This window comes from Micromonospora sp. GCM10011541, from assembly GCF_042650725.1.
GTDB classification, from domain to species: Bacteria; Actinomycetota; Actinomycetes; order Mycobacteriales; family Micromonosporaceae; genus Micromonospora; species Micromonospora sicca.
Map to the genome: position 1 here is coordinate 1 of NZ_JBHSBP010000049.1, position 55,800 is coordinate 55,800.

50 protein-coding genes, 3 tRNA genes, 1 other RNA gene and 1 pseudogene (1 of these 55 only partly in view) are annotated in these 55,800 nt (G+C 72.7%); 37 read left to right on the top strand and 18 right to left on the bottom strand.

Going from position 1 to position 55,800, the window contains the following annotated elements; genetic code table 11:
• The first annotated feature begins 341 nt into the window (after positions 1 to 341).
• Positions 342 to 968, top strand: a complete 627-nt coding sequence (locus tag ACFOYX_RS17110) for an NAD(P)-binding domain-containing protein (protein ID WP_322443919.1) — start codon at positions 342 to 344, stop codon at positions 966 to 968.
• A gap of 73 nt (positions 969 to 1,041) precedes the next feature.
• Here the strand turns inward: ACFOYX_RS17110 and ACFOYX_RS17115 are convergent, their stop codons facing one another.
• Entirely contained in the window at positions 1,042 to 2,844 is a 1,803-nt protein-coding gene (locus ACFOYX_RS17115; protein WP_322443920.1) for a VanW family protein, read from the bottom strand.
• A 200-nt stretch (positions 2,845 to 3,044) separates the two neighbouring features.
• Between ACFOYX_RS17115 and nudC the strand changes: the two genes are divergently transcribed.
• The gene (gene nudC / locus ACFOYX_RS17120; RefSeq protein WP_322443921.1) at positions 3,045 to 3,968 is read left to right on the top strand and encodes an NAD(+) diphosphatase; all 924 of its coding nucleotides are present in this window, start codon (positions 3,045 to 3,047) and stop codon (positions 3,966 to 3,968) included.
• Here the strand turns inward: nudC and ACFOYX_RS17125 are convergent.
• Positions 3,862 to 5,146, bottom strand: a pseudogene (locus ACFOYX_RS17125) (polysaccharide biosynthesis protein). The gene nudC and the pseudogene ACFOYX_RS17125 overlap by 107 nt on opposite strands.
• 161 nt (positions 5,147 to 5,307) lie before the next feature.
• Positions 5,308 to 7,485: a hypothetical protein gene (locus ACFOYX_RS17130; protein WP_322443923.1), complete on the bottom strand. Its 2,178-nt coding sequence runs from the start codon at positions 7,483 to 7,485 to the stop codon at positions 5,308 to 5,310.
• Between the two features lie 148 nt (positions 7,486 to 7,633).
• On the opposite strand from ACFOYX_RS17130, the gene ACFOYX_RS17135 reads away from it, so the two are divergent.
• On the top strand, positions 7,634 to 9,352 hold the full coding sequence (locus tag ACFOYX_RS17135) for a hypothetical protein (protein ID WP_322443924.1): 1,719 nt from the start codon (positions 7,634 to 7,636) through the stop codon (positions 9,350 to 9,352).
• Positions 9,349 to 9,516 carry a hypothetical protein gene (locus ACFOYX_RS17140; RefSeq protein ID WP_161557964.1) on the top strand — a complete coding sequence of 56 codons (168 nt, stop codon included), beginning with the start codon at positions 9,349 to 9,351 and terminating at the stop codon, positions 9,514 to 9,516. Before ACFOYX_RS17135 ends, ACFOYX_RS17140 begins: the two co-directional genes overlap by 4 nt.
• A 52-nt stretch (positions 9,517 to 9,568) precedes the next feature.
• Here the strand turns inward: ACFOYX_RS17140 and ACFOYX_RS17145 are convergent, their stop codons facing one another.
• Positions 9,569 to 10,729 carry a glycosyltransferase family 4 protein gene (locus ACFOYX_RS17145; protein WP_322443925.1) on the bottom strand — a complete coding sequence of 387 codons (1,161 nt, stop codon included), beginning with the start codon at positions 10,727 to 10,729 and terminating at the stop codon, positions 9,569 to 9,571.
• 261 nt (positions 10,730 to 10,990) lie between these two features.
• Between ACFOYX_RS17145 and ACFOYX_RS17150 the strand changes: the two genes are divergently transcribed.
• The 6 genes from ACFOYX_RS17150 (at position 10,991) to ACFOYX_RS17175 (ending at position 21,699) form a co-directional block, all read left to right on the top strand.
• The gene (locus tag ACFOYX_RS17150) at positions 10,991 to 12,652 is read left to right on the top strand and encodes a substrate-binding domain-containing protein (protein ID WP_322443926.1); all 1,662 of its coding nucleotides are present in this window, start codon (positions 10,991 to 10,993) and stop codon (positions 12,650 to 12,652) included.
• Positions 12,649 to 16,992, top strand: coding sequence for an alpha-(1->3)-arabinofuranosyltransferase family protein (locus ACFOYX_RS17155; protein WP_322443927.1), 4,344 nt, complete (start codon positions 12,649 to 12,651; stop codon positions 16,990 to 16,992). Before ACFOYX_RS17150 ends, ACFOYX_RS17155 begins: the two co-directional genes overlap by 4 nt.
• Positions 16,989 to 17,837 carry a class I SAM-dependent methyltransferase gene (locus ACFOYX_RS17160; protein WP_322443928.1) on the top strand — a complete coding sequence of 283 codons (849 nt, stop codon included), beginning with the start codon at positions 16,989 to 16,991 and terminating at the stop codon, positions 17,835 to 17,837. The genes ACFOYX_RS17155 and ACFOYX_RS17160 overlap by 4 nt, the downstream gene beginning before the upstream one ends.
• A 69-nt stretch (positions 17,838 to 17,906) precedes the next feature.
• Positions 17,907 to 19,073, top strand: a complete 1,167-nt coding sequence (locus tag ACFOYX_RS17165; RefSeq protein WP_322443929.1) for a DUF3068 domain-containing protein — start codon at positions 17,907 to 17,909, stop codon at positions 19,071 to 19,073.
• 389 nt (positions 19,074 to 19,462) lie between these two features.
• Positions 19,463 to 20,071: a DUF6230 family protein gene (locus ACFOYX_RS17170; RefSeq protein ID WP_109804392.1), complete on the top strand. Its 609-nt coding sequence runs from the start codon at positions 19,463 to 19,465 to the stop codon at positions 20,069 to 20,071.
• A gap of 77 nt (positions 20,072 to 20,148) precedes the next feature.
• Positions 20,149 to 21,699, top strand: coding sequence for a DUF6114 domain-containing protein (locus tag ACFOYX_RS17175; protein WP_322441337.1), 1,551 nt, complete (start codon positions 20,149 to 20,151; stop codon positions 21,697 to 21,699).
• A gap of 53 nt (positions 21,700 to 21,752) precedes the next feature.
• Here ACFOYX_RS17175 and ACFOYX_RS17180 read toward each other — a convergent pair whose 3' ends face one another.
• Positions 21,753 to 23,423, bottom strand: coding sequence for a DUF885 domain-containing protein (locus ACFOYX_RS17180; protein ID WP_322441338.1), 1,671 nt, complete (start codon positions 23,421 to 23,423; stop codon positions 21,753 to 21,755).
• A gap of 145 nt (positions 23,424 to 23,568) precedes the next feature.
• On the opposite strand from ACFOYX_RS17180, the gene ACFOYX_RS17185 reads away from it, so the two are divergent.
• On the top strand, positions 23,569 to 24,549 hold the full coding sequence (locus tag ACFOYX_RS17185) for a DMT family transporter (protein WP_377534125.1): 981 nt from the start codon (positions 23,569 to 23,571) through the stop codon (positions 24,547 to 24,549).
• 31 nt (positions 24,550 to 24,580) lie between these two features.
• On the opposite strand, the gene ACFOYX_RS17190 is transcribed toward ACFOYX_RS17185, so the two are convergent.
• Together ACFOYX_RS17190 and ACFOYX_RS17195 are read right to left on the bottom strand one after the other, a co-directional pair.
• Positions 24,581 to 25,651, bottom strand: coding sequence for a PHP domain-containing protein (locus ACFOYX_RS17190; protein WP_322441339.1), 1,071 nt, complete (start codon positions 25,649 to 25,651; stop codon positions 24,581 to 24,583).
• Between the two features lie 69 nt (positions 25,652 to 25,720).
• Positions 25,721 to 26,476: a M23 family metallopeptidase gene (locus ACFOYX_RS17195; protein ID WP_322441340.1), complete on the bottom strand. Its 756-nt coding sequence runs from the start codon at positions 26,474 to 26,476 to the stop codon at positions 25,721 to 25,723.
• 121 nt (positions 26,477 to 26,597) lie between these two features.
• Between ACFOYX_RS17195 and ACFOYX_RS17200 the strand changes: the two genes are divergently transcribed.
• From ACFOYX_RS17200 to ACFOYX_RS17215, 4 genes are all read left to right on the top strand, one after another.
• Positions 26,598 to 26,990: a hypothetical protein gene (locus ACFOYX_RS17200; RefSeq protein WP_322441341.1), complete on the top strand. Its 393-nt coding sequence runs from the start codon at positions 26,598 to 26,600 to the stop codon at positions 26,988 to 26,990.
• A gap of 73 nt (positions 26,991 to 27,063) precedes the next feature.
• Positions 27,064 to 27,231, top strand: coding sequence for a hypothetical protein (locus ACFOYX_RS17205; protein WP_165439858.1), 168 nt, complete (start codon positions 27,064 to 27,066; stop codon positions 27,229 to 27,231).
• Positions 27,232 to 27,351: 120 nt separating this feature from the next.
• Complete coding sequence (locus tag ACFOYX_RS17210) at positions 27,352 to 27,870, top strand: tRNA adenosine deaminase-associated protein (protein ID WP_322441342.1); 519 nt, start codon at positions 27,352 to 27,354, stop codon at positions 27,868 to 27,870.
• A 178-nt stretch (positions 27,871 to 28,048) separates the two neighbouring features.
• Positions 28,049 to 28,501: a nucleoside deaminase gene (locus tag ACFOYX_RS17215; protein ID WP_201749677.1), complete on the top strand. Its 453-nt coding sequence runs from the start codon at positions 28,049 to 28,051 to the stop codon at positions 28,499 to 28,501.
• A 22-nt stretch (positions 28,502 to 28,523) separates the two neighbouring features.
• Here the strand turns inward: ACFOYX_RS17215 and ACFOYX_RS17220 are convergent, their stop codons facing one another.
• The 3 genes from ACFOYX_RS17220 to deoD all read right to left on the bottom strand — a co-directional run bounded on the left by ACFOYX_RS17220 (position 28,524) and on the right by deoD (position 30,438).
• Complete coding sequence (locus tag ACFOYX_RS17220; protein WP_322441343.1) at positions 28,524 to 28,991, bottom strand: thioesterase family protein; 468 nt, start codon at positions 28,989 to 28,991, stop codon at positions 28,524 to 28,526.
• On the bottom strand, positions 28,988 to 29,626 hold the full coding sequence (locus tag ACFOYX_RS17225) for a TetR/AcrR family transcriptional regulator (protein WP_109802168.1): 639 nt from the start codon (positions 29,624 to 29,626) through the stop codon (positions 28,988 to 28,990). Before ACFOYX_RS17225 ends, ACFOYX_RS17220 begins: the two co-directional genes overlap by 4 nt.
• A 104-nt stretch (positions 29,627 to 29,730) precedes the next feature.
• Positions 29,731 to 30,438, bottom strand: a complete 708-nt coding sequence (deoD, locus tag ACFOYX_RS17230; RefSeq protein ID WP_109802167.1) for a purine-nucleoside phosphorylase — start codon at positions 30,436 to 30,438, stop codon at positions 29,731 to 29,733.
• A 75-nt stretch (positions 30,439 to 30,513) separates the two neighbouring features.
• Here deoD and ACFOYX_RS17235 point away from each other — a divergent pair.
• Positions 30,514 to 30,600: transfer RNA gene (locus ACFOYX_RS17235), tRNA-Ser, on the top strand.
• 86 nt (positions 30,601 to 30,686) lie between these two features.
• Here ACFOYX_RS17235 and ACFOYX_RS17240 read toward each other — a convergent pair.
• Positions 30,687 to 31,061 (bottom strand): hypothetical protein, encoded by a 375-nt coding sequence (locus ACFOYX_RS17240; protein ID WP_377534128.1) that lies wholly within the window; start codon positions 31,059 to 31,061, stop codon positions 30,687 to 30,689.
• Positions 31,062 to 31,064: 3 nt separating this feature from the next.
• Here ACFOYX_RS17240 and ACFOYX_RS17245 point away from each other — a divergent pair, with 3 nt between their 5' ends.
• From ACFOYX_RS17245 to ACFOYX_RS17265, 5 genes are all read left to right on the top strand, one after another.
• Entirely contained in the window at positions 31,065 to 31,364 is a 300-nt protein-coding gene (locus ACFOYX_RS17245; protein WP_377534130.1) for a hypothetical protein, read from the top strand.
• Between the two features lie 157 nt (positions 31,365 to 31,521).
• The gene (locus tag ACFOYX_RS17250) at positions 31,522 to 31,764 is read left to right on the top strand and encodes a hypothetical protein (protein ID WP_322441344.1); all 243 of its coding nucleotides are present in this window, start codon (positions 31,522 to 31,524) and stop codon (positions 31,762 to 31,764) included.
• A 164-nt stretch (positions 31,765 to 31,928) separates the two neighbouring features.
• Complete coding sequence (locus ACFOYX_RS17255; RefSeq protein ID WP_322441345.1) at positions 31,929 to 32,423, top strand: GNAT family N-acetyltransferase; 495 nt, start codon at positions 31,929 to 31,931, stop codon at positions 32,421 to 32,423.
• A 267-nt stretch (positions 32,424 to 32,690) separates the two neighbouring features.
• The gene (locus tag ACFOYX_RS17260) at positions 32,691 to 33,221 is read left to right on the top strand and encodes a GNAT family protein (RefSeq protein ID WP_322441346.1); all 531 of its coding nucleotides are present in this window, start codon (positions 32,691 to 32,693) and stop codon (positions 33,219 to 33,221) included.
• Positions 33,222 to 33,479: 258 nt separating this feature from the next.
• Positions 33,480 to 34,043: a hypothetical protein gene (locus ACFOYX_RS17265; RefSeq protein ID WP_322441347.1), complete on the top strand. Its 564-nt coding sequence runs from the start codon at positions 33,480 to 33,482 to the stop codon at positions 34,041 to 34,043.
• A 697-nt stretch (positions 34,044 to 34,740) separates the two neighbouring features.
• Here ACFOYX_RS17265 and ACFOYX_RS17270 read toward each other — a convergent pair.
• Positions 34,741 to 34,947: a hypothetical protein gene (locus tag ACFOYX_RS17270; protein ID WP_322441348.1), complete on the bottom strand. Its 207-nt coding sequence runs from the start codon at positions 34,945 to 34,947 to the stop codon at positions 34,741 to 34,743.
• A gap of 601 nt (positions 34,948 to 35,548) precedes the next feature.
• Here ACFOYX_RS17270 and ACFOYX_RS17275 point away from each other — a divergent pair.
• The 3 genes from ACFOYX_RS17275 to ACFOYX_RS17285 all read left to right on the top strand — a co-directional run bounded on the left by ACFOYX_RS17275 (position 35,549) and on the right by ACFOYX_RS17285 (position 37,731).
• Complete coding sequence (locus tag ACFOYX_RS17275; protein WP_322441349.1) at positions 35,549 to 36,094, top strand: sigma-70 family RNA polymerase sigma factor; 546 nt, start codon at positions 35,549 to 35,551, stop codon at positions 36,092 to 36,094.
• Positions 36,091 to 37,161, top strand: a complete 1,071-nt coding sequence (locus tag ACFOYX_RS17280; protein ID WP_322441350.1) for a CU044_5270 family protein — start codon at positions 36,091 to 36,093, stop codon at positions 37,159 to 37,161. The genes ACFOYX_RS17275 and ACFOYX_RS17280 overlap by 4 nt, the downstream gene beginning before the upstream one ends.
• A 459-nt stretch (positions 37,162 to 37,620) precedes the next feature.
• Positions 37,621 to 37,731: transfer RNA gene (locus tag ACFOYX_RS17285), tRNA-Ser, on the top strand.
• A 68-nt stretch (positions 37,732 to 37,799) separates the two neighbouring features.
• On the opposite strand, the gene ACFOYX_RS17290 is transcribed toward ACFOYX_RS17285, so the two are convergent.
• From ACFOYX_RS17290 to ACFOYX_RS17300, 3 genes are all read right to left on the bottom strand, one after another.
• Complete coding sequence (locus ACFOYX_RS17290) at positions 37,800 to 38,294, bottom strand: hypothetical protein (protein ID WP_377534266.1); 495 nt, start codon at positions 38,292 to 38,294, stop codon at positions 37,800 to 37,802.
• A gap of 32 nt (positions 38,295 to 38,326) precedes the next feature.
• Entirely contained in the window at positions 38,327 to 38,941 is a 615-nt protein-coding gene (locus ACFOYX_RS17295; protein WP_238455267.1) for a hypothetical protein, read from the bottom strand.
• 331 nt (positions 38,942 to 39,272) lie between these two features.
• Positions 39,273 to 39,357, bottom strand: a tRNA-Ser gene (locus ACFOYX_RS17300).
• A gap of 81 nt (positions 39,358 to 39,438) precedes the next feature.
• On the opposite strand from ACFOYX_RS17300, the gene ffs reads away from it, so the two are divergent.
• From ffs to ACFOYX_RS17345, 9 genes are all read left to right on the top strand, one after another.
• Positions 39,439 to 39,528, top strand: an RNA gene (gene ffs / locus ACFOYX_RS17305) — signal recognition particle sRNA small type.
• A gap of 108 nt (positions 39,529 to 39,636) precedes the next feature.
• Positions 39,637 to 42,327 carry a DNA polymerase III subunit gamma and tau gene (locus ACFOYX_RS17310; RefSeq protein WP_322441352.1) on the top strand — a complete coding sequence of 897 codons (2,691 nt, stop codon included), beginning with the start codon at positions 39,637 to 39,639 and terminating at the stop codon, positions 42,325 to 42,327.
• 108 nt (positions 42,328 to 42,435) lie between these two features.
• Positions 42,436 to 42,744 carry a YbaB/EbfC family nucleoid-associated protein gene (locus tag ACFOYX_RS17315; protein ID WP_234039590.1) on the top strand — a complete coding sequence of 103 codons (309 nt, stop codon included), beginning with the start codon at positions 42,436 to 42,438 and terminating at the stop codon, positions 42,742 to 42,744.
• A gap of 8 nt (positions 42,745 to 42,752) precedes the next feature.
• Positions 42,753 to 43,346 (top strand): recombination mediator RecR, encoded by a 594-nt coding sequence (gene recR, locus ACFOYX_RS17320; protein ID WP_109800870.1) that lies wholly within the window; start codon positions 42,753 to 42,755, stop codon positions 43,344 to 43,346.
• A 334-nt stretch (positions 43,347 to 43,680) separates the two neighbouring features.
• On the top strand, positions 43,681 to 45,351 hold the full coding sequence (locus tag ACFOYX_RS17325) for an ABC transporter substrate-binding protein (protein ID WP_322441353.1): 1,671 nt from the start codon (positions 43,681 to 43,683) through the stop codon (positions 45,349 to 45,351).
• A 101-nt stretch (positions 45,352 to 45,452) separates the two neighbouring features.
• Positions 45,453 to 46,460, top strand: coding sequence for an ABC transporter permease (locus tag ACFOYX_RS17330; protein WP_322441354.1), 1,008 nt, complete (start codon positions 45,453 to 45,455; stop codon positions 46,458 to 46,460).
• A gap of 80 nt (positions 46,461 to 46,540) precedes the next feature.
• Positions 46,541 to 47,497, top strand: coding sequence for an ABC transporter permease (locus tag ACFOYX_RS17335; protein WP_322441417.1), 957 nt, complete (start codon positions 46,541 to 46,543; stop codon positions 47,495 to 47,497).
• Positions 47,498 to 47,552: 55 nt separating this feature from the next.
• The gene (locus ACFOYX_RS17340) at positions 47,553 to 48,539 is read left to right on the top strand and encodes an ABC transporter ATP-binding protein (RefSeq protein WP_322441355.1); all 987 of its coding nucleotides are present in this window, start codon (positions 47,553 to 47,555) and stop codon (positions 48,537 to 48,539) included.
• The gene (locus ACFOYX_RS17345) at positions 48,500 to 49,633 is read left to right on the top strand and encodes an oligopeptide/dipeptide ABC transporter ATP-binding protein (RefSeq protein ID WP_322441356.1); all 1,134 of its coding nucleotides are present in this window, start codon (positions 48,500 to 48,502) and stop codon (positions 49,631 to 49,633) included. The genes ACFOYX_RS17340 and ACFOYX_RS17345 overlap by 40 nt, the downstream gene beginning before the upstream one ends.
• Before the next feature lie 54 nt (positions 49,634 to 49,687).
• On the opposite strand, the gene ACFOYX_RS17350 is transcribed toward ACFOYX_RS17345, so the two are convergent.
• Together ACFOYX_RS17350 and ACFOYX_RS17355 are read right to left on the bottom strand one after the other, a co-directional pair.
• A complete protein-coding gene (locus ACFOYX_RS17350) occupies positions 49,688 to 50,182 on the bottom strand; it encodes a hypothetical protein (RefSeq protein WP_322441357.1) in 495 nt (164 codons plus the stop codon).
• A complete protein-coding gene (locus ACFOYX_RS17355; protein ID WP_322441358.1) occupies positions 50,164 to 50,820 on the bottom strand; it encodes an HNH endonuclease family protein in 657 nt (218 codons plus the stop codon). The genes ACFOYX_RS17350 and ACFOYX_RS17355 overlap by 19 nt, the downstream gene beginning before the upstream one ends.
• A gap of 108 nt (positions 50,821 to 50,928) precedes the next feature.
• On the opposite strand from ACFOYX_RS17355, the gene ACFOYX_RS17360 reads away from it, so the two are divergent.
• From ACFOYX_RS17360 to ACFOYX_RS17375, 4 genes are all read left to right on the top strand, one after another.
• Entirely contained in the window at positions 50,929 to 52,422 is a 1,494-nt protein-coding gene (locus ACFOYX_RS17360) for an MFS transporter (RefSeq protein ID WP_322441359.1), read from the top strand.
• Positions 52,423 to 52,500: 78 nt separating this feature from the next.
• The gene (locus ACFOYX_RS17365) at positions 52,501 to 53,556 is read left to right on the top strand and encodes a hypothetical protein (RefSeq protein ID WP_109800878.1); all 1,056 of its coding nucleotides are present in this window, start codon (positions 52,501 to 52,503) and stop codon (positions 53,554 to 53,556) included.
• A 19-nt stretch (positions 53,557 to 53,575) separates the two neighbouring features.
• Positions 53,576 to 53,998, top strand: coding sequence for a YbaB/EbfC family nucleoid-associated protein (locus ACFOYX_RS17370; protein WP_322441360.1), 423 nt, complete (start codon positions 53,576 to 53,578; stop codon positions 53,996 to 53,998).
• Positions 53,995 to 54,636, top strand: coding sequence for a hypothetical protein (locus ACFOYX_RS17375; protein ID WP_322441361.1), 642 nt, complete (start codon positions 53,995 to 53,997; stop codon positions 54,634 to 54,636). The genes ACFOYX_RS17370 and ACFOYX_RS17375 overlap by 4 nt, the downstream gene beginning before the upstream one ends.
• 93 nt (positions 54,637 to 54,729) lie before the next feature.
• Here the strand turns inward: ACFOYX_RS17375 and leuA are convergent, their stop codons facing one another.
• On the bottom strand, positions 54,730 to 55,800 hold the 3' portion of the coding sequence (leuA, locus tag ACFOYX_RS17380) for a 2-isopropylmalate synthase (RefSeq protein WP_322441362.1). Its footprint extends 681 nt past the window's final position; the window shows 1,071 of its 1,752 coding nt (coding positions 682–1,752); its start codon lies beyond the right edge, outside the window; its stop codon occupies positions 54,730 to 54,732.

The window sequence follows — 55,800 nt, forward strand, 5'->3', positions numbered from 1 at the left end:
TCCAGCGCCGATGGTACTGCACTCGGGAGGGTGTGGGAGAGTAGGACACCGCCGGACAATCTTTCCAGATGAGGTCACCCTTCGGGGTGACCTCATCTGCGTTTCCGGCCCTTTTCCTGAGTCCGCGCGACCACGGCCGGCGGCCTTTCCGGGAATCCGCCCGAAGGGCCGGGCCCGTCTCGTACCGTCGGTGCGGGACCGCCCGCGACGGCTCCCCCGCCCCCGTGGTGGAAACGGGACGTGGCGTACGCCTCGTCCGCGATCGGCGTGGACCGGTCGGGGTACCTGCTGTTGGTTCGGCCGGAACTGACCGCCAGGCGTTGGCGGAGGCAGGAGTGGTCATGAAGATCGGAATTGTCGGCTCGGGGCACATCGGTGGCACCCTCACCCGTCGGCTCACCGCGCTGGGGCACGAGGTGACCGTGACCAACTCGCGGGGTCCGCAGAGCCTCACCGGACTCGCCGCGGAGACCGGCGCGGCGGCCGGCACCCTCGACGAGACGGTGCAGGGGGCGGAGCTGGTCGTCGTCGCCGTTCCGGTGAAGGCCGTGCCCGACCTGCCGGCGGCGCTGTTCGACGGGAAGGTGGTTGTCGACGCCGACAACTACTACCCCGAACGGGACGGGGACATCGCCGAACTGCTCGACCGGAGTCTCAGCTCCAGCCGCTGGACGGCGGAGCACCTGAAGGGCGCCCGGGTGGTGAAGGCGTTCAACACCATCCAGGCGCCGCACCTGATGGACAACGGCCGGCCGGCGGGCTCGCCCGACCGGATCGCCCTGCCGGTGGCCGGCGACGACGCCCAGGCCAAGCAGGTGGTGATGGAGCTGGTGGAGGAGTTGGGCTTCGACCCGGTGGACGGCGGCACGCTGGACGAGAGCTGGCGGCAGCAGCCCGACACCCCGGTCTACGGCGCCGACCGCGACGCGGACGGCGTACGCCAGGGGCTCGCCCATGCGCGTCCCTGAGGTCGTACCACGAAGAAAGCCCCGCCGGCGATCGAGCCGGCGGGGCTTCGTCGTGCCTGACCTCGACGGGCTGTCAGGCGGGGGGCTTCGGGCCGCAGATGAAGCGGGGCTCAGCCTGGTACGTCCAGCTGAACTTCTCCCGCTTGATCACCTTGCCGTCCTTCGTGATGACCCGGTAGGCGTCCTGGGCGAACCCCTCGCTGCCCGCGGCTTCGATGCAGTCGGGGCCGGTCTCCAGGTGGACCGTCTTCGGCTGGGTGATGTTCCGGCGAGGGCCGTACTCCGTCTTGACGCTGTCGTAGATCTTCGTGCTCCAGATCGACACGGTGATCGTGCTGGAGGTGTACGAGGTGTCGATCAGGACCCCGTGCGGGCTGTTGTTGCGGAACTTGAAGTCCAGAGCGGGGTAGTAAATCGTCGACTCGATCACCGCGGGGTACCGGCTGAAGTAGAACGAGTGGGGCTTGTGCTCGACGTCCTCGAGCCCGGCGTAGTACGTCGCGTTGAACAGGGTCGTGGTGAACTGCGAGACACCGCCGCCGACCCCGGGAACGAGCTTGCCGTCGACGATCGTCGGCGCGTCCTGGTAGCCCTGGTCGTAGCCGCGCTCGCCGGTGTGCCCGTTGAGCGAGAACGTCTCGCCGGGCTTCACGATCGTGCCGTCGACGTCCTTGGCAGCCTGCACGATGTTCTGGCTGCGCGGCGAGGAGAGGCCGCCCGGGAACCGGGTGGTGAAGGTGGAGACCCGCTCCTTGATGCCCAGCTCGGCCAGCTTCGCCTCGGTCAGCTCCGGCTCGGCCGGCTTCAGCTGCGCGGTGACCGTCCGCCCGTCCGCCTTCGGCAGGACGGCGAGCAGGTCCTGGCTGAGCGCCTCGGTGTCCAGCTGCTGGCCGGCCCGACCGGGCACCACCTTGGGCTTGCCGCCGGAGATGGTCAGCCCGGCGTCCTTCGGCGCCACCTCGATCTTCGCGAGCCGCTCCCCGAGTGCGGTCCGCAGCCGCTTCACGTCCACCCGCGGGGCCAGCTTCCCCGCCTCGTCGGCGGAGAAGCGCAGGCTGCGGGCGATCGCGCTCGGCGGGATGCTGAGGGAGCCCTTCGCGGTGGTCAGGGTGACCGGGGCGGCGACGGCCGGCTTCGCCAGCTCGTCGACCAGCCGGTCCACCTCCTCGCGGGAGGTCTCCGGGTGCTTCTCCACCAGCGGGACGGCGGCCGGGCGGTCGCCGAGCCAGGCCGCCTTGACGACCTCCGCTGAGCGTGGCGGGTCGAGGGTCAGGCTCGGCTTCGGGTAGACCGGCTTCGGCGTGGTGCCGGTGAAGATGATCGCCGGCATGGTCATCTCCCGGCCCTGGCTCCCCACCACCCCCCGGAGCGCGGCGTCGAGCCGGTCGACGTCGACGGTCACCACCGGGTCGATCGAGCGGGACCCGACGAGGCGGCTGACCGGGTGCGCGTCGGCTTCGGCCGCCGCCGCCACGGTGGCCTCCACGTCCACCGCCAGGCCGACGTCGGCCGGCTTGATCTCGGTGGTCTTCTCCCCCACCGTGACCCGGACGGGGGCGCTGAGCTCCGCCGAGCGGCGCTCCAACGCAGCCCGCAGCTCGCGGGCCGCGTCCGTCCGGCTGCGGCCGCCGAGTTCGGCGCCCAGCACCGTGGTGCCGCGGGGGACGTCGCCGGCGTACGCGTAGGCGCCGGCGCCCGCCACGGCGGCCAGCACGGCCGCGGTCACCCCGCCGGCGAGCAGGAGTCGCCCGCGCCGCGGGCGGGAGCCGGCGGACGGAGTCGCCGGTCCCGGCTCGTCGCCCGGCCAGCTCACCGCGGTGACCTGCACCGTCGGCCGGTCGTCGGCGGGTGGGGGTTTTTCGCCGTACAGCGTCACAGCTACCTCGATCGGAAGTACCACGTGGGGAGCGCTTTCCCCACCCGGAAGACAACTACGGTAACCAACGTTCGACCCGGCCGGCAGTGTCCCACCCGGGCATCTCCCATGGCCGCGTGTCGGCCGGCCGGCGCAGGGTGTCGCGATGGTCACCCACCACCGGTCCCCGCGCGTCCGGCGGGCCGTGGGACGGTGTCCGGGTGCGGACCGACGATCGGATCATGGCGTACGGCGGTGGGTGGCTGGATCGGGCGGGGGAGCTGCGGGCGGACCCGGACTGGATCGCCCGCAGGTTGGCCGACCGGGCGAGCGTGGTGCTGCCGCTCTGGCAGGACCGCTGCCTGGTGGGGCCGGATCGGACGCCGGTCCGGCGCGGCGTCGGGGAGGCCGCCGAGCTGCTCGCCGCCGCCGACGAGACGGTCTTCCTCGGCCTGGACGCCGGCGCGGCGGTCTTCGCCGTGGACCTGTCCGCCCGCGCCGAACGGGAGGCGCGGGAGCTGGCGGGGGCGACCGAGGCGGTGGACGTCCGGGCCCTCGTGGGCGGGCTGGGACCGGCCGAGGCGGCGATCCAGGCGTACGCCCGGGGACTGCTGCACTGGCACCGGGGGCAGCGGTACTGCGGCGCCTGCGGGGCGCACACGGTCGCCGGGAACGGCGGTCACACCCGCTCCTGCTCCGGATCCGGCTGCGGCAAGCTCCTGTTTCCCCGGATCGAGCCGGCGATCATCGTGCTGGTCGAAGCGCCCGGTGAGCCGGACCGTTGCCTGCTGGCCCGGCACCGGGGCGCGGCGGAGGACTCGTGGTCGACGCTGGCCGGCTTCGTCGAGGTGGGCGAGAGCCTCGAGGACGCGGTCCGCCGGGAGATGGCCGAGGAGGCCGGGGTGACCGTGGTCGACCTGGCGTACCAGGGCTCGCAGGCGTGGCCCTTCCCGGCCGGGCTGATGGTGGGCTTCCGGGCCACCGCCGCCTCGACCGAGGTGCGGGTGGACGGCGAGGAGCTGCTGGAGGCGCGCTGGTTCACCCGGGACGAGCTGCGGGACAGGGCAGCGCGGGGGCGGCGGCTGGGCCGGATCGACTCGATCGACCAGCACCTGCTCGGCGGCTGGCTGGCCGCCGGCGACTGACACCGGGACCCGCGCGGTCAGCGCCGGGGTCGGAGGGCCAGCCAGGTCATCACGGCGGCGGTCAGCGCGGCGGTGGTCAGCGCACAGCCGAGGACCCCCTCGACCGTACGCGGGGCGACCAGCAGGGCCGCCCCGGCCAGCCCCACGGTGGCCGCCCAGAGCGGTGCCGCGGGGAACCGGGCGCCGCTGGCCACCCGGTCGTTGACCAGCATGAAGACGACCGCGTACAACGCGCCGGTGGCGGCGAAGAGCGGGGCCTCGCCGGCCAGGTGCAGGTAGTCGGCGCCGCCGGCCAGCCGGAACGCCAGCTCCCCGCCGAACGCGGCGGCGGCCACCAGCACCGACCCGCAGGCGAGGATGACCGCCAGGCCCAGCGCCCGGGCCCGCCGGTCGCCCCGGGCCAGCCGGGGCAGCACCAGCAGCGTCACCACCTGCGGCGCCCAGAGCGCGCCCTTGGTCAGCACCGCACCGACCGCGTACGCCCCGGAGCCGGCCGCCGGCAGCAGTTGGCGGGCCAGGATCAGGTCGGCGTACGAGATGGTGAGCATCGCCAGCGTGGCCGCGCACGTGGTCATCACGTCCCCGGGTCGCAGCTCGCGCTGCCCGTGCGTGGCGACGGGCGTCGACCGGCCGCCGGCGGCCAGGCGGGCCAGCAGCGGCAGCGCGAGGAGACCGGTGACCGCGGTGAGCGCCAGCGCGGTGACCGCGTCCCCGCCCAGCGCCAGCCCGACGACCAGCCCACCGTACCGGCCGGCGGCGAGCACCGTCATCACTGCGGAGAGCCGGAGGAACCGCTGGTCACCCTGGAGTTCGCCGAGCCACCGGCCGGCCAGCACGGTGGCGAAGGTGGTCGCCGCGAGCAGCAGGGTCAGCGCCAGCGGCAGCCGCAGCAGCACGGTCAGCAGCGGCGCCGCCGCGACCGTGACTGCCGCGGCGACGGCGGCGGTGAGCAGCGCCAACCGGCCGGTGGCGGTGGGACCGCGCCGGGCCCGGTGGACCGCCACGGCGATCTGCAACCCGAAGCCCGGCACGGCCGCGATGGCGCCGAGGGCGAGCACCGTGGCCAGCGCGCCGAGGTCGGCCGGGACCAGCTGCCGGGCGCCGAGCACCGGCACCAGGTAGGCCAGTGCGTTGGTCAGGGTGGTGGCCACGGTGACCGCCGCGCCGGCCGCACCCAACCGGGTGGTGCCCGCCTTGCCGCCGCCGGCCCGCGCGGTCCCGGGCCGCCCGGCCGCCCCGTCGTGGACCGTCCGGCCGTCGTTCAGGGCCGGCCTGTCGCCCAGCGCCGGCCTGTCGTGCGCCGCCGTTGCGTCGTCGACGGTGGTGCGGTCGTCCGCCGTCACTGGCGGGCGGTGAGAGTGCCGACGGTGACCTCGTTCGTGCAGAGCGTCACGCCGGGCCCGTGCAGGACGAGGTCTACCGCGTCCCCGCCGCCGGTGATCTCGAAGAAGGCCTGGTGCAGGCCGCGCTGGACGCGGAACTCCCGAACGCCGTCGCCGAGGCGCAGGGTGGCAGTCGCGTCGGCCGAGGCGAGGTAGCCGACCCGGACCACCCAGGCCCAGTCGATCCGGCTCCCGTTGAGCGGCATCCGTACGATCTGCCGGTCGGTCAGCTTGTAGCCGCAGCCCTCCTCCGGCCCGGGCCGGACCGATGGCCCGTCCACACCGAGGGCCGCGATCCGGCCGGAGTCGTCGAAGACCGACGGGTTCTCCGCCTCGGTGACGAAGACCGGCGGGTCGGGGAGGGCGCGGAAGAACCGGGACTGCTGGTTGTACGGCGCGGACAGGTTGAGCACCACGTCGTCCGGGACCTTCCGGTCGAAGAAGACGGTGCCGGGCGGGGCGCCGGCGAGCTCGGCGCGGGCCGTCTCCAGATAGGTGCGACTGGTGCTGGTCGCCCACTCGTCGCTGTACCGGGCGGTGGTCCAGGCGGTGCCGAGCCCGGCCGCGACCAGCACGGCGGCGAGCGCCGCCGCCACCGGCTCACGGTTGCGGGCCAGCACGTCCGGCATCCGGTCCAGGTCCGACGCGTCGGCCCGGGGACCGACGTTCGCGACGGCCCGCTGGGTGTCTCCGGGCCGGACCGCCGGGGTGGACGGCGGCGGACCGGCGGCGGCCGGGATCGCGGTGGCGATGGGACCGGGGGGCGCCTCGTCATGATCCATATCGGCGTGGATGACGCCCCGGCGCGGTGCGGCCGGCACCGCCGCCCGGGGCACCTCGACCACGGCCTCCTCGGGCGTGACCTTCTGCCGGGCCCCGGCGACCGGCTCCCGTGCCGGGTCGTCCGGCGTGGCCGGCTCGTCGTCCGCCTTCCGCCCTGGGGTCGGCGGTACCGCCCCGGTCGCCGGGGCCGCGGCCGGCGCGGCCAGCCCGAGCAGGGCGACGCCGACGCAGAGCGCGGCCACCACGGCCACGTCGCTGACGTAGCGGGGCACCGCGCCGGCCACGTCGCTGAAGACCGAGCCGAGCCGGGTCGCGGCCAGCAGCGCCGACACCACCAGCAGGTACGTCCCCAGCAGCACCCAGGCCCGCGCGGCGATCCGGCGCAGCCGCAGGGTGACCACGATCAGGGCGACCAGGGCCGTCCACGCCAGCCAGCGCCCCAGCTCCGGCGGCGCGGCCACCGGCGCGCCGTCGCCCGCGCCGAGCCAGCGCCACGGCCCGCCGAAGAGCCCGGGCACCAGGGTCGACCCGAGCAGCAGTTCGAGGAACGAGAGCACCTCGAAGATGGAGTTCGGCTGGCGCAGCGAGGACACGGACCGGGACAGGTAGGCGGCGAGGAAGCCGAGCGAGATGGCGGCGAGCACGGCCCACGACGCCCACCAGCGGCGCAGCGTGGTCACCACCGCGCGTATCGGCCCGCCGCCGGCGAACAGGCACGCGGTGAAGAGGAAGACCAGCGGTACGACCAGCAGCGTCTTCTCGAAGAAGAGCAGGCCGAGCAGGACGGACAGCGCCAGGGAGACCAGGTGCCGCCGGCGCCCGGTGCGGACGTACTTCAACTGGGCGCCCAGGGCGAGCACCATGGCCAACTGCATCGCCAGCATGTTGGCCCCGACCGCCCACCAGGAGGTCGCCTCCAGGGTCAGCGGGCTGAACAGGAACATCCCGAGCGGAACCAGCAGCAGCCAGCCCGGCCGCAGCAGCGCCCGCAGCAGCCGGTGGAAGGTCACCGCGATCAGGGCCTGCCCGACGATCATCAGCAGCAGGTAGGGCCAGTACGCGTACCCGAGCGCGTGGGTGACCAACCAGGTGAGCAGCCGCGCCGCGGGCATGAAGTGGTTGTTGTAGAGGGTGAACAGGAAGCCCGGCGTGAGGTCCGACCCGGCGGACTGGGCGACGAGCACCCAGTCGTCGGCGGCGAGGAAGCCGCGGGAGGCGAGCTGCGCCCGCCAGGCGAGGCTGAACAGGATCATCGCGACGCCGACCGCGCGGACCGGGTCGGCGCGGACCCAGCTGCCGATCCATCCGCTCTCGTCGCGTGGCGTCGTCGCCTCGGGTCCGGTCAATGCCATGGCGGGAAGACTGCCACACCGGTCACCGGGCGTCCCATCAGGTCAACGGGTGGTTCAGGGGACACCTGGGCCCGGCCGGCGCCGCGTACAGTGGCCGCCGGACCAGGGTGGCGCGGGTCGCGCCCGGCGGGCGGGGTGAGGTCGACGGATGCGCGAACGGCTGGTGCCGCACGGCGTGGCCGCCGCCGTGACGGCGGTGGTGCTCGCGCCGCTGGCGCTACCCGGGTACGTGCTCCGCTACGACATGGTCTTCGTGCCTCGTCAGGCGTTGAGCTGGGACGTGATCGCCCCGGCCTCGGCGCTGCCCCGGGCCGTCCCGCAGGACGCCGTGGTCGCGCTCGCCACCCAACTGGTGCCGGGCTGGCTGCTGCAACGGCTGGTGCTGGTGGCGATTCTCTGGCTGGCCGCGCTCGGCGCCGCCCGGTTGGTGCCGACCGACCGGACCGCCGTGCGGGTGGTGGCCGCGCTCGGGTACGCCTGGACGCCGTACCTCGCCGAGCGGCTGCTGATCGGGCAGTGGGGCCTGCTGTTGGCGTACGCGATGCTGCCCTGGCTGGTGGCGGCGGCGCTCGACGTGCGGGCGGGCCGGCCCGGGGCGCTGCCCCGGCTGCTGCTCGCGGCCGCCGTCGCCGCGATCACCCCGACCGGCGGGGTGCTCGCCCTGGCGGCGGTGGCGGTGCTGCTGCCCGGCCGGTACCCCGGCGCCGGTCGTCGGGCGGGCACGGCGCTCGCGGCGACGGTCCTGCTCAACGCGCCCTGGCTGGTCGCCGGGGCGGGCAGCGCCACCGGTGGCCGTTCCGATCCGACCGGGGTGGCCGCCTTCGCCGCCCGCGCCGAGAACTGGGCCGGGCCGCTGGTCGCGCTCGCCGGCACCGGCGGGATCTGGAACGGGCTGACCGTCCCGGTGTCCCGGCAGGCCGGGGTGGTGCCGCTGGCCACCGCGCTGCTGCTGCTCCTCGCCGGGTACGGCGTGCCGCTGCTGCGCCGGCGGTGGCCGGCCGGCTCGGCCGGCCGGCTGGGCCTGCTGGCGGCCGGGTCGTGGCTGGTCGCGGCGCTCGGCGTGCTCCCCGGTGGAGCCGCCCTGCTCGGCTGGCTGGTCGACACGGTCCCCGGCGCCGGGCTGATCCGCGACGGGCAGAAGCTGCTGGTGCCGTACGCGCTGGCCCTCGCGGTGGCCGGGGCGCTCGGCGCGGAACGGCTGGCCGACCGGCTCGCCACCCGGTTCGACGCGACCACCGGGCGGGTGTTGCTGGTCGGCGCCGCGCTGCTGCCGGTGGCCGTCCTGCCCGACCTGGCCTTCGGGGCGATCGGCCGGTTGCGGCCCGTCGACTACCCCGCCGACTGGGCGGTGGTGGCGCGGCAGGTGGCCGACCGTCCGGGCGAGGTGATCTCCCTGCCGTTCCAGGAGTACCAGCGGTACGCCTGGAACCGCGGGCAGGTGGTGATCGACCCGGCGCCCCGGTACCTGTCGACGCCGGTGCTGATCGACGACAACCTGCGCGTCGGCGACCTCGCCGTCGGCGGGGAGGATCCCCGGGCCGCCCGGGTCCGGGCCTTGCTCACCGCCGGCCGGCCGCTGGCCGGGACGGGAGTGCGCTGGGTGCTGGTGCAGCGGGCGTTCGGCCCGCCGGTGCCGGCATCGTCGCTGGTCGGACTGCGTCTGGCGCACGCCGGACCGGAGTTGGCCCTCTACGAGAACCCGGACTGGACGGCTCCGGCGGCGACGAACGGTCCCGGCCGGGTCGGACTGGCCCACCTGTTGGCCGGAACGGTGGTGTTGACCATCGGTTTTTCGCCCGCTGCGCGGGGGTTGCGACGCGTGGTAGCGTCCCGGCACGCGAGTCCCGCGGAAGGAGAAGGTGGATGAGGAACCTGCCCGCGTTCGTCGCCGTCGGGGTACTCGGGGTCGTGCTCGGCCTGCTCGGCAGCGTCGGTCTGGCGAATGCGCTCAGCCCGTCCGCCAACGAGGTCGCCAACACCAGCAAGGTGAGTGAGCAGAGCTCCGATACCACCCTGTACGGCACCCGCTGACCAGCGCCGACCGGGGCGTCCGCCGATGCGGGCGCCCCGGTCGCGTGTCCGCCTACCGAGCGGCGGTGAGCCCGGCGACCAGCTGCGCGAAGCGCGCACCGGTCGTCGCCCAGGTGAACCGGCCCGCGTGCGCCAGCGCCGCCTCGCCCATCGCCTTGCGCCGCACGTCGTCGGCGAGCAGTTCCCGGACCCGCTCGGTGAACTCCCGCTCGTCGTCCACCAGCAGCCCGGTCTGAGTGTCGACCATCGCCTCGGCGACGCCGCCCGCGTAGCGGAACGCGATCGTCGGGGTGCACCGGGCGGCGGCCTCGACGATGGTCAGCCCCCAGCCCTCCTTGAGCGACGGGGTGAGGGCCAGCCAGCAGGAGGAGAGCAGTTCGTGCTTCTCCTCCTCGCTGATGAAGCCGGTGAACCGTACCCGGTCGGCGATGCCGAGCGAGTCGCTGAGCTCCCGCAGCGGCTGCTCCCACCAGCCCTGCCCGGCCACCACCAGCTCCAGGTCCGGCAGCTCCCCGCTCAGCTCGGCCACCGTACGCAGGGCGATCTCCACCCGCTTGTGCGGAACCAGCCGACCCAGCACCAGCAGCGACGGGTGGGTCGTCCGGGGCAGTGGGGCGCCGGTCACCGGCGGGGTGCCGTTGGGCACCACGTCGATCCGCTCGCGGTCCACGCCCAGCTCGGCCAGCTCGGCCCGGCTCGCCTCGGAGACCGTGACGTAGCGGCAGCGTCGGTAGAGCCGGACCGCCAGCCGGGACTCGATCCACCAGCCGAGCCGGCACATGACCGGGCCGAAGACCACCGGCCACTGCTCCCGGTGCACGTGGTGCACCAGGGCGAGCACCGGCCGGCGGGCGTAGAGCGGCGCGAAGAAGGGCACCCCGTTGCACACGTCGACGACCAGGTCGGGCCGGCCGAGGCGACGCCGGGCCAGCGGGCCCAGGCCGAACCGGCCGGCGAGGTAGGTGAGCGCGGCGCGGGCGTAGACGGTGTGCCGGGAGCCGCGGCGCAGCACCCGCGTGCCGTCGGCGTTGGTCTCCTCCGCCGCGCCCCGCCCGTGGGCGGCGCAGAGCAGGGTCACCCGGTGACCGGCGGCGACCAGTTCGGCGGCGATCCGCTCGATGTAGACCTCGGAGCCACCGCCCTCGGGGTTGCTCGTGTCGCGCCAGTTGAGGAACAGCACGTGGCGAGCGGTGGTGCTGCCGGACCTGTCCACGCTGCTCCTACCGATCAGTAAGCGGCACGATCGCGCCACCCTAGGGCGGCGGGGCCCGCGTACGCAATGGGTCTTGTCGGCAGCGACGATCGGATAACAGCTCGTCGACCGGGGGTTTGCCGGGGACCCGAAAGCTTGGCAGGGTGTGTCAGCGCGGAACCGTGCGCCGCCGGTGGCGAAACCGGTCAGGCCGTTCCGCAATACCCGTGACCTGCGGCCGGCGCCTGCCGGCTCGGCGAAATGGCGAGGAGGTGGCCGGTCGTGGTGCCCGACGTCCCGGCGCGGATCCTCGCCCGTCGTTCCCCGGTGGTGCTGCTCAGCGCGGCCCTCGCGCTGCTGCTGATCGGCTGGGGCGGATTCGTCTGGCTGCGCGACGAGCGCAGCACGCCGGAGTGCCTCCAGCGGGTACGCCTGCGGGTGGCCGCCGCCCCGGTGGTCGCCCCGGCGGTGGACCGGATCGCCCGCGCCACCGTCGGCCGGCAGCCGTGCGTGGCGCTGGTGGTGCAGGCGCGGGAGTCCGACGAGGTCGCCGCCGAGCTGGCCAACGGCGCCGACGTGGCGGACGCCTGGCTGCCGGAGTCCACGTTCTGGCTGCGCCGGGCCCGCTCCACCGGGGCGTTCGAGGTGCCCGGGCAGGGCACCTCGGTGGCGAGGACTCCGGTCGTGCTGGCGGTGACCGAGCCGGTGGCCCGCCGGTCGGGCTGGCCGGCCCGGCCGCTGACCTGGCGGCCGCTGGTCGGCCCGAAGGCGGACGCGGCAAAGGTGGGGCTGCCCGATCCGGCCGTCGATCCGGCCGGGGTCGGGGCGCTGCTCGGCGTCCGGGCGCTGGCCGCCGGGGAGCGCGACCCGGGCGGCGTGGTGGCGGCGACGCTGCGCAAGCTGGCCGGTCGAACCTTCAGCCCCGCCGACAGCACGACCACGCTGCCCCCGGACGCCGGGCTGCCCGGCCGCTCGAACGCGGTCGCCACCACCGAGCAGGCGGTGCTCGAACACAACGCGCTGACCGGCGCGGACAAGCTGGTCGCCGCGTACCCGGAGGTCGCCGTCCCCGATCTCGACCTGCCGTACGTGGTGCTGCCCGGCACCCCCGACGCGGTCCGCGACGCGGCGGCCGGCTTCCTCACCGACCTGCTCACCACCGGGTCCCGCGACGTGCTGACCGGGTACGGCTTCCGCACCGTCGCCGGTTACCCGCCGGCGATGCCGCGCGACCGTCGGCTCAGCCCGGACCACCGCAACCCGGTGCCACTGCCCGCCGAGGAGACCGTCACCGAGATGCTGACCGGGTGGAGCGGCGTGCAGCGCAGCGCCCGCATCCTCACCGTGCTGGACATCTCCGGTTCGATGGCCGTCCGGGTGCCCGGCGGTGGCACCCGGCTCGACGCCACCCTCGCCGCCGCCCGGGAGGGGGCCGGGCTGCTGCTGGACAACAGCGAGCTGGGCGTCTGGGTCTTCGCCACCAAGGTCGACGGGGATCGGGACTACCGGGAGATCCTGCCGGTCCGGCCGCTGCGTGCCCAGCGGGCCGCGCTGGACCGGCGGCTGGGCGAGGTGAAGGTCAAGCCGAACGGCGGCACCGGCCTGTACGACACCACGCTGGCCGCGTACCGGGACGCCCGGCGGCACTGGACCCCGGGCCGGATCAACCTGGTGCTGGTGATGACCGACGGCCGGAACGAGGACGCCGAGAGCATCGGACGGACGAAGTTCCTCGCCGAGCTCAAGGCCCTCCAGGACCCGCGCCGGCCGCTGCCGGTCCTCTTCGTCGGCCTTGGTCCGGACGTCGACCCCGAGGAGCTGAACGCGATCGCGAAGGTGACCGGCGGTCAGGTGTTCCGCACCGACCAGCCGAAGGGTATGCGGCAGATCTTCTTCTCCGCGCTGGCCGCGCTGAGCTGCCTGCCGCCGGAGTGCCGGCGGTGACCACGGTGCCGTCGCGTGGCGTGGCGCGGGTGCTCCGGCCGGTCCGCGAGGCCCCGGCCACCGCGCTCTGCCTGCTGCTGCTCACCGCGGTCTCGTTCGCCCAGCGGCCCGGCCAGGTCACCTTCGACACCAAGCTCGACCTGGCGGCGAACCCGGTGCACTTCCTGGCCCGGGCGCTGCACCTGTGGAACCCGGAGGCCACCTCCGGCGAGCTGCAGAACCAGGCGTACGGCTACCTCTTCCCGATGGGGCCGTTCTTCGCGGTCGGGCAGCTGCTCGGCGTACCGCCGTGGATCACCCAGCGGCTCTGGTGCGCGCTGCTCTTCTGCGCCGCCTTCTACGGCCTGCTGCTGCTGGCCCGGACGATGCGGATCGGCACCGAACCGACCCGGTACGCGGCCGCGCTCGGCTACGCGCTCGCGCCCCGGATGCTCACCGAGATCGGCGCGCTCTCCTCGGAGGTGCTCTCCGCCGCGCTGCTGCCCTGGGTGCTGCTGCCCCTGGTCCGGGTGCACCGGATCGGCTCGCCGCGCCGGGCCGCCGCGCTCTCCGCGCTGGCCGTGCTCGGCATGGGCGGGATCAACGCGGCCGTGGTGCTGCTCGCCCTGGTGCTGCCCGGGGTGTGGCTGCTCACCCGGCGGTGGGACGCCGCCCACCTGCGGCTGGTCGGCTGGTGGTGTCTGTGCGTGGTCGGGGTCTGCCTCTGGTGGATCGTGCCGCTGCTGCTGCTCGGCGAGTACAGCCTGCCCTTCCTGGACTACATCGAGTCGTCCACCACGACCACCGCCGTCGCCTCGCTCTTCCAGGCGGTACGCGGCACCAACCAGTGGGTGGCGTACATCGTCCAGGGCGACCCGTGGTGGCCGGCGGGCTGGCTGCTGATCGACCACCCGGTGCTGATGGCGCTCACCGCGGTGGTGGCGCTGGTCGGGCTGGCCGGGCTGGCCGGCAACCTGCTGCCCGAGCGCCGCTTCCTGGTGCTCGGCTTCCTGGCCGGGCTGACCCTGCTCACGATGGGTTACGTCGGCAGCCTGGACAGCCCGCTCTCCGAGCAGGTCCGGGACCTGCTGGACGGCCCGCTGGCGCCGTTCCGCAACGTGCACAAGCTGGAGCCGGTGCTGCGGCTGCCACTGATGCTGGGCTTCGCCCACGGCGTGGACGCCTGGGCCACCCGGCTGCACACCGCCGCCCGCCGGCGCCGTCCCGGGCTGCGGCTGCGCCCGCTGGTGTTCGTACCGGTGTTCCTGCTGGTGGTCGGCGCGGCCGCGCCCGCCTGGACGGGGCTGCTGCGCCCCGGGCCCGGCTGGTCGGACCTGCCGCCGCACTGGCGGGCCGCCGCCACCTGGCTGGCCGACCGGGACGCCCTGGCCCGCACCCTGGTGGTGCCCGGCTCCGGCTTCGGCCAGTACGACTGGGGACGGACGGTCGACGAACCGTTGCAGTCGTTGGCCGGAGCGCCCTGGGCGGTGCGGCACCAGATCCCGCTCGGCTCGGCCGGCAACACCCGGATGATGGACACCGTCGAGACGGTGCTGTCCGGCGGGCGGGGCTCGGCCGGGCTGGCCGACTTCCTGGCCCGCTCGGGCTTCCGCCATCTGCTGCTCCGCAACGACATCGACCGGACCCAGGTGGATGCCCCGCCGGTGGCGGTGCTGCGCCGGGCGCTGAACGGGTCGCCCGGGATCGCGCGGGTGGCCACCTTCGGCACGACCGGCGCGGTCGGCCGGACGCCCGGCAGCCCGGTGGACGACGGCGACGGCCCGTTGCCGGCCATCGAGGTGTACGAGGTCCAGCGATCCGTGCCGGCGGCTTCCGCGGTGCTCACCGCCGACGTGCCCACGATCAGCGGCGGCCCCGAGTCGCTGCTGCCCCTGCTCGAACAGGACATGGTCCGCCAGGACCAGCCGGTGGTGCTCGCCGGCGACCGGCCCGACACCGGGTCCGACGCGGCCGACGGGCGGTGGATCGTCACCGACGGGCTGCGCCGGCGGGAACGGGACATCGGCCGGGTCCGGGACAACCTCAGCCAGACGCTGACCGCGACCGAGGCGGGACGGCAGGGGCGGGTCGCCCTCGACCTGCTGCCGTTCTCCGGCCAGAAACACCAGACGGTCGCGACGTATCAGGGGATCCGCGACGTGACCGCCTCCACGGCGGCCAGCTTCGTGGACAACCTGGCCGCCGCCGACCCGTCGCACCTGCCGTTCGCCGCCGTGGACGGCGACGCCGGCACCTCCTGGCACTCCGCGCCGCTCACCGGGCCGGTGGGGCAGTGGCTCCAGTTGGACCTGGACACCCCACGTCAGGTGGAGCAGGTCTCGCTGTCCTTCGTCGACGACCTCGGGGTCGGTTGGCCGGTCACCCGGTTCCGGATCAGCACCGACCGGGGTTCGGTCGACCACGACGTCGCCGCCGGGCTGGGCGCCCAGACGTACTACACCCTGCCGGGGGTCACCAGCACGATCCGGGTCACCGTGCTCGCGGTGGCCGGCGGCCGGCTCGACGGCGGGGTGGGCATCCGGGAGTTCTCGGTTCCGGGCACGACGCCCCACCGGGCCCTGCGCGTTCCCACCGACCTGCCCGCCCTCACCGGCCCGGTCTCCTGGTCGTTCAGTCGGGGTTCGGCCGGCCGGCCCGCGTGCTTCCCGGCGGCCGCCCCCGGCTCCGGCTCCGACGCCGTCCCGTCCGCCGACGCCGACCCGACCACGGGCTCCGGCTCCACGACGGCCGGCCCAGGGATCCGGACGGCGGGCACCGTCATCCGGTGCGACCGCTTCCTGGCCCGGGTCGGCGAGGAGCCGCTCGGCGTGGACCGGCTGTTCCGCAGCGCGGCGCCGGGCCCGTACCGGTTGACGGTCACCGCCGTGGCCCGCCCCGGGGGTGTGCTGGCCCTCGCCGGGGCGCGGGTCACCGCGGACGCCTCGTCGTACCTGGCCGGGGACGCGTCGGTGGCGCCGTGGGCGGCCGTCGACGGCGATCCCGGCACCGCCTGGCTCGCCGACACCGGTGACCTGCGTCCGACGATCACCTTGAGCTGGCACGGGAAGCGCCGGATCGACCAGTTGCGGCTGCGCCCGGCCGACCTGCCCGTGGGCTCCCTGCCCGAGCGGGTCGAGGTGCGCGCGGGCGGCCGGGTCCAGCTGGTGCCGGTCGGCGCCGACGGTCTGGTCCGCCTGGCCGCAGTGCACACCGACCGACTCGAGATCAGCGTGCGGGAGGTCGTCGACCGGGTGGCGGACCGGCGCGGCAACGGCTGGACCGCGACCGTCGGCATCGCCGAGGTCGAGGTCCCGGGCCTGCACGGCCTGCTGCGGCCGCTGCCCGCGGACACCCGGATCGCCGCGCCGTGCGGTGCCGGCCCCGCCTTCGAACTCGACGGCTTCCGGTACGAGACGGCGGTCACCGGCACCCTGCGCGACGCCGTCGCCGGCACGCCGATGGCGGTGACCCTGTGCGGGGAGGCGGGCGCGGTGGTGGACCTGCCGGCCGGCGGGCACCGCCTGGCCACCTCCCCGTCGCGCGGCTTCCTGGCGCAGGACGTCACGCTGCGCCCGGCCGGGGCCGCGGCCGCCACACCCCGGCACCGGGACGTCTCGGTGTTGGACTGGGCACCGGCCGACCGCCGGCTGAGGGTGGGCGCCGGGGAGGGCGCGCTGCTCGTCGTACCGGAGAACGCGAACGCCGGTTGGACGGCCACGATGGACGGAGGGACCCTGCCGACCACCCGGGTCGACGGGTGGCAGCAGGCGTGGGTGCTGCCGGCGGGTGCCGGCGGCGAGGTGCGCCTGAGGTTCGCCCCGGACCGCGCCTACCGTGGCGGGCTGGCCGCCGGCGCGCTGAGCGTGCTCGTCGTGCTGCTGTTGGCCGCCTGGCCGGCGCGCCGGCGGGCCGCGGACGGGAGCCGGGTACCGGCCGAGGGCGCACCCTGGCTGATCGGCACGTTGCTGGTGGTGCTGCTCGCCGCGCTGGGCGGGGTGCTGCCGGTGGCGATCGTGCTCGCCGCGATGCTGCTGCGCCAGCTTGCCCGTCGCGCGCTGCCGGTGGTGGTCTTCGGCGGCCTGACCCTGGCCACGGTCACCGCGGTGGCGGGCCGGCTGCGGGGCCACGGCCAGGAGTGGGCGTACGGCACGTGGGTGCAGGCGGCGATGCTGGTGGCGATCGGCGCGGTGGTGGCGGCGGTGGTGCCGGTCCCCGGCGCGCCGTCGACCCCGGACGCCGGCCCGCCCCTGGATGACGCCGGCGGGCCGGTCGGAGATGCTGCGCCGGCGCGGGTGACCGCCCCGGGGATCGGCGACCCGCCGGTCGCCGGTGAGGACGAGGACGGGACGGTAGTGCGATGACGGCTGAGCAGGGACGGGCGGCCCGCCGCCGGTTCGCCACCCTGGGTCGTTCGGTGACCCTGTTCCGGGCGTTCCTGGTCGAGCAGACCGATCCCGACCGCTTCTACGGTCTGCTGGCCGACGACTCGGTACGACAGGTCTCCGGCTACACCCGGCTGACCGGGCGGACAGTGCTCGACGTGGGCGGTGGCCCGGGCTACTTCGCGCAGGCGTTCCGCGCGGGCGGCGCGCACTATGTCGGTCTCGACCCGGACGTCGGCGACTTCTCCGCGGCCGGGTCCGCCGCCGGCATGCTGCGCGGCAGCGGCACCGCGCTGCCGGTGCGCACCGGCAGCGTCGACGTCTGCTTCTCGTCCAACGTGCTGGAACACGTCTCCGAGCCGCACCGGATGCTGGACGAGATGGCGCGGGTGACCCGGCCGGGCGGCATCCTCTTCGTCTCGTTCACCCCGTGGTTGTCCCCCTGGGGCGGGCACGAGACCGCGCCCTGGCACTACCTGGGCGGGGACCGGGCCCGGCGGCGCTACGAGCGGCGGATGGGGCGTCCGCCGAAGAACCGCTTCCGGGAGACCCTCTTCCCCGTCTCCATCTCCGACGCGCTGCGCTGGACCCGGGGCAACGCGGACGTCGAGGTCCTCGACGCCCTGCCCCGCTATCACCCCTGGTGGGGCCGCTGGATCGTGCGGGTCCCCGGAGCGCGCGAGATCGGCTCGTGGAACTTCCTGCTCGTGCTCCGGCGTACGGGCGGGCAGCCGGACGGGCTCGGGCAGGCGGCCGTCGGTACCGGCGAATCACCGGCTGCGGCGGGAAAAGTAGGGCTGACCGGGGGTCGCGTCGCGATGTGACCAGGTAGTAACCTCGCGGCCATCTCACTGATCGATATCGACGAAATTGAGCTCCTCCAGGGAGGAAAAATGAAGCACCGCGCCCTCGGTGCCGTGCTGTTCGGGGTTGGCGTACTGCTCCTGGCGCTGGCCGCCGGGTTGGTGTTCGTCGTGACCCCTGCGCTGGCCAAGCTCCCCTACGATCTGGATTCCGCGACCTCCGTGGCGGAGGCCAGCAACGCGAAGTTCCTCCAGATCAACGACGGGTCCATCAAGATCAACGATGGTGACCTCAGGTCCACCGTCCTGGTCACCCAGCTCCCCAAGGAGACGGCGAACCTGACCGGAGCCCTCGACGGCAAGGCCGTGGTGTGGCGGGTCGGCCAGACCGTGGAACGGGTCGACAACAAGCAGCTGGTCAGCGCGTACGGCGCCCAGCTGGCCCTGGACCGGGTCTCCGGCGCGGCGCTGGAGTGGAACGGCCAGTGGCTCGACGACACCGGCCAGCAGGACAAGGGGATCAAGTTCGCCGGCCAGATCTACAAGTTCCCGTTCCACACGGAGAAGAAGGACTACCGGATCTTCGACCGCGACCTGCGGCGCGTCCGGGACGCGAAGTTCGCCGGTACGGAGAACATCAAGGGCATCGAGACCTACCGGTTCGAGCAGGTGATCACGGACGAGCCGCTGAACCTCGACTCGGGCCGGCTCACCCCGCTGCTGGCCACGTTCGCGCCGGGCGCGACCGACGGCAAGGTCGTCTACAGCAACCAGCGGACGGTCTGGGTGGACCCGGTGACCGGGTCGTTCATCAAGGTGCGCGAGGTGCAGAAGAAGGTGCTGACCCCGAACGTGGGCGCGCCGACCACGCTGCTGGACGCGGACTTCGCGTACAACGAGGCGACCATCACCGCGTCGGCGGACCGGGCCAAGGACAGCCGGGACAGCCTCCGACTGCTGAGCGTCTACGTCCCGGTCGGGCTGGCCGTGCTGGGCCTGGTGCTGCTGATCGGTGGCGTGCTGGTGGGTCGTGGCGCAGCGGCCGGCGAGGCGCGGCACCGGGCGGACGTTCCGACCCGCGTCGAGGAGCCGGTCCGGGGCGCCGACGCGGCGACCGACGAGCAGTTCGAGGTCGTCCGCCAGGGCGGTCCGCTGAGCGACGAGATCCCGCCGGCGTCGACGAACTGGCGCGCGGAGGAGGAGCCGGCGGTGCCGGCACAGCGCCCGGCCACCGAGGACGGGGCCGGCAAGCGCTGAGGTGAGCAGAGCGCGGGCGGAGGGCGGGTCGACACGTGTCGACCCGCCCTCCGCGCCTCTGTGGTCACGCTGCGCGTTCGTTACATAATCGTAACGTGTCGATGTCTTCATTGCTCAGCGTCACGGCCGCGCGCCCGGAAAATCCACCTTTGGACGCTTGCTCCCGGGGGCCGGTCGGCGACGCCCTCTGCGGAGCGTGAAATCGTCATTTCGGCACGTAGATCGGAAGTTACCCGACCGTAGGTAGAGGCTTGTGATCCCCGCCTCGGTGGGTGCACCATCATTCGCACGTTCGTTACCCGCCGGTAACAGATGTGACGGCCCGGCCCGGGGCCCCACCGGTCGACCGGCCCACCCCGACGAGCACCAGCCCCATCGAGGAGGAATCCGTGCAGGATCGGATCGACAACCCGGGACGCACCCGGTGGCGGCGCTTCGCCGCGATGATGGTGCCCGCGACGGCCGCGGTCGGCGCCATCCTGTTCGGCATGCAGAGCGGCGCGATCGCGTCCGACATCACCGTCTCCGGCCAGACCTTCAAGATCGGTGCGGCCCGGCTGGAGGGTGACGGCTTCAAGCAGTACGGCGGCATCGTCCGGGAGAAGGACGGCAGCGTGCACCCGATCGCGCTCGCCGAGATCAGCAGCGCCGACCTCTACAAGCTCTGCCAGTCGGTCCGCGCCGACCTGCCCGGGATGCCGGTGGTGCTGACCATCAACGCCGGTGACGGCAAGGACCCGGCCAAGGCCAAGGACCTGCTGATCGCGATGGACAGCCTGGACGGAAACGCGACCTTCGACAACATCAAGATCGGTCGGGACGCGAGCGACCTGAACCCGACGGCCCGGACCGGCTCGTTCGGCCAGAACTCCGACAAGGTCACCATCACCAACCTGGAACAGGTCTCCCGCTACACCACCGCCTCCACCTTCAACCTGGTGGGCCTGCGGCTGAAGGTCAACGTCGGGAAGGACGCCACGGGCAAGGAGTGCTTCTGAGCTGAACCGCGGGCCCGCGGTCGCCGCCGCGGGCCTGTCCCCGTCCCCTCGTCCCCCCGCTCCGCCAGGAGGAGTACGTGACAACCGCCGATCCGCAACACGTCCGCGCCGCTGGTGCCGGCCGGGCCTGGCGGAGCTTCCGCAGCTGGCGACGGACCCGGCCGTTCTGGGGCGGCCTGTTCACCGCGTTGGCCGGAGTGGAGATGTTCGCCTCCACCCGGATGACACTCAACGGCCTGAGCTTCCACAGCGGATCCACCGGGCTGTACTCGCTGCTGATCCCGGCCATCCTGCTGACCTGCGGACTGCTGCTCTGGTTCAGCCCGGCTCAGCGGCTGTTCTACTCGATCGTCGCGGCGGTCACCACGATCTACTCGCTGATGGGGCTCAACCTCGGCGGCTTCTTCCTCGGCCTGCTGCTCGGCCTGGTCGGCAGCGCCCTCGGTTTCGCCTGGGCACCCACCGCCCGGCCCGCCCCCGGGGAGAGCGACGGCTCCGCCGGGCCGGTCGCCGGGACCCCGCCGGACGCGCCGGCCACCATCGGATCCGACGCTCCGGGCGTGGTCGACGAGTTGATGCCGGCCGACGGCCGGGGCGTACCGCGGCAGCGCGACGAGGCGCCGCCGGCGTACTCCCCGGGGGAGCACGCAGGCGACGGCCGTCCGCGCGACGTGGCGCCGGCCCGGTCCGGCGACGGAACGCCGCCGGAGGGCCAGCCCGAGCCGCCCGGCGGCTCCCGCGAGCCCCGGTACTTCGCGGTGGCGCTGCTGGTGCTCGGTCTCTCCGCCGCCGGGCTGGTGGCCGTCCAGCCGCAGCCGGTACGCGCGGCCGCGCCGTCGCCCGCCGCCTGCCCGAAGCTGCCGGGGAAGATCGGCACCCCGTCCCCCTCCGCCAGCCGGGCCGCCCCGTCATCGACGCCGACGGCCAGCCCGAGCCCGTCGCCGGGGACCACCTCGGACGGAAACCTCCTCACCGACATCCTGCGGGGCATCGGGGACCTGTTCACCGGTGGGCACCAGGCCGAGCCCAGCCCGACCCCGTCGGCAAGCGCCACCCCCACCCCGAGCGTCGGGACGGCCGGGCCGACCGCCGCGCCGACGCCGACCGCCACCCCGCCGCGAGGCACCTGCCCCGCCGGGAAGCCCGCCAAGCCCGGCACCCCCCAGCCCGGCAAGCTGCTGCCGAAGATCGCTCCCGAGCCGGGGCAGCCGAAGGCGGCCCGACAGCCGTCGAAACTGACCGGTTCGAAGGTCACGATGAAGGGGCTGCGGTTCGAGGGGATCGTCGACCTGCCCACCTCGGGCGGGACGCTGAAGGCGTTGAAGTTCGGCATGGCCGAGGCGGTGACCGACGACTTCAAGCTGGTGGCGGACGGGCCGGCGGGTCGCAACCAGCAGTACGTGACGGACCAGCTGACCGTGCGGGGCGACGTCGCGTTCTACGCCACCCGCTTCGTCGGTCGGCTCCTCGGTATCAAGATCACGCTGACCCCGGACCTGCCGTTCCCGGACGGCATCCCGGTCACCTCGCCGATCCCGGTCACCTTCACCGACCCGGTGATCGACCTGGCCTTCGTCGACTGCGACACGCTCACCGCCCGGCCCTCGCTGGCGCTCAGCCTCTCCTGACCTTCGTTCCACCACCGGTGACCGGGGGCGGGCACCCGCCCCCGGTCCGCCGATCAGAGCCGGGCCAGCGCCCGACGCAGCGGGTCGAGCCCGAGCGAGCCGAGGTCGAGCGCCTGCCGGTGGAACTCCTTGAGGTCGAAGTCGGCGCCCTTGCGGGCCTTCGCCTCCGCGCGGGCCTGCAGCCAGATCCGCTCACCCACCTTGTAGGAGGGGGCCTGCCCGGGCCAGCCCAGGTAGCGGTTCAGCTCGAAGCGCAGGTTCTCGTCCGGCACCCGGCAGTGCGCCCGCATGAACTCCCAGCCCAGCTCCGGCGTCCAGCGCTCACCGGGGTGGAAGCCGAACGGGTTGTCCCTCGGGATCTCCAACTCCAGGTGCATGCCGATGTCCACGATCACCCGGGCGGCCCGGAACGCCTGCCCGTCCAGCATGCCGAGCTTGTCGCCCGGGTCCTCCAGGTAGCCCAGGTCGTCCATCAGCCGCTCCGAGTAGAGCGCCCAGCCCTCGCCGTGCCCGGAGACCCAGCAGAGCAGCCGCTGCCAGCGGTTGAGCAGCTCCGCCCGGACGGCGGTCTGCGCGACCTGGAGGTGGTGACCCGGCACGCCCTCGTGGTAGACGGTGGTCACCTCCCGCCAGGTGGAGAAGTCGGTGATGCCCTGCGGCACCGCCCACCACATCCGCCCCGGACGGGAGAAGTCCTCGCTCGGGCCGGTGTAGTAGATCGCGCCGTCGCTGGTCGGCGCGAGGCAGCACTCGATCCGGCGGACCTGCTCGGGGATGTCGAAGTGGGTGCCGTGCAGCTCGCTGATCGCCTTGTCGGCGAGCGCCTGCATCCAATCCCGGAACGCCTCCTTGCCCTGGATGGTCCGGGCCGGGTCGGCGTCCAGCGCCCGCACGGCATCATCGACAGTGGCACCGGGACCCGCGATGCGACCAGCCACGGTTCGCATCTCGCCCTCCAGCCGGGCCAGCTCCGCGAAGCCCCAGGCGTACGTCTCGTCCAGGTCGACCTTCGCGCCGAGGAAGTACTGCGAGGCCAGCTCGTACCGCTCGCGGCCGGCGGCCTGCTTCTCCCGCCCCTGCGGGGCCAACTCGGCGCGGAGGAACTCGCCGAACTGGGCGGTCGCCGCGGTGGCCGCCGCGGCGCCCTTGCGCAGCTCGGCGCCGAGCGTGCCGTCCGCGCCCAGCCGCTCGACCAGGCCGTGGAAGAAGTTGTCGCCGGCCGGGTCGGTCCAGACGTCGCACTGCTTGGCGACCTCGACCAGCTGCACCCGGGAGCTGACCCGCCCGGCGGCGGCCGCCTCGCGCAGGGTCGTCTTGTAGCCCTCCAGCGCGCCGGCGAACCGGTTGAGCCGAGCGGCGACGTTCGCCTTGGCGTCGTCGCCCTCGGTCGGCATCAGGTCGAACACCATGCGGATCTCGTGCAGCCCGCTGGCGATCACGTTGACCTCGCTGGTGGTCTCGCCCGCCTCGTGCCGGGCGAGCTCCAGACCGAGGCGCTCCTGCATCGCCTCCTTGGCGGTCCGCTCCGCCTCCGAGTCCGGTTCGGTCACGTCGAGGTCGGCCAGGGTGCGCCGGGTCAGCTCGGCGCGGGCCGCGTACCCGTCGGGCGACAGGTCGTCGAGCTGGTCGTCGTAGCCGGCGATGCCGACGTAGGTGGCGCCGGTCGGGCTGAGCGGGGCCCAGTCGGTCACGTACCGGTTGGCGAGGTCATCGATTCGTCCCACGGTGCGACCCTACGTGACCCTGGTGCCCTCGTGTCGACTGTGTTTGTCGTGTTCAGGGCGGTAGCTCGGGCCGGTCGCTGTGGCGGTGGACACGGCGTCCGAAAAGCGCGGGACTTCGTCGTACCCCTCGGGCAGAGTGTCAGGGGTGACCGCCGCTACCACTCCTGACCGCGCTGCCGTGCGCAGCTGGCTGCCCGGCTTCCTCGCGCTCGCCGCGATCTGGGGCTCGAGCTTCCTGTTCATCAAGGTCGGCATCGAGGAGCTGCACCCGCTGCACCTCACCCTCTACCGGGTCGCCACCGGGGCGGTGACCCTGCTGGTGGTGCTCGCCCTGCTGCGCGACCGGCTGCCCCGCGAGCCCCGGGTCTGGGCGCACCTGTTCGTGGTCGCCGCCTTCGGCGTGGCCGTCCCGTTCACCCTGTTCGGCTTCGGCGAGCAGCGGGTCGAGTCGATGCTCGCCGGCATCTGGAACGCCACCACGCCGCTGATCGTGCTGCCGCTCGCGGTGCTGGTCTTCCGCACCGAGCGGCTGACCGCCCGGCGCGCGGTCGGGCTCGGGCTGGGCTTCCTCGGCGTGCTGGTGGTGCTCGGCGTCTGGGAGGGCGTGGGCGGGGCGCACTTCACCGGCCAGCTCATGTGCCTCGGTGCGGCCGCCTGCTACGGCGTCGCCATCCCGTACCAGAAGAAGTTCATCGCCGGCAGCTCGTACTCGGGCCTCTCGCTCTCCGCCGCTCAGCTGCTGGTCGCCGCGCTCCAGCTCGCCGTCGTCGCGCCGCTGGTGGCCGGAGCGCCGCCGGTGCCGACCGGGCTCTCCGTCGAAGTGGTGGCGAGCGTGCTGGCGCTCGGCGCGCTCGGCACCGGGCTGGCCTTCGTGATCAACCTGCGCAACATCCGGGTGGCCGGGGCGAGCACCGCCTCCACGGTGACCTACCTGATCCCGGTCTTCGCGGTGCTGGTCGGCGCGGTGGTGCTCGACGAGCGGCTGAACTGGCACCAGCCGGTCGGCGCGCTGATCGTGCTCGTCGGCGTGGCGGTGGCCCAGGGACTGCTGAGCCGCCGGAAGCCCACGCCCGTCAGCGCCGGTACGCCGGCCGTGCCCGCCGCCGAGCCGGCCGCCCGCCGCTGACCCTCCCGCCGACGGGAGGCCGCCGGCCGGGTCAGCGGCGGCTGTGGGTCCACTTCACCAGGCGGTCGGCCTTCCAGGTGTTGACCACGCGGTCCGCCGGGACCCCGCACAGGGCCGCGCGCTCGCAGCCGAACCGCTGCCAGTCGAGCTGGCCGGGCGCGTGCGCGTCGGTGTTGATCGCGAACCGGCAGCCCGCCTCGAGGGCGCGGCGGATCAGGCGCTTCGGTGGGTCCTGCCGCTCCGGGCGGGAGTTGATCTCGACCGCGACGCCGCGCTCGGCGCAGGCGGCGAAGACCGCGTCCGCGTCGAAGTCGCTCTCGGAGCGGGTACGCGGTCGGTGCGCCCGGTCGCCCGGGCCCTGCACCCCGGCGGGCCGGGACGACACCATCCGCCCGGTGCAGTGGCCGAGGATGTCCAGGTGCGGGTTGGCGATCGCGGCCAGCATCCGGCGGGTCATCTTCGCCTGCTCGTCGTTCAGCCCGCTGTGCACCGAGCCGACCACCACGTCGAGGCGGGCCAGCAGCTCCTCCTCCTGGTCCAGCGAGCCGTCGGCGAGGATGTCCACCTCGATGCCGGTGAGGATGCGGAACCCCTTCGGCAGCGCGTCGTTGACCGCGGCCACCTGGTCGAGCTGCCGGCGCAGCCGGTCCGCGGTGAGGCCGCGGGCCACCTTCAGCCGGGGCGAGTGGTCGGTCAGCACCAGGTACTCGTGACCCAGCTCCACCGCCACGAGCGCCATCTCCTCGATCGGTGACCCGCCGTCGGACCAGTCCGAGTGGGTGTGGCAGTCGCCGCGCAGCGCCTCCCGCAGCGCGCCGGCCGCGGCGTCCAGGTCGGTGCCCTCGGTGGCGACCAGCCGACGCAGGTAGACCGGTTCCTCGCCGGCCAGCGACTCGGCCACGCAGCGGGCGGTGACGTCCCCGACCCCGGACAGCTCGGTGAGCGTGCCGGCGCGGGCGCGCTCGGCCACCTCCTGCCCCGGCAGCGCGGCCAGGGCCTTGGCCGCCGAGCGGAACGCCCGGACCCGGTAGGTGGCCTCGTTGGCCCGCTCCAGCAGGAACGCGATCCGGCGCAGGTCGGCGATGGGATCCCGGGCACTCATGCCCTGCAACCTACGCGCCCGCCCGCGACCACGCGGAAGTCCGACGGCGGATGCCGCGAGTGGACCGGGTCAGCCGGCGCCGCTGGTCGTCGTCGGCGCCTTCGGGCAGCCGTGCTTCCGCTGCCACGCCACCACCTCGGCGGCCGGCGCGCGGTTGCCCCGCTTGCGCCACGAGTCCAGGTAGCGGGCCGGCCAGATCACCCCCCGGCGGATCCACCAGTCGTCGTGGCCCCGGCACGCGGGCGAGATGCCGAAGTGCAGGTGGCAGACGTTGTTCGCGTTGCCGGTGCGGCCCACCCGGCCGAGCTGCTGACCGGCGCGGACACGCGCCCCGGCGGTGACGCCGGCGGAGACCGCGCTCAGGTGCGAGCCGTAGTAGCGCACCCCGTCGTCGCCGAGCAGCGAGACCGAGAGGCCCCCGTTGTACGGCCCCAGCGGACCCCGCTCGTCGAACCGGTCCACCCGGCTCACCTCGAGGATCCGCCCGTCGGTGACGGCGACGACGGGTTCCCCGCAGTCGGCGAAGATGTCTGTCCCCGGGTAGGCGGAGTGCGTCGGGTGGTAGGCGACGTTGTCGGCGCGGACCGGGAAGACGTGCCGCAGGTCGGTGCGGGTCGGCGAGGGGGACGGCGACGGCCCGCCGGGCGTCGGGGTGGGCGGCGCGGACTGCTCGGCGGTCGGGACGGCGCTCGGCCCGTCCCACACGTTGGTCGGCGTCGCGGTGGGACGGGTGCCGGCCGCGCAGCCGGCGGCGAGCGCCGGCGCGAGCAGCAGCAGGACCGGGTACGCCGAACGCGGGCGGCGTCCGATCGATCGCGAGCGCATCCGGCCATCCTGGCAGACCACTACCGTAGGGACGAACGCCGCGACCGCCGCCTCGCCGTCCGGTCGCGCTGGGTGACTACGCCGAGGACGGCGACTACGGTCCGTGAAGGGAGCAGGGGCGATGAACGGGTGGAACGCCGTACCCGGCGAGCCGCGTCCGGAAGCCGGCCGCCCGCTGCCGCACACCCCCTCCGGGCTCTTCCCCTCCGGGCCGCCGGCCCGGCCCACCTGGCGGGAGCCGCACCCGGTCACCGGCGGCGGGGTGGCGGCCGGCGGCGCCACGGCGACGGTCTGGCTGCTCCTGTTCGGCCTGCTCGGCCGGGACGTACCTGGTTATGCCTGGTGGACCGTGATCGCCGGCGGGCTGGCCTGGCTGGCCGCCGCGGCGCTGGTGCGGTTCGGCGACCGCGGAGTCGCGACGGGGGTCGCGATCGTCACCGCCGGCGGGTGGAGCATCGCCGCGGCGGTCGTCGCGGTCCGCTGGGCGCAGAGCGGGGACTGGCCGCTCTGGTGACTCTCGGTGATGGCCCGGCTGCGCAGCGAACACCATCTTGACGTACGCGCTGTGACGGTGAACCCTCGGCGGTATGGCCTGGACCACCCCGCGGCTCGACCCTGAGCGGAGCCGCCGCCGCCTGCAACTCCTCGCCGAGTTGGCCGGTGCCCGCACGGTACGCCAGCGCGAACGGCCGCAGCGGGCCCGCACCGAGCGGCTGCGCCAGCTCATCGCCACCCGCAAGCGGATCGCCGGCTGATCCGACTTTCTCCAGGATTGACCGGCCCTTCGGGGCGTTGACCGGTCGCCTGCCGACCCGACCGGTTAACGTGCACGCGAGACGAGTCGGCGTGCTGCCGAGGGCCAATTTGGGGGGACCGTGTCGTACTTCGCCGCTGCCGCCGTACGCGTCGAGGGCGGCTGGACCGCCGACGAGGTGAGCCTGCGGGGCGCCACCGACATCGAGGAGGTCGCCGACCGGCTGCGCGACGTCGAGCCGGACGCGGACCTGTCCCTGCTCTTCGTCGAGGCGGACGACGCCTACCTGGTGATCCTGCGCCTGGACGAGGGGGAGGACCTGCGGGTCTTCGGCTCCGACTCGGCGTACGCCGAGGAGTCCCGGCTGGGTGCCCTGCTGGTCGGCGACCTGAAGACCTCGATCACCGGCGACGAGCCGCGCGCGGCCGCCACCGGCGGGGACGAGGAGACCGAGCAGCCCGCGGTGGACCCGGAGGCCGACCCGGTGGGTGACGCGGACATCCTCGCCGACCTGGGCATCCCCGCTCAGAAGCTGCTCGCCCTCTGCGCGCACGAGGGGATGCTGCCGGCCGACGTGACCGCGGAGATCTGCCAGGTGCTCGGCTGCGCGGACGAGATCGAGGAGCTGCGTGAGGTCTGAACCATCCGGAGCGGTGCCGCCCGGCGGCGCCGAGCCGGCAGACGCCACCGACCCGGCGCTGGAGACACTCCGGCCGGGGCAGCCGACCCCGGGCGCGGTGGGCCGGGTCGGCCCGGGCGCGGACGAGGGGCTGGCCGACCCGGGCGAGGTGGGCCGCCGCCAGCGGCACGAGGTCTGGATGCGCCGGGCGCTGGAGGTCGCGGTCACCGACCCGGCCGACGGGGCGCCCGCCGACGACGTCGACGCCGTCGCGGACATCCCGGTCGGGGCGGTGGTCTACGGCCCGGACGGCGCCGAGCTGGCCATCGGCCGCAACGAGCGCGAGCTGACCGGGGACCCGACCGCGCACGCCGAGGTGCTGGCGCTGCGGCGGGCCGCCGAGCGGCTGGGACGCTGGCGGCTGGAGGGCTGCACCCTGGTGGTGACGCTGGAGCCGTGCACCATGTGCGCGGGCGCGATCGCCCTGGCCCGGATCTCCACGGTGGTCTTCGGGGCGTGGGAGCCCAAGACCGGGGCGGTCGGGTCGCTCTGGGACGTGCTGCGCGACCGTCGCGCGATTCACCGTCCGGAGGTGTACGGCGGGGTGCTGGAGACGGAGAACGCCGCCGTGCTCCGCGCCTTCTTCCGCTGACCGTCCCGCGCCCGTGTCCTGGTCAGGCGGGCACCGTGGCCGGACGCAGCAGGGTCGCGGCGACCGCCCGGGCGGCCGCTGTCCACGGGGTGGGGCGCAGGGTTGCCGGATCGAGCCGGACGATCGCCCGGGTGCCCTGCGCGTACAGGGTGTCGCCGTCGAGGGAGCGGAACTCGAAGGCGTACTGGGCGCTGCTGGTGCCGAAGTACTCGAGCCAGAAGTACACGGCCACCGGCCCGGTGCCGGTGATCGGGGCCCGGTAGGTGATGGTGAACTCGCGTACCGCGTGGAACACGTCGGGAGCGCTGTGCTGCCCGCCCTGGAAGGAGACGCCGCGGTCGGCCCAGTACGGCGTCAGGGCCCGTTCCAGCAGCACCGCGTAACGGGCGTTGTGCAGGATGCCCATGGCGTCGAGGTCGTCGAAGTGCACCGTGACGTGCTCGACGTGGCCGAACTCGACGACGGGCTGGTCGACGATGGCGTGGCTCATGACAGGCCTTCCGGTAGCAGGGTCGGATCGGGGCACAGGGCCCGCAAGCGGTTCAGCAGGCCCTGGCGGGCGTGCCGGTAGGCGGCGTCCGGGTCCAGCAGCCGGGACCGCATCACCGCGCTGATCCCGAGCGCGTCGATCTCGTACGCCACCTGCTGGACGTCCACGTCGGCCGGGAGTTCACCGAGGGCGACCGCCTCGAGGACGAGGCGTTCGAGGAACGCGGTCCAGCGGCCGAATGCCTCGGCGAGCCGGTCCCGGACCGGGCCGGGTCGGGCGTTGTACTCGAACTCGGTGTTGGCGAAGAAGCAGCCGCCGGGGAGCACCCGTGCGGCGTAGAAGTCGATCCGGGCCTCATGCAGCGCCCAGATTCGCCGTACGCCGCGCGGGGCGCGCAGGGCCGGGCCGATGATCCGTTCCTGCCACTGCTCCACCGCCCGGTCGACCGTGGCGAGTTGGAGCGCCTCCTTGGACCGCCAGTGGGCGAACAGGCCGGATTTGCTCACGCCGAGGGTGTCGGCGAGCTGCGCGAGGGAGAGCCCGTGCAGGCCGGCCTCGGTGGCCAGGCCCACCGCCGCGTCCAGCACAGCCGTGCGGGTGCGTTCGCCGCGGGCGAGGCGGCCGTCGAGGGTCATGCGGGCAGCGTAACCAGAAAGAGAACGACCGGTCGTATTTATTTTTGTGATCTGAAACGCAGCCGCCCCGCCACCAGAGGTGGCGGGGCGGCGAAGGGGAGGGGTCAGGCGATGGCGGTGTCCAGGGCGATCTCGACCATCTGGCTGAAGGTCTGCTCGCGCTCGGCGGAGGTGGTCTTCTCGCCCGTCTTGATGTGGTCGCTGACGGTCAGAATGGTCAGCGCCCGCGCCTTGAACCGAGCGGCGATCGTGTAGAGCGCTGCGGACTCCATCTCGACGGCCAGCACGCCGTAGTCGGCGAGGGTGTCGTACAGGTCCGGCCGGTCGGTGTAGAAGGCGTCCGCCGCCAGGATCGGCCCGACGTGCATGGTGATGCCGCGCCGCTCGGCCACCTCGACCGAGGTACGCAGCAGCCCGAAGTCGGCCACCGGGGCGTAGTCGATCAGCCCGTCGAAGCGCATCCGGTTCATGTTCGAGTCGGTGGACGAGCCGATCGCGGCGACCACGTCCCGCAGCTGGAGGTCCTCGCTGAGGGCGCCGCAGGAGCCGACCCGGATCAGGGTCTTCACCCCGTACTCGTTGATCAGTTCGTGGGCGTAGATGGAGGCGGAGGGCATGCCCATGCCGGAGCCCTGGACGGAGACCTCGACACCGTTCCAGCGGCCGGTGAAGCCCAGCATGCCGCGGACCGTCGAGTAGCAGCGCGCGCCCTCGAGGTAGGTCTCCGCGATCCACTTGGCCCGCAGCGGGTCACCCGGCATCAGGACCCGCTCGGCGATCTCTCCCGGCTCAGCGCCGATGTGCGTACTCATGGCAAAGATCCTGCCAGGCCCGCCCCGCGGATACCGGTTCGGCGTCCACACCCGGGGTCCTGTACCCTCGTCGGCGGTGGCGTGTCCGAGTGGCCTAAGGAGCACGCCTCGAAAGCGTGTGAGGGTTTACGCCCTCCGCGGGTTCAAATCCCGCCGCCACCGCTCGTGAGGTGCGAGAACGCCCGGTCGGTCCGTGAGGACCCGCCGGGCGTTCCGCTTGTGGTCTCAGTTTTGGTCTCAGTTCGTGCTCAAGAGGCCGGTTTCGGGTCCTCTGTCGGGCTGTCCCACAGCAGTCCACCAACGCGCTGAGCGATGTCCCGACGCACCTGGGTGGTGAGTGCTGGTACCGGGCCGCCATCGCCGAGTTCGACCAGCCCATGATGCCCATCACCGCCCGCTCGGCCCACGCCGAGGATCAGCAGCACCGTGGCGGCGGTGTGGCGGGCGTCGTGCAACCGACCGTCCCGTAGGCCGGCGAGGCGAAGCAGCCGCTTCCACTCGTCGTAGTCGGTGCGCGGATTGACCGGGCCGCCGGTCGGCGTGGCGAACAGCCAGTCGCTGCCTGCCCAGAGTTGGGCGGCGGTGGCGCGCTCCTGGTCCACGAGGATGGCTGCTACATCCACGACGTGACGACGGGCCAGGACTACCGGTCGCCGGGAGACCGAGGCGAGACCGCGGACTACGGATACGTGGGACGGCTTCCCCGACCGGACGGCAAGGGCACCTTCCTCTACCTGGCGGGCACCCACGCACAGGGCACACTCGGTGCCGCCCACTTCGTCGCTACCAACCTCGCAGAGCTGTACAAGGAGTTGAAGAACCGCCGGTTCTCGACGGTCATCAAGTGCGTCTATGACCCGAAGGACCGGCGGAAGATTCTGTCGACCGAGCGGCTGACACCGCTATACCGCCCTGACGGTGCCTGATGCGGGTAGCGACCGCGACTGACCCCGGTCACCCGCTACGGCCCAATGAGGCCTGGGTTGCTGCCGCGCAGGGCCTGATCGTCGTCCTGGATGGTGCGACAGCTCGCACGGATACCGGCTGTGTGCACGGCGTGGCCTGGTAGGCGGCAAAGCTCGGATGATCACCGGGCAGATTCCGCTTGCGGCTGTCCGGCGGCTGGCAGTGCTGACCGATGGCGCCGCACGCCTGGTCACGATGTTCGACCTGCTCAACTGGCGAGGGGTGCTCGACGTCCTGGACGAGCACGGCCCGACTGAGCTGATCCGACGGGTTCGAGCGATCGAGGCAGCCGACCCGAACGGCACCAAGTGGCCCCGCAACAAAGGCAGCGATGACGCCACGGCGGTCTACGCGAACTGAGTCGGCCGGCCGCCGGCTGCCGGCGATGCCGGGCTCCAGTTGATGCGTTACGCATCTGTTCCAGTTGATGGGTGACAGTTGGTCGGCCGATAGAGCCTGGTCGTCACACTGCGTCACCGGATACTGGGTTGCCAGCTCCGCACACCTGCGGCACCCTTCCCGGCATGATCGAGACGCGTGTGCTTACCGAGGGCGATTGGAAGATGTGGCGGGAGCTGCGGCTCGCTGCGCTGGCAGAGGCGGCGTACGCGTTCGGTTCCCAACTGGCGGACTGGCAGGGCGACGGCGACCGTGAGGAACGCTGGCGCGGTCGGCTGGCCATCCCCGGCTCGTACAACGTCCTGGCGATGCTCGACGGGCAGCCCGTCGGGATGGCCAGCGGAGTGCCGACCGATCAGGACGGCGTCGTCGAGCTGATCTCGATGTATGTGGCACCGGTGGGACGTGGCCGGAGCGTGGGCGACCACCTCGTGAGGGCGGTCGAGCAGTGGGCTCGGCAGGTGGGCGCGGGGACGCTGCGGCTGGCCGTGGTGGAGGGCAACAAGAACGCCCGGGCGCTCTACCAGCGGAACGGCTTCCGTGACACGGGTGCGCTAGGCGACCTCATGCCCGACGGCGTGCGTCGGGAGCACATCATGACCAAGAGTCTCGCGGGTTAGCGGTCGGCCGTCGATCGAGGGTCTCCGGCCAGGACTTCACAGTCGGTAGCCGCGGATCGGGGATCGCGTAACCCATCAAGCGGAGTCAACGTGTAACGCTTCAATCGGAGTACGTCAGCCGGCTGCCGACGATGTCGGTCTCAGGACGTCCGTGACAGATCAGTCTCGGGACGTGGGTGACACCTCCGGCTAAACGATCATGGCGTGCCCCGGCGCGCGGTCCATCCCGGCGAGGAAGGGGACATGCCCGCCCGGGACAATGGGCGGGTGAGCATCACCCGACTCATTACCTCGGAGGACGCGCCGGCCCTGGCCGAACTGCTCCGCGTCAACCGTGAGTTCCTCGCGCCGTGGGACCCGCGCCGGAGCGACGACTACTTCACGGCAGACGGCCAACACGCCGTCATCCAAACCGATCTCCAGCAGCACGAGCAGGGATCGAAGCTGCCGCACGTCATCCTCGACGACTCCGGCTGCTTGGTCGGCCGCATCACCCTCAATGGCATAGTGCGCGGCCCGTTCCAGTCATGCTCCATGGGCTACTGGGTAAGCGCCAGCCACAATGGCCGAGGGCTCGCGACCAAGGCGGTGCGTGAGATTGTGCGGGTGGCCTTCGAGGACTTGGGGCTGCATCGGGTGCAGGCAGAGGCCCTGCTGCACAACGCCAGATCGCAGCGGGTGCTGGAACGCAACGGGTTCGTGCAGTTCGGCATGGCGCCGGAGTACCTCAACATCGCCGGCCGGTGGCAGGATCACGCCATGTACCAGGTGGTGAAGTCGTCGTCCGCAACCGGCTGAACGTCATCGCCCCACCACGGGTGCGCTGAAGCCGCGCCGTGCGATCACGGTGCCGGTGTTCGCTGACACTGAGGACAGCCGGCAGCGACCGGGCGCGGATCGTAGCCCGAGGTCACGGACGCGGACGGACGCCGCTGGACGAAGCGCCCAGAGCTTGTAAGCGAGATGTCGACTGCGGGCGGCGGCTGGATGAGCGGCTAACACCGAGTGGTTCGAGCCGAAGGGTCGGGCCCTTGCCTGCCTTGGCACACTGGCGGTGTGAGTTCGGGGATCCGGGTCCGGGTCGCGGTGCTGGCCGTCTGCATCCTGGTGGCCGCCGCGGTCGGTCTGTGGAAAGGCTGGGGGAGTGCGACCGTTGATCCGCCCTCGCCGCGCTCGGTATGTCAGCTCATCCGACCCGAGGTGTTCGACCTTCTCGTACCTCGGCGCCGGCCGCTGCAGGCCGAGGGCGAGGAGGGGAGTCGCCCCGGTACCCGCTCTAACACCTGTTCGAGCGAGAGTGGCCCCACTGTCAATGGGGCACGTGCCTCGCTGTGGGTCGCGTTAGTTCGCCTCGGCCAGCACGACGGCCAGGGCCCGCAGTGCATCAAGCGTGACGGGTCGCTGTCGTGGGCCATCAACCGCACCAACCACCGGGTCGCACTCGGCGACGGCGCTGCCTACTTCGTTTCGGGGGATCGCGACACCGGCCGGGTCATCCACTTCGCCGCCTGTCTCGGCACCTATCTCGTCTACGTGAGGTACGAGGCTGTCGGTGCTACCGACGCATCCATCATCGAATCGGCTTCCACCGTGGTCCAGGAGGTGCTGTCGCAACTATGATGTGGCCTCCCCCTCCCTGGGCACCCGGCGTCGAGACCCTGCCACCCGGCCGTCCCGTTGACCACCGGTTACTTCTGCGGGAATTGCTGTTCGGTCTGGCGGCCCTGTCGCTCGTCATAGCCGTCGGGTTCCTCGGCTGGCACCTTGCCCGGCTCGCGGCGCCCACCGTTGTGCGGTGGCAGATCGAACGTACCGATTCGACGAATCAAGCCCCTCCACTGCCCCACCTGCCGCCGTCTCCGTTCGCGCAATGACTCCCGCTGTTGCCGTGCAGGACGAGTGCTGGTGTCGGCTTCGAGCTGTGGATCATCAAGTCGAGCGGCAGCCAATACAGCAGCGGAGTGCAGCAACTGAGTGGACCTCAGCAGGCTGTGTGAGACTCATCCGTGCCAGCTGACTTCGCACGCGACCCGGAGCAGCCGCTCTGCCATGATCTACGGACCAGAAGGTGCCGCGTCAGCAGAAAGTCAGCGAACGCGGTGATGCGGGACCGCCTCCAATGGTCACAGCCGGCATGACACCGAGGGCAGGAACACAGTGAACGACGCCCGCTGACACTGACCGACAAGGCCGACCAGGCTCCCCCCGGCGGGGGTCACGCACGAGCCGTGCGCCGCCTACCGAGCGGGCAGGCGGTCAGGACGGATCCGAGCGCACCAGCTGCAGCCGCTGGGTTTGGACCGAAGAGTTCCGGTGGTCACCTTCGACGCAGCAATAGGATGCCGACGGCGAGAACGGCCAAGCCGACAAACGTGGCATAGAGCATGCTGGTGAGCCAGGGGCCAAGGTGGTCGTCCAGGTCCAGCGCCCACCGAACGAGACCGCCGACGAGCCCCGCTATAAGGGCCGCCAAGACCAGAAGGGCCTTCTCCCCGGCCGAAAGCGGTGTCTTCCGCAGATTCATCGACCTCATGCCAGCCTCGCCTTCCCGTGAGCGTCGCCGATCTTGAGCGTGCCCACGGTCTCACGCCAGCGGCAGTGTCGAGGAGTCGGATCCGTGACAGTAGAAACGTGGACGGCTGCGGCTGCAGTTGGACCATGGACGCACGCCTGTTTGAGCCCGCCAGCGTGTGCAGATGCGGGCGGCTACCAGGCATCAGAGTCCGCCCGAGCAGCCAAACCGGCGAGCATGACCGGACGATGGCGGACCGGGACACCGGCTTGGGCGCGAGGACCAGGCGGTGGACCAGCGCCGGGGGACGGACTCGTAATGCGTAGGTCGACGGTTCGATTCCGTCAGGCGGCTCCATTGAAAGGCCCAGGTCACCGGCTTGATCGCCGATCACGACCTGGGCCTTTTTCGTGCCTTCGGAAGGCCGAGCAGCCAAAGCCCCATTCGCCCGACCATAGTCCTCTCCAGCCGTGACCCGGCTTCCCCTGCAATCTCCGGGGCCACATGGCCACCATCCGGGGCTCGTTGGCAGCGCGAAGCGGTCGATAAGAAGCTAGCCCCTGCGCGCACTACCAGGTGACGGCACACCTACCGGACCAAGGAGCAGCAGCCAGTGAAACCACCAGGACCAGCGGCCCGGTTCAGCGAGCTGTACGCGGCACACCACGCCCCGGTATACGCGTACGCGGTGAGTCGGGCCGGCCGCCAGCTCGCCGACGACGTGGTCAGCGAGACCTTTCTCGTCGCCTGGCGGCGGCTGCCGGAGGTGCCGGCGGCCCCGCTGCCGTGGCTGATCGGCGTCGTCCGAAACGTCGTGCGCGAGCGCTACCGGGACGAGGTCCGCCAGTCGTCGGTGGCGGCGGAGCTGCGGGCCTGGGTCGACGAGGCGGGGGCGGATGTGGCTGACGGGGTGGCCGAGCGCTTTGCCGTCCTGGCCGCCCTGTCCCGGCTCTCCGAGGCCGACCGCGAAGTGCTCACGCTCGTGGCCTGGCAGGGCCTGTCCCACCGGGCGGCGGCGCGGGTCGTCGGTTGCTCGATCGCCACGTTCACGGTCCGTCTGCACCGGGCGCGCCGACGCCTGGACCAGGCCATCACCGCTGCCGACGAGGTCGTCCGTCGGATCCCGTCCGCCTTTCCCGTGAAGGAGTTCAGCCGATGAGCCGGCGTCGAGACCTCATGCAACTGCTGTCCGAGTCCCGCCCCACCCGGCTCGATCCAGGGGAGAGCCAACTCGACCTGGCAACGCTAACCGCGTACCCGCCGCAGGAACCGGCGCAGCGGGCGGCGCGACCGGCCGCGCGGCGCCGGTTGGTGCTGACCGCCGGGCTGGTCCCCGCGCTGGCGGTGGGGGCGCTCGCGGTGGCGGTGGTGGTCCACCAGCCCGCCCCCACACCGCGGCCCGAGGCGGCCCGGTCGGTCACGCCGCAGTCCGCCGCGGCCCGGCAGTTCCTGCTGGCCGCCGCCGACCGGGTGGCCGGCAGCGAGGCCGGCAGCGGTCAGTACTGGCAGATCAACATGGAGGTTGGCGACGTCCGCGAGGTTGGCCCGGCGAACGGTCGGTACGACATCGCGGTGCGGATGGGCGTGGAGGACTGGCTGGCGACCGACCCGGACGGCCGGAGCTGGACGTTCTTCCAGCGGCTCGGCGGCCGGCCGATCAGCGCCGCCGACCTGGCTGCCTGGCGGCGGGACGGCTCCCCGGCCCGATGGGGGGACGTTTCCGTCGCCCCCGGCCCCCGTCGGCTGCGCACGCCGGAGGGCGTCGACTCACGGCAGAACTACTTCCTCGGCAGCCAGTCGGTCACCGCGGCGGAGCTGACCGCGCTGCCGGCCGACCCGGCCGCGCTGCAGGCGGAGCTGAGCCGGCGGCACGCCGACAGCCAGGAGAGCCGGACGGAGTTCCTGTTCTGGAGCGGCACCTCGCTCGTGCTCGACCTGCCGGTCTCCCCAGAGATGCGCGCGGCGGCGTACCGGATGATTGCCGGCCTGGACGGGGTGACGAGCCTGGGCGCCGTGACCGACCAACTCGGCCGCACGGGTGTGGCGATCGCCTATGCCCGGCGCGGTGACGGGGGCGTGCCGCTCCAGACCCGCCTGATCCTCGACCCGCGCACCGGGCGGGCGCTCGCCGAGGAGACGTGGCGCGTGGGCGTCCCGGACCGCCTCGTCCACTACCGGGCGATCGTCGAGGCTGGCTGGACGGATGCGAACCCCCCGACAGCGTAGTCGCGACCCGGCCACGCAGGCCGTTTCCCGCATCCTCAGGGAGCGGGGGCCAGTCCCAAGAGCCAAGGATCAACGCCGAGCGCGTGCATGTCGACACCCAGGCGGGGACGGACCTGCTGCACAGACCCTGTAAGCGAGGCCTCCGTGCTCCGTTGAGCAGCCAAGCGAGCAGCCAAACCAGCGAACCGGAGCGGACGATCACGGACCCGGACGCCACGCCGGGCACGAGGATCAGGCCGTGGAACAGCACCTGGAGACCGACTCGTAATGCGTTGGTCGCCGGCGAGGGCCGTCAGTCTGGCGCCTCCGAAGCCGGCGGCTGCCGGTACTGGTAGATCTGGGTGTCATCAAGCGCGTCAGCAAGAACGTAGACGTGCTCAACCGCGGGTGCCAGGACGCTGGTCTCAGTTGTGGTCTCGTTCGCCGGGGTACGCAGGGGCATGCTGCCGTTCATCAGAGGGCGGCATGCCAACTCACGGCCCCGGCCGAACCGTCGCAGACGAGTGATCGCAGACCTCGAAAGCGTGTGAGGGTTTACGCCCTCCGCGGGTTCAAATCCCGCCGCCGCCACCGCCAGCAGCCGAAGCGCCCGGGACCTCCCGGGCGCTTCGTCGTCCACCGGCAGCCCGGCCAGTCCGTCAGCAGGGGCCGTAGCCCTCGTCGAAGAGGCGGCGCGCCCAGTCGGCGTACCCGGCGATGATCTTCCGGACGGTCGTCCCGTCGTGCAGGAAGAGGTACGCGCGGTCGCCGTTGCGGGCGAGCAGCCCGTCGAGCCGGTACGTGCCCCGCGGCGCCCGCAGCGGGGTCGCCGACGGATAGCTGTCCCGCACCTCGCTCACCGGGGTGCCGACCGTGATGCCCTCGGGCGTGCTCATCGGGTCATCGAGCCAGAGCAGCACCAGCCGGTCGTCGAAGAAGACCGGGCTGACCGTGCCGTGCCCGGTGAGTGTGGGGCCGCAGGCGTCCTCGTCGGAACGCAGCACCCCGCGCCGGGTCAACTCCTCCTCGGTGGCGCCGAACTCGATGTCGCTCAGCCCGTCGAGACCGACCACCTCGGCGTCGCCGACCGGCCGGGCCGGCACGTCCGGCCCCTGTGGACGGACGCCGCTGCCGGCGATCGAGGCGCCCGCCATCAAGGCGGCGATGAAGACGTATTGTCGCAGTTTCATGGAATCCCCCAGTCCCCAACGGGACCGGGGCGATCAGGTTGCTGGTGCCGGCCGGATTGCCGGAGTTCCCACTCCTCGGCCAGCTCGTCCCAGTAGTCGGCGGTGAGTCCGCGCCGGCCGTGCGCCAGCCAGCCGGTGGTGTCGCGTTCCAGGTGCAGGCCGAGTTCGGCGAACGGATCGATCCACGGTCCCGGCTCGGCGCCGAGCCGGGCGAGCGCCGCGTTGATCGGCCACTCGGCGCGCGGACGGTCGAGCGTGCCGTCGAAGTGCGGCCCCCAGCTCACCTCGCCGCCCAGCCACACCACCGACGACTGGTGACCCAGCCCGCCGGCGAACTCGGCCTCCAGGTACGCCACCGGCCCCTGCCGCGACCAGCGGGCCAGCAGCTCCGCCAGTGCGGGCGAGAGGACGAGCTGGAACGGCTGGGCCGGGGACGGCTCCGCGGTGGCGAAGTCCGGCAGCGCGCCGGTCAGCTCCTCGACCAGCTGCGGGGTGACCGGGAGCAGCGCGAAGTCCTGGCGGAGCGCGGCGAGCACCGCGTGGTCCAGGCCGACGGTCTGCTCGCGGAGCAGCTCGACGTCCGCCACGACCGCGCTGAGCTGGTAACTCATCCGATCCTCTCGGCGTCCACAGGCTGTGGATGGAACATGTGTACGACGCGCCACCGGGGCTGCTGCGGGTGCCGTACGTCGATCATCCCAATCCCCTCCGGGTCCGGAAAGGGGCCGACCGCCGAACCCGGTGGACGTGGGAATGCGATTGCCTGCCCGATTCCTGACCGGCTAGTGCCGATCGCCCTGTTGATCACGCGTCGTCCGGCTCTGGGCCTAGCGCGACGTCGTGGAGTACTACGACGAGGCCTACTGGCAGAACGTGAACTGACGGCTCAGCCGTACGACGAAGGGCCGGCCCCGTGCGGGGCAGGCCCTTCGTGTCAGCGAGCGGAGGATACGAGATTCGAACTCGTGAGGGTGTAAACCCAACACGCTTTCCAAGCGTGCGCCCTAGGCCTCTAGGCGAATCCTCCGCGAGCAAGGATACAGGTCCCCGACGGCCCGGCCACCCCACCACCCCCTGAAGATCGGCGCCGGGTCGGGTACGCTTGGCCTACCTCCCGTGCGGCGGTATCTCGTGAACCTCCCCAGGGCCGGAAGGCAGCAAGGATAAGCGAGCTCTGCCGGGTGCACGGGAGGCCTTTCTGTCTCCGGGTGCCGGTAACGTCCCTGCGGGGTCAGGTCCCGGGGTGGTGGGTGGCCACCCGCGCCCGGCCGGCGCAGAATGGCTCGGTCGAGAGGAGGCGGGACGAGTGACGCTGGCGCTCTACCGCAAGTACCGGCCGCGTACCTTCGCCGAGATGATCGGCCAGGAGCAGGTCACCGAGCCGCTGTCACAGGCGCTGCGTAGCGGGCGACTCAATCACGCCTATCTCTTCTCCGGCCCGCGCGGCTGCGGCAAGACCTCCAGCGCCCGGATCCTGGCCCGTTCGCTCAACTGTGAGCAGGGCCCCACTCCCGAGCCGTGCGGGAAATGTGAGTCCTGCCGCTCGCTGACCACCGACGGCGCCGGCTCGATCGACGTCATCGAGATCGACGCGGCCAGCCACGGTGGTGTCGACGACGCCCGCGAGCTGCGCGAGAAGGCCTTCTTCGCGCCCGCCCGCAGCCGCTTCAAGATCTACATCATCGACGAGGCGCACATGGTCTCGACGCAGGGCTTCAACGCCCTGCTCAAGCTCGTCGAGGAGCCGCCGGAGTACGTCAAGTTCATCTTCGCCACCACCGAGCCGGAGAAGGTCCTCGGCACGATCAGGTCGCGGACCCACCACTACCCGTTCCGGCTGTTCCCGCCGAAGGTGCTCCGGCCGTACCTGGAGCAGCTCACCCAGGCCGAGGGCGTCGCCGTCGAGCCGGCGGTCTTCCCGCTGGTGGTGCGCGCCGGTGGGGGCAGCATGCGGGACAGCCTCTCGGTGCTCGACCAGCTCATCGCCGGTGCCGGGCCGGAGGGGGTCACCTACGCCCGGGCCGCCGCGCTGCTCGGGGTCACCGACGCCGCGCTGATCGACGAGATGTGCGACGCGCTGGCCGCCGGGGACGGCGCCGCCGCGTACGCCACCGTCGACCGGGTCGCCGAGGCCGGGCACGACCTGCGCCGGTTCGCCTCCGACCTGCTGGAGCGGCTGCGCGACCTGATCGTGCTCCAGCAGGTGCCGGACGCCGCCGCCAAGGGCCTGATCGACGGCCCGTCGGACCAGATAGAGCGGATGACGGCCCAGGCCCAGCGGCTCGGCCCGGGCACCCTGTCCCGTTGCGCGGACATCGTGCACAACGGCCTGGTGGACATGCGCGGCACCACCGCGCCGCGGCTGCTGCTGGAGCTGATCTGCGCCCGGATGCTGCTGCCCGGGGCGGACGACTCCACCGGCGGGCTGCTCCAGCGCCTGGAGCGGATGGAGCGCCGGCTCACCCTGGGTGGCGGCGAGCTGCCGTCGACCGCCGCCGGGCCCGCCCCGGTCGCTCCCGCCGCTCCGGTACGCCCCGAGCCTCCCGCCCCGACCGCGGCTGCCGCCGCGCCCCGGCCGGAGACCGCCGGCCCGCCGGCGGCTGCCGGTGCCCCGTCCGGGGTGGCCGCCGCACGCGCCGCGGCCACCGGTTCCCCTCCCACCCCGGCCACCCCGGGCGCGGACCGGTCCGAGCCGTCCCCGGCCACCGCCGGCCCGGCCTCCGCTGATCCGGCGTCCGGCGTCCCGCGCCGGGTGCTCCCGTCGGCGGTGCTGCCCGACCCGGCCACCCCGGAGCCGCCCCGCCCCGGCGCCGCCGGGCCCGGCGCCCTCGACGCGGTCGCGGTGCGCCGGGTCTGGCCGGAGGTGGTCGGCAAGGTCAACCGGTCGAACAAGCGGATCGCGGCGCTGATGCGTGACGCCGTCGTCCGCGAGTTGGACGGCGACACGCTGGTGCTGACCGTGAAGTCGACTGTGCTGGCCAAGATGATGTCCGACCACGCGCCGGTGCTCACCGACGCGCTCTACGAGGAGCTGGGCGGCCGCTGGCAGATCCGCTGCGAGGTGGCCGGCGAGCGGGGTGGGGTGTCGCTCGGCGGCTCGTCGCGGGCGGCCGCCCCGGCCCGCCCGGCGTCCCCGCCGCCCGCCACCCCCACGCCACCCGGTCCGGCCGCGTCCGGTCCGGTCACCACCGCTCCGTCCGGGTCGGGGCCGGTGTCCGACGGTTCGACCGGTTCCGCCCCCGGCGGTGGTCCGGCCGGTCCGACCGCGTCCGGCGGCGGTCCGGGTGGCCGCCCGTCCGGGCACCGCGCCACCTCCGGTGACCCGTCCGGGCACGGGGTCGCCCTGGGTGGGAAGGTCGACGGTCCGGCCCGCGCGGAGTCGAGCGGTGCGCCCCTGGCGACCGCCGAGGAGGACTGGCCGGAGCCGGCCCGTCCCGGTGGCGGCCCGGGCGGCGAATCCGACTGGCCCGAGGCGGCCCGCCCCGGCGGCCCGGCCGCCGCCGGTTCGGACGACTGGCCGGAGCCGGCCCGCCTCGGTGGCGCGACGGAGGCCACCCCGGCGACGGCCGGCGCGCCGGCCGCCCCGGCGGCCGGGGCGAACGCCCCCACGGCGACGGCCGTACCGAAGCCGGCGGCTCCTCCGGCGGCGAGCAGGGCCCCGGTGAGCAGCGCGATCGCGGCGGCCCGGGCGGCGGCGGCCGGGGCCGGCGCCGCCAAGGGCGCCCGGGCGGCCCAGCCGGCCCGGAAGACCGCGGACGCCGACTGGGCCGGTGAGCCGCCGTACGACCCGGACTACGACGGGCCGGTCCGCGGCGGCGGACGCCCGGCCGTGGCGGCTCCGGTGGCCCCGACCTACGAGGGCTTCGACCCGGGTGACGAGCCGCTGGACGAGGTGATCGACGAGCGGACCGCCCGGCAGTCCAGCGAGGAGCAGGCGGTGCAGCTGCTCCGGGAGGCGTTCGGGGCGGAGAAGATCGACGAGGTGGACGCGCGCTGATCGCGGTCGGCCGACGAGGACGGGTGCCGCCGCCCGACTAGGCTGGGCGGCGGCCGAGCAGACGAGTGCGAGAAGGAGCCATCCGTGCGCCCAGGTGGACAGCCGAACATGCAGCAGATGCTGAAGCAGGCGCAGAAGATGCAGCAGCAGATCGCCAAGGCCCAGGCCGAGCTGGCGGACGCGGAGCTGACCGGCACCGCCGGCGGCGGCCTGGTCACCGCGACCGTGGCCGGCACCGGCGAACTGAAGTCCATCAAGATCGACCCGAAGGCGGTCGACCCGGAGGACGTGGAGACGCTGGAGGACCTGGTCGTCGCGGCCGTGCACAACGCCGCCGAGGCGGCCCGGGAGCTGACCGAGCAGAAGATGGGCCCGGTCACGGGCGGTATGGGCGGCCTCGGCCTGCCCGGGTTCTGAGCCGGCAGATGTACGAGGGTGCCATCCAGGACCTGATCGACGAGCTGGGACGGCTGCCGGGCGTGGGCCCCAAGAGCGCGCAGCGGATCGCCTTCCACGTCCTGTCGGCGGATCCGGCCGACGTGAACCGGCTGGCCGGCGCGCTCCGCAAGGTCAAGGAGCTGGTGCGGTTCTGCACCACCTGTTACAACGTGGCCGAGTCGGAGCTGTGCCGGATCTGCCGCGACACGCGGCGCACCGACGAGGTGCTCTGCGTGGTCGAGGAGCCCAAGGACGTGGTGGCGATCGAGCGGACCGGTGAGTTCCGCGGTCGGTACCACGTGCTCGGCGGGGCGATCAACCCGCTGGAGGGGATCGGCCCGGACAACCTGCGGATCCGCGAGCTGATGACCCGGCTGAGCGGTGGCGCGGTGCGCGAGTTGATCCTCGCCACCGACCCGAACACCGAGGGCGAGGCGACCGCGACGTACCTGGCCCTGCTGGTGAAGCCGATGGGCATCTCGGTGACCCGGCTGGCCAGCGGACTCCCGGTCGGCGGCGACCTGGAGTACGCCGACGAGATCACGCTCGGTCGGGCGTTCGAGGGCCGTCGGGCGGTCTGACCGACGCCGTGGGCACCCTGGCCGGCACCCTCCTCGGGGTGCCGGCCAGCTTCGTCCGCGTACCCGGTATGTGGGACAAGTGCCGAGCGCCACGTGCCCGGCTGCGGGTCCCGTCAGCTGGGCGGTTTGTGGCGATCCGCCTGATTCCACGATCGGCCTCGTGCTGTGACAGGCCCGTTTGTCTGGAGATCGGGCAGTGTCAGACCCGACTACTTGGTGTCGGCTTGATAGCGATTGCCTAACGGGCGTTCCGCTTCCGTGTGTCGTGTCATAGCCTCCGGCACACGGACTGGGCCACAACTCGGCGTGGTCATGCGCATGACAGAGGTGAGAGATGCAGGCAGACAGGCTTAAAGCGGCCGTGGCCCTCGCGGCCGCTGCCGCTCTGGCGGTCGGGGCGTCCGGCTGCGCCAAGAGCGAGCGCGACGATGAGGGCGGGGGCGCCAAGACTGGCGGCACCTTTGTCTTCGCAGGGGCCGGTGACCCGAAGAACTTCGACCCGATCTTCAACGACGACGGTGAGTCGTTCCGGCCGATCCGCCAGATGTACGACACCCTCATCCAGAACAAGCCGGGCACGGCCGACCTCCAGGGCGCTCTGGCGGAGAGCTGGGAGCACGACGCCGAGGGCAAGGTCTGGACCTTCAAGCTGCGCAAGGGCGTCAAGTTCCACGACGGCACAGACTTCAACGCCGCCGCGGTCTGTTTCAACTTCGACCGCTGGTTCAACATGAAGGGCGCCGCCGCCCAGTCCCAGATGATCTACTACTCGGACGTCTTCGGCGGCTTCGCCAAGAACGAGGCCGAGGGCGTCGGCCAGCCGGTCTACAACAAGTGCGAGGCCAAGGACGACGGCACCGCCGTCGTCACGATGAACCAGTACAAGGGCGCCTTCCCCGGTGCCTTCGCGCTAACCGCGCTGTCGATCGCCAGCCCTGAGGCGCTGAAGAAGTACGACGCCGACGCGGTGAAGCAAAACGGCGACTCCTTCGAGTACAGCGCGTTCGCCAACGAGCACCCGGTCGGCACCGGCCCGTTCACCTTCGGCGGCTGGGACAAGGCCAAGGGTGAGATCACCCTGAACCGCAACCCCGACTACTGGGGCGAGAAGGCCAAGGTCGACAAGCTGGTCATCAAGGTCATCAAGGACGAGAACACCCGCAAGCAGGAGCTGCGCGCCGGCACCGTCCAGGGCATCGACTTCCCGGCCCCGGCCGACCGCAAGGCGCTCTCCGGCGAGGGCTTCCAGGTCCTCGACCGTCCGGCGTTCAACATCCTCTACCTGGGCTTCAACCAGAAGAACCCGAAGCTGAAGGACCTGCGGGTGCGGCAGGCGATCGCCTACGCCCTCAACCGTCAGCAGCTCGTCCAGACCAAGGGCCCGGGTGGCACCAAGGTCGCCGACGAGTTCATGCCGGACACCGTGCTCGGCTACGCCTCCGACGTGCAGAAGTACGAGTACAACCCGGAGAAGGCCAAGCAGCTGCTCAAGGACGCGGGCGTGCAGAACCTGACGCTCAACTTCTACTACCCGACCGACGTCTCCCGGCCGTACATGCCGAACCCGCAGGAGATCTTCACCGTCCTCGCCAACGACCTGCAGGCCGTCGGCATCAAGGTCAACGGTGTGGCCCGCCCGTGGAACGGTGGCTACAAAGACGACGTGCAGCAGTTCGGCAAGCAGGACCTGCACATCCTCGGCTGGACGGGTGACTACAACGACCCGGGCAACTTCGTCGGCACCTTCTTCGGTCGCGCCAAGGTCGAGTTCGGCGACCAGGCGATGACCGAGATGTTCGACGCCATCACCAAGGCCGACGGCACCGTCGACGAGGCCGGCAAGAAGGCCGCCTGGGAGCAGGTCAACCGTGACATCGCCGCCAAGTGGCTGCCGGCCGTGCCGATCTGGCACGCCCCGCCGGCCATCGTCGTCACCAAGGACGTCAAGGGTCTGGTCGCCAGCCCGCTGACCGACGAGCGGTTCAACACCGTCAGCGTCGGCTGAGCACGCCGCTGAACCGCTGACGCCGTACGCGGAATCGGCCCGGGCCGGGCATAAGCCCCGGCCCGGGCCGAACCGCTGATATCGAGAATCTGGTGTGAGAGATGTTGCGAGTCATAGTCCGCCGCCTGCTACAGCTCGCGGTGACCCTGATAGCGCTGTCCGCGCTCATCTTCATCTGGTTGCGGAACCTGCCCGGCGGCCCGATCGAGGCGCTGCTCGGTGAGCGGGCCACCCCCGAGCGGCGCGCGCTGCTGACCAAGGCGCTCGGCTACGACCAGCCGATCCTGGTGCAGTACGGCAAGTTCATGCAGCGGGTCCTGACCGGCGACTTCGGCAACTCGATCCGGACCGGCGACCCCGTCAGCGAGGTGATCGGTCGCGCCTTTCCGGCCACCATCGAGCTGGCCCTGGTCGCCATGATCATTGCGGTCGGGCTCGGCGTGCCGCTCGGCTACCTCGCCGCCCGGCACCGCGGCCGGCTGCTGGACAATCTGAGCATCGCGGGCACCCTGCTCGGCATCTCGATCCCGATCTTCTTCCTGGGCTACCTGCTCAAGGACGTCTTCACCCAGAACATCCACTGGTTCCCGCCCTCCGGGCGGCTCAGTACCGGCGTGGACAACACCGAGGTCACCGGCTTCTTCGTCCTCGACGGACTGCTCACCCGGGAGTTCGACGCCACCGCCGACGCGCTCTGGCACCTCATCCTGCCGGCGTTCACCCTGGCCACAATCCCGCTGGCGGTGATCGTCCGGATCACCCGGGCCAGCGTGCTGGACGTGCTCAACGAGGACTACGTCCGCACCGCCGAGGCCAAGGGCCTGCGGCACCGCGTCATCCGGGGCCGGCACATCCTGCGCAACGCCCTGCTGCCGGTGGTCACCACCATCGGCCTGCAGACCGGCGCGCTGCTCTCCGGCGCGGTGCTCACCGAGAAGGTCTACAACTGGGGCGGCCTCGGCACGCTGATCACGGACTCGATCAGCGGCGGCCGCGACTATCCGGTGCTCCAGACGCTGATCCTGCTGGCCGCGCTGGTCTTCGTGGTGGTCAACCTCCTGGTCGACCTCTCCTACGCCTTCATCGATCCGAGGGTGCGTGTGCGATGAGTGACCCGATCACCCGGCCCGGCGTGGCCGCCCGCCGCGACGGCGCGGACCAGCCCGGCACCGACGAGCGCCGCCCGGGCATGAGCGAGCGCGGCATCGGACTGCTCGGCGAGCGCAAGAAGGCGCGACTGGACGAACTGGCCCGCGCGAGCGCCGACAAGGGCGGCGTGAGCCTCGTGCGGGACGCGATCCGTCGGCTGCGGCGCAACCCGGTTGCCATCGTCGGCGCGTCGATCGTCGCGCTCTTCGTCCTGATGGCGATCTTCGCGCCGCTGCTCGCGCCACACGACCCGGCGCAGCGTTTCGACGAGCTCACGAAGAACCTGACCGTCGACAACATTCCCGGTGCCAGCAGCGACTTCCCGCTCGGATCCGACCCACTCGGGCGGGACTTCTTCTCCCGCATGATCTACGGGGCCCGGCAGACCCTCTTCGTCGGCGTGGTCGCCACCCTGATCGGGCTGAGCCTCGGCGTGCTCATCGGGGCGATCTCCGGCGCCTTCGGCGGCTGGGTCGACAACATCATGATGCGCTTCACCGACGTGATGCTGGCCCTGCCCGCCCTGCTGCTGGCGATCAGCCTGGTGGCCATGGCCAGCCGGTCCAGCCAGTGGACGGTCATCTTCGCGGTGGCCATCGTCAACGTGCCGATCTTCGCCCGGCTGCTGCGTGGTTCGATGCTGGCCCAGCGGGAGAGCGACCACGTGCTGGCCGCCCGGGCGCTGGGCGTGAAGCAACGCAACATCGTGCTCCGGCACATGCTGCCCAACGCGATGACCGCGGTGATCGTGCAGGCCACGTTGACCCTGTCCACCGCCATCCTGGAGGCCGCCTCGCTCTCCTTCCTCGGGCTCGGCGACCCGGACATCAACCGCGCCGAGTGGGGTCTGATGCTCGGTGTGGACGGTCAGCGCTATTTCGAGGTCCGTCCCGAACTTGCCTACTACCCGGCGCTCGCGATCATCGTGGTCGCGCTCGGCTTCACCCTGCTCGGTGAGGCGATGCGCGAGGCGATCGACCCGAAGAACCGGCGGTGACGGCGATGCGACGGACCAGCACGGCCGGCGGACGCCGGCGAGAGGACGTGACCCGATGAGCCTGCTCGACGTACGCGATCTGAGCGTGGTGTTCCAGCGCCGCGGTGAGCGGCCGTTCACCGCGGTCGACAAGGTGAGCTTCAGCGTGGAGCCGGGGCAGACCGTCGGTCTGGTCGGCGAGTCCGGCTGCGGTAAGAGCGTGACCAGCCTGGCGATCATGGGCCTGCTGCCGAAGCGGGGCAACAAGGTCACCGGTGAGGTGCTCTTCGAGGGCGCCAACCTGCTCAAGCTGCGCCCGGACGACATGCGGGACCGCCGCGGCCGGGACATTGGCATGATCTTCCAGGACCCGCTCTCCTCGCTGAACCCGGTGATCCCGATCGGCGTGCAGGTCGCCGAGGTGCTCGAACGGCACCAGGGGATGGACCGGAGGAAGGCCCTGCGGGAGGCCCGGCAGCTGCTCGACGCGGTCGGCATCCCGGACCCGGAACGCCGGCTCAAGGAATACCCGCACCAGATCTCCGGCGGGATGCGCCAGCGCGCGCTGATCGCCATCGCGCTGGCCTGCAAGCCGCGGCTGCTGATCGCCGACGAGCCGACCACCGCGCTGGACGTGACCATCCAGGCGCAGATCCTCACCCTGCTCAAGCAGCTCGTCGACGAGACCGGCACCGCGCTCATCATGATCACGCACGACCTCGGTGTGGTAGCGGGCCTCTGCGACACCGTCAACGTGCTCTACGGCGGCAAGGTGGTGGAGCGGGCGGCCCGGCACGAGCTGTTCGCCCGGCCCAGGCATCCGTACACGCACGGTCTGTTGAACTCCGTGCCGAGGCTGGACTCGGTGCGCGGTGAGCGGCTGCACGCCATCCGGGGCTCGGTGGCCGACAACATCCCGTGGACCGAGGGGTGCGCCTTCGCGCCCCGCTGCAACTACGTGGTGGACGCCTGTCTGGAGGGCGCACCCCCGCTGGAGCCGACCGCGACCGGCGGCGACCTGCGATGCAACAACCCCGTTCCGGTGGAGGTGACGGTGCCGTGACTGAACGTACGGAACCATTGGTCGAACTGCGCGACGTCAAGGTCCACTTCCCGATCAAGAGCGGTCTGCTCGTCGACCGCACCGTGGGATACGTCTACGCGGTCGACGGCGTCTCGTTGTCGATCAACGCGGGTGAGACCTACGGGCTGGTCGGCGAGTCCGGTTGCGGCAAGTCCACGCTGGGACGCGGCCTGCTGCGGCTGGTCGAGCCGACCGACGGGGAGATCGTCTTCGACGGCATCGATGTCCGCTCGCTCAAGGGCGAGTCGCTGCGCCGGGCCCGTCGCCGGATGCAGATGATCTTCCAGGATCCGCTGTCCAGCCTGGACCCCCGGCAGTCGGTGGAGTCCCTGCTGGTCGAAGGGCTCAAGGCGCACGGCCTGGCCGACGACAAGGCGGCCACCGGCAAGCGGCTTCGGGAGACCCTGGAGGCGGTCGGCCTGCCCGCCTCGGCGCTGCGCAAGTACCCGCACGAGTTCTCCGGCGGCCAGCGGCAGCGGATCGGCATCGCCCGTGCGCTGGTGCTCAACCCGGAGCTCATCGTGGCCGACGAGCCCGTCTCGGCGCTCGACGTGTCGATCCAGGCGCAGGTGCTCAACCTGCTGGAGGACCTGCAGAACGAGCGCGGGCTGACGTACCTGATCATCGCGCACGACCTGGCGGTGGTCCGGCACATCGCCGACACGGTCGGCGTGATGTACCTGGGTGGCCTGGTGGAGGAGGCGTCCAGCGACGACCTCTACCGGGAGCCGATGCACCCGTACACGAGAGCGTTGATGTCGGCGGTCCCGGTGCCGGACCCGCTGGTGGAGGACCGCCGTGAGCGGATCCTGCTCGCCGGCGACCTCCCCTCGCCGACCAACCCACCGGCCGGATGTCGCTTCCACACGCGGTGCCCGTGGGCCCAGCCGACCCGCTGCGCCGACGAACGGCCGGCGCTGCGCGACGTGCTCGGCGGGCACCGGGTGGCCTGCCACTACGCCGAAGAGATCGCGGCCGGCCGGATCCGCCCGCACGAGGTGGAGCCGGAACTGGTCCGCCCGGACGACGGTGGGGCGCCGGGTGACACCGGTGAGCTGATCCCGACCCCGTGACGACGGCACGAGGCCCCTTCCCCGCGTCGGGGAAGGGGCCTCGTCGGTCCCGGGTCAGCCCTCTGGGCGGTTGAGCAGGGCGACCGCGATGCCGTGCACCGCGTCCAGCCCGGACGGGTCGGCCAGCGCCACCTTCGCGCCGGTCACCGCGTACCACTCGTCGGCGTCCTTGTACTGCACCCGCAGGGTGACCTGGCCGTCGGCGTACTCGGTACGCAGGGTCAGCTCGCCCGTCACCACGCCAGCCTCGTCGGTCATCACCCCGCCCGGCCCGGCCGTGATGTCCGCGGTCCGCTGCTGCGCCCCGCCGCCGGCCGTGGCGCCCCCGGCCGGGGTGGCCGGCGTGGCGGGCGCCGCGGGGTTGGCGTCGGCGGACATGCCCGCCCCGGAGACGTCCGCGGGTGCCGCCGGGGCGCCGTCCGCGGTCATCCCGGCCGTGGTCGGTCCGGTGCCACCGCCGGTGGCCGGCGCGGCGTCCTCGCCGCCGGCGTCCGGCGTCTTCTCCGGGGCGGGCGTCGCCCCGGCCCCGGTCACCGCTTGCTCGCCCATGTGCAGCCCTCCAACATGTCGGTGAGGGCGGCCTTCTCGGCACTGGTCACCGTCAGCCGCCAGTAGTGCTTGACCGTCACCCAGTCCGCCGCGTACTGGCACCAGTACGACCGGTTCGCCGGCTTCCACTGGGACGGATCCTGGTCACCCTTTGCCCGGTTGGAGGTCAGGGAAACCGCGATGAGCTGCGGCCGGGTCAGGTCGTTGGCGAAGTCGCCGCGCTTCGAGTCGTCCCACTCGTCCGCGCCCGAGCGCCACGCGTTGGCCAGCGGCACCACGTGGTCGATGTCCACGTCCGCGGGATCGGTGAAGGCCCGACCGTCGTAGACGCTCTCCCAGCGCCCACCCACCACGTTGCAGCCGGAGAGCTTGATGCTCTCCCCGTCGCGCTGGAGGACGGTGTCCCGGACGTCGCAGTTCTTCCCGGTGTCCCGCCAGTGCGGGAACCGGGCACGGCTGTAGCCCTTCATCGACCCGGCACTCGCGACGGTCAGCTCACCGAGCTGCTGGCTGACGTTGCCGGCGCTGCTCGGCCCGGTCTCCGGCTCGTCGACCGGCACGCACCCGGCCGTGCCGAGGGCGATCGCCGCGGCGAGCGCGGCCGCCACCGCGGCGCGAGCTCCTGATCTGGTACGCACAGACGACACCTCTCCAGCTTGCGGGCTCCCGGCGATCCCGCACAGTACCCCCGGGCCGGTTTCTGTGATTCGTGGCGTCCGGATGGGATCCCGGGCAGATTGTTAGCCATGACCGCACCCGCACCCGCGCTCCGGACGGGCACCGCCGCCGGGCGGGGGACGCTGCTCGCCGCCGTCCTCGCCTCCGGCATGGTGTTCCTCGACAGCACGGTGGTCAACGTGGCGCTGCCCCGCCTCGGGTCCGAGCTCGGCGCGACCGTCGCCGGTCTGCAATGGACGGTGAACGGATACCTGCTGATGCTGGCCGCGTTCGTGTTGCTCGGCGGGGCGCTCGGGGACCGGTTCGGCCGCCGCCGCGTCTTCCTGCTCGGGGTGGCGTGGTTCGCCTCGGCCTCCGTGCTGTGCGGACTGTCCCAGGGCACCGGCTGGCTGATCGCGGCCCGGTTCCTCCAGGGTGCCGGCGGGGCGCTGCTCACCCCGGGTTCGCTCTCCGTGCTCCAGGCCAGTTTCCACCCGGACGACCGGGGCAAGGCGATCGGCATGTGGGCCGGGCTCTCCGGGGTCTCCACCGCCCTCGGTCCGCTCCTCGGCGGCTGGCTGATCGACACGCTCTCCTGGCGGTGGATCTTCTTCATCAACCTGCCGCTGGCCGTGGCGGTGGTGCTCGCCGCGGTGCGCTGGGTGCCGGAGAGCCGGGACGAGAACATCTCGCGTACCGGCGCGCGCCGGTTCGACGTGGCGGGCACGCTGCTCGGCGCGCTCGGCCTCGGCGGCGTCACGTACGCCCTGATCGACGCCCCGGCCCGCGGCGTCCGCTCCCTGCCGGTGCTGCTCTCGGTGTTGGTCGGGGTGGTCGCCGCGGTGGTCTTCGTGCTGGTGGAGCGGCGGCGCGGGGACGCCGCGATGCTGCCCACCGGCCTGTTCAGCAGCCGGCTCTTCTCGGTGCTCAACATCTTCACCGTGGTGGTGTACGCGGCCCTCGGCGGCTTCACCTTCTTCCTCGCCGTCTACCTGCAGAACGTGGTCGGCTGGTCGGCGCTGCTCACCGGCCTGGCCACCGTGCCGATGACGCTGCTGCTGGCGGCCGGCTCCTCTCGGGCGGGCGCGCTCGCCGCCCGGATCGGCCCGCGGCTGCCGCTGACCGTCGGTCCGGTGGTCGCCGCCGTCGGCCTGCTGCTGCTGCGCCGGGTCGGCCCGGGAGCGTCGTACTGGATGGACGTGCTGCCCGGGGTGGTCCTCTTCGGAGCGGGCCTGACCCTGGTCGTGGCCCCGCTGACCGCCTCGGTGCTGGCCGCCGTGGCCGACCGGTACGCCGGGGTGGCGAGCGGCTTCAACAACGCGGCGTCCCGGGCCGGCAGCCTGCTGGCGGTGGCCGCGCTGCCGCTGCTGGTCGGCCTCTCCGGCACCGGCTACGAGCAGAAGTCGGCGCTGACCGATGCCTTCCGTGGGGCGCTGCTCTGGTGCGCCGGGCTGCTGCTGGCCGGCGGGGCGATGGCCGTGCTGCTGATCCACCGGCCGCCCCGGAAGGCGCCCGGCGCCCAGCCGTGCCCGTCGCTGCCCGCCTCGACCCCACCCGATGAGCGCCGCCGCCGCGGGGCCTGACGGGCGGGCGTCGGCTCGGTAGGGTGTGGCCGCGGCCACCGGGCGTGCCGGAGGGCGCAGCGACCGACCGGGGGACCGTTGACCCAGATCGAGATCAATCCGGGCCAGTTGACCAACGCCGCGCGCGGGCTGGAGCAGTTTGTCGTGCCGGACCTGACGGACGCCGCCCGGCGGATGGCCGACTCGTACCGGCTCGACCCGCCCGGACTGGGTGCGCTGCTGTCGTTCGCCGAGGCCTACTACAACTCCGTCGCCGACTACCAGCTGCGCAACCTGGAGACGGCGGTGCAGGTCGTCGAGTCGGTCGCGGCCGGGCTCCGCCGGACGGTCGCCAACTACCACGCGGCCGAGCAGGCCAACGTGGACATGTTCCTGGCTCCCGCCGCCGCCGCGCCGGACGGCTACCTCGGCGGGCTCGGCGACGCCGGGTTCCCCCGCCTCTTCACCGACCCGCTCGGCGGGATGGACGGGTTGGGCGACGGCGCCGCCGAGGTGCTCACCGTGGGCACGCTGACCATGTTCGTCGGCCTCGGGGTGGCCACCGCGGCGATGGCCCCGGACTATCTCCCCGCGCCGCTCACGGCGTCGGCGATGGTCGCGAACGGGTTCTCCGTCATCGAGGCCGCGCGGGAGCTGGGCGCGGTGGCGGCGGCCCTGGAGGGCTCGGTCATCAAGAAGTTCGACGGGTACGCCACCGGGGCGACGGCCGGCTGGGTGGACGGCAGCGTGGTCGAGTACCGCGACGTCGTCGCCGAGGTGTCCCGGGAGCTGGGTCAGGTGCAGAAGGCGCTCAGCGCGCTGTCCGCGTCCCTGCTGGCCGTGGCCGGTCTGCTCACCGCGTTCTGGCTGGCCTTCATCGCCTTCACCGCCGAGTTCTTCGTGGTGATCCTCGACCTGACGCTCTCCTCGATCGGCCCGCAGGCCCTCGTGCTCCAGCCGATCATCCAGGCGCTCGGCGCGGCCGCCAGCGCCTCCTGGCTGACCGCCAGCGGCACCGTGATCACGGTCGCCACGGCGGCGGTCACCCTGCTCTCCGGCGTGGTCAAGGAGTTCGCCGCGGTGCAGACCTTCGACGAGCAGGGCGACGGCACGCCGGACCTCCGGCAGCTCCGGATCTCCTGGCACTCCGCCTGACACGAGGAAGGTAGCGGCGATGAGCGGTTTCGAGGCCCAGATCCAGCAGGCCATGCGGCAGGTGCGGCAGCGGCTGGACGCGTTCGAGCAGCAGCGCACCGTGCTCGCCGAGACGGTGGGCGAGGGGACCAGCGAGGACGGTCTGATCACCGCCCGGGTCGGCGCGGGCGGCGCGGTGCAGGACCTGGAGATCAACCCACGGGCGATGCGACTGGACAGCCACACCCTGCGGGACTCCATCCTCGCGGCCATCCGCGCGGCCACCGCGAACTGGGCCGAGACGGTACGGGAGGCGACGGCGCGTCCACCGGTCGACCCGGAACAACTGCTGCGGGACTTCGGCGTCGGCCCGGAGCTGAAGTCGACCATGGCGCAGTTCTCCCAGCGCGCCGCCGACATCGAGCAGAACCTCGCCGCCCTCCGCCGGGACCTGGCCGGATGATCGGGCTGACCGCCGAGCCGGGCAGCGCCGGTGAGCTGCTGGTGGTCCGCGCGCCCCGGCGGCCCGGCCACGCGCTCTTCGGCTGGCTGCTGCCGGTCGCCCTCGGTGTGGCCGCGCTGCTGGCCGTGCTGGTGGCGGTGCTGCTCTGGTCCCGGTCACCGGTCGCCGCGATCGGGGGCGCCGCCTGCACCTTCCTGTTCGTGATGTTCTTCGCCCTGCTGCCGGGGGCGCCCCTGGAGCATCGCCGCCGCAGCGGGCGCGACGACAGTGTGGGGCTGCCGATGGCCGAGCTCTCGGCCGAGGGCGTCCGGGCCCGGTACCGGGCGCCGAGCCTCGGTGAGCGGCGCACCGGCGAACCGGCCGACCCGGCGTACGACGCCGCGGTGGCCTGGGCCGACGTCACCGGCTGGCGGTACGGGCGGGACCCGTACGGCCAGTCGGTGATCGTGGTCGAGGTGGCCGATCCGGCGGCGGTGGCGCTGCGCCCCGCCGACCCGCTGCTCCGGTCCTACCTCGACCGGCTCGTCCGGGACACCGGCTCGCCGGTGGCGGTGCGGGCCCCGATCGCCGGGCCGGAGCAGGAACGGGCGGTGGTGGACCGGCTCACCCGGCAGGGCGTGCCCCGCACCGACGGCTGACCGGCCGCCGGTGAGCGGCCCGGCCGACCACCTACCGCCGGGCCGGACGGTGCCCGGGCGGCGCCCGGCGGGGTGCCGGACGCCGCCGTGGGCTCAGCTCCGCGCGCGGTTGACCGCGCTGGTGACCGCCTTCACCGAGGCGGTCACGATGTTGGCGTCCGTCCCGACGCCCCAGACGGTCCGGCCGTCCACCTCGCACTCCACGTACGCGGCGGCCTGCGCGTCCCCGCCCGAGGAGAGCGCGTGCTCGTGGTAGTCGAGCACCCGGACCGCCACGCCGAGGGACTGCAGCGCGTTGACGTACGCGTCGATCGGGCCGTTGCCGACCGCGGCGAGCGAGCGTGTTCCGCCGCCGAAGCCCACCTCGGCCTCGATCTCGACCTTGCCGTCGGCGGTGCCGATGGCGTAGCCGGCCAGGCTGACCACCGGGTCGACCTGGTGGTCGACGAGGTAGTTGCGGGCGAAGATGTCCCACATGGTGCCCGGGTCGACCTCGCCACCGTCGTGGTCGGTGACCTGCTGCACCACGCCGGAGAACTCGATCTGGAGGCAGCGGGGCAGGTCGAGCTGGTGCTCGCTCTTCATGATGTACGCGACGCCGCCCTTGCCGGACTGCGAGTTGACCCGGATGACCGCCTCGTAGGTGCGGCCCAGGTCCTTCGGGTCGATCGGCAGGTACGGCACCGCCCAGGTGAACTCGTCGACCGGCACCCCGGCGCCGTCCGCGTCCCTCGCCAGGGCCTCGAGGCCCTTCTTGATCGCGTCCTGGTGGGAGCCGGAGAACGCGGTGTAGACCAGGTCGCCCGCGTACGGGTGGCGCTCGTGCACCGGCAGCTGGTTGCAGTACTCGACCGCCCGCTTGACCTCGTCGATGTTCGAGAAGTCGATCATCGGGTCGATGCCCTGGGAGAACAGGTTGAGCCCCAGGGTCACCAGGTCGACGTTGCCGGTCCGCTCGCCGTTGCCGAACAGGCAGCCCTCGATCCGGTCCGCGCCGGCCAGCAGGCCCAGCTCGGCCGCGGCCACGCCGGTGCCCCGGTCGTTGTGCGGGTGCAGGCTCAGCACCAGGCTGTCCCGCCGGGGCAGGTGCCGGTGCATCCACTCGATCGAGTCGGCGTACACGTTCGGCATGGCCATCTCGACCGTGGCCGGCAGGTTGATGAT

Excerpts from the sequence above, each read along its gene's own strand:
- ACFOYX_RS17250 (WP_322441344.1), top strand. The coding sequence starts at position 31,522 with ATGATCACCGGGCAGATTCCGCTTGCGGCTGTCCGGCGGCTGGCAGTG.
- ACFOYX_RS17200 (WP_322441341.1), top strand. The coding sequence starts at position 26,598 with ATGAACGGGTGGAACGCCGTACCCGGCGAGCCGCGTCCGGAAGCCGGC.
- ACFOYX_RS17290 (WP_377534266.1), bottom strand. The coding sequence starts at position 38,294 with ATGGCGGGCGCCTCGATCGCCGGCAGCGGCGTCCGTCCACAGGGGCCG.
- ACFOYX_RS17350 (WP_322441357.1), bottom strand. The coding sequence starts at position 50,182 with ATGGGCGAGCAAGCGGTGACCGGGGCCGGGGCGACGCCCGCCCCGGAG.
- ACFOYX_RS17295 (WP_238455267.1), bottom strand. The coding sequence starts at position 38,941 with ATGAGTTACCAGCTCAGCGCGGTCGTGGCGGACGTCGAGCTGCTCCGC.
- ACFOYX_RS17375 (WP_322441361.1), top strand. The coding sequence starts at position 53,995 with ATGATCGGGCTGACCGCCGAGCCGGGCAGCGCCGGTGAGCTGCTGGTG.
- ACFOYX_RS17370 (WP_322441360.1), top strand. The coding sequence starts at position 53,576 with ATGAGCGGTTTCGAGGCCCAGATCCAGCAGGCCATGCGGCAGGTGCGG.
- ACFOYX_RS17220 (WP_322441343.1), bottom strand. The coding sequence starts at position 28,991 with ATGAGCCACGCCATCGTCGACCAGCCCGTCGTCGAGTTCGGCCACGTC.
- ACFOYX_RS17205 (WP_165439858.1), top strand. The coding sequence starts at position 27,064 with ATGGCCTGGACCACCCCGCGGCTCGACCCTGAGCGGAGCCGCCGCCGC.
- ACFOYX_RS17225 (WP_109802168.1), bottom strand. The coding sequence starts at position 29,626 with ATGACCCTCGACGGCCGCCTCGCCCGCGGCGAACGCACCCGCACGGCT.
- ACFOYX_RS17340 (WP_322441355.1), top strand. The coding sequence starts at position 47,553 with ATGAGCCTGCTCGACGTACGCGATCTGAGCGTGGTGTTCCAGCGCCGC.
- ACFOYX_RS17360 (WP_322441359.1), top strand. The coding sequence starts at position 50,929 with ATGACCGCACCCGCACCCGCGCTCCGGACGGGCACCGCCGCCGGGCGG.
- ACFOYX_RS17135 (WP_322443924.1), top strand. The coding sequence starts at position 7,634 with ATGCGCGAACGGCTGGTGCCGCACGGCGTGGCCGCCGCCGTGACGGCG.
- deoD (WP_109802167.1), bottom strand. The coding sequence starts at position 30,438 with ATGAGTACGCACATCGGCGCTGAGCCGGGAGAGATCGCCGAGCGGGTC.
- ACFOYX_RS17280 (WP_322441350.1), top strand. The coding sequence starts at position 36,091 with ATGAGCCGGCGTCGAGACCTCATGCAACTGCTGTCCGAGTCCCGCCCC.
- ACFOYX_RS17270 (WP_322441348.1), bottom strand. The coding sequence starts at position 34,947 with ATGAATCTGCGGAAGACACCGCTTTCGGCCGGGGAGAAGGCCCTTCTG.
- ACFOYX_RS17130 (WP_322443923.1), bottom strand. The coding sequence starts at position 7,485 with ATGGCATTGACCGGACCCGAGGCGACGACGCCACGCGACGAGAGCGGA.
- ACFOYX_RS17335 (WP_322441417.1), top strand. The coding sequence starts at position 46,541 with ATGAGCGAGCGCGGCATCGGACTGCTCGGCGAGCGCAAGAAGGCGCGA.
- ACFOYX_RS17315 (WP_234039590.1), top strand. The coding sequence starts at position 42,436 with ATGCAGCAGATGCTGAAGCAGGCGCAGAAGATGCAGCAGCAGATCGCC.
- ACFOYX_RS17215 (WP_201749677.1), top strand. The coding sequence starts at position 28,049 with ATGCGCCGGGCGCTGGAGGTCGCGGTCACCGACCCGGCCGACGGGGCG.
- recR (WP_109800870.1), top strand. The coding sequence starts at position 42,753 with ATGTACGAGGGTGCCATCCAGGACCTGATCGACGAGCTGGGACGGCTG.
- ACFOYX_RS17325 (WP_322441353.1), top strand. The coding sequence starts at position 43,681 with ATGCAGGCAGACAGGCTTAAAGCGGCCGTGGCCCTCGCGGCCGCTGCC.
- ACFOYX_RS17345 (WP_322441356.1), top strand. The coding sequence starts at position 48,500 with ATGCAACAACCCCGTTCCGGTGGAGGTGACGGTGCCGTGACTGAACGT.
- ACFOYX_RS17195 (WP_322441340.1), bottom strand. The coding sequence starts at position 26,476 with ATGCGCTCGCGATCGATCGGACGCCGCCCGCGTTCGGCGTACCCGGTC.
- ACFOYX_RS17165 (WP_322443929.1), top strand. The coding sequence starts at position 17,907 with ATGAAGCACCGCGCCCTCGGTGCCGTGCTGTTCGGGGTTGGCGTACTG.
- ACFOYX_RS17255 (WP_322441345.1), top strand. The coding sequence starts at position 31,929 with ATGATCGAGACGCGTGTGCTTACCGAGGGCGATTGGAAGATGTGGCGG.
- ACFOYX_RS17190 (WP_322441339.1), bottom strand. The coding sequence starts at position 25,651 with ATGAGTGCCCGGGATCCCATCGCCGACCTGCGCCGGATCGCGTTCCTG.
- ACFOYX_RS17160 (WP_322443928.1), top strand. The coding sequence starts at position 16,989 with ATGACGGCTGAGCAGGGACGGGCGGCCCGCCGCCGGTTCGCCACCCTG.
- ACFOYX_RS17110 (WP_322443919.1), top strand. The coding sequence starts at position 342 with ATGAAGATCGGAATTGTCGGCTCGGGGCACATCGGTGGCACCCTCACC.
- ACFOYX_RS17330 (WP_322441354.1), top strand. The coding sequence starts at position 45,453 with ATGTTGCGAGTCATAGTCCGCCGCCTGCTACAGCTCGCGGTGACCCTG.
- ACFOYX_RS17140 (WP_161557964.1), top strand. The coding sequence starts at position 9,349 with ATGAGGAACCTGCCCGCGTTCGTCGCCGTCGGGGTACTCGGGGTCGTG.